The organism is Sphaerotilus sulfidivorans, from assembly GCF_013426975.1.
GTDB lineage: Bacteria > Pseudomonadota > Gammaproteobacteria > Burkholderiales > Burkholderiaceae_C > Sphaerotilus > Sphaerotilus sulfidivorans.
The window spans coordinates 111,092-167,758 of record NZ_JACCPY010000006.1 but is presented as its reverse complement, the minus strand read 5'-3'; the positions used below and the strand labels follow the sequence as shown (position 1 = coordinate 167,758).

Sequence of the window (56,667 nt, the reverse complement as noted above, 5' to 3'; positions counted from 1 at the left end):
CTGGGCCACACGCAGCCTGCATGCCAGCGATGGCACCGCCAGCTGGCTGGGCTATCTGAGTGCCGCGATGCAGCCCTTCCGGATGCCGGACTTCTTCCTGCTGTCAGGCCTGTTCATGGCGCAGGTCATCCGCAGGCGCTGGCCGCATTTTCTCGATCGCCGGGTGCTGCATCACCTGTATTTCCTGCTGCTGTGGGCACCGATCCTGGTGATCGGGCAATGGCTGCTGGGCCAGCACCGTCCGCAAGACATGACGGATGCGCTCGCACAGCTGCTGCTGGCGCTGTGGAAGCCCCCGGCGATGCTGTGGTTCCTGCTGATGCTGCCGATCTACGCACTGGCCTCGCGCCTGCTGCAGGCGGTCTCGCCCTGGGTGGTCGGTCTGGCGGCCACTCTGATGCATCTGTTCCCGCTGCACACCGGCATTCCGGTGCTCGACTGGTTCGGCATGTACTTCGTGTTCTTCCATGCCGGCCATGTGCTGGCGCCCTTCTTCATGGCGCTGGCCGCGCGCAGCCAGGACCAGCCGCGCTGGGCGCTGCGGATGCTGGCGCTGTGGCTGCCGGCCCATCTGGTGCTGATGCTGTACAAGCCCGCGCCGTGGCCACTGGTTCAGTTCATGCTGGGCATGGTCGGCATCGCGGCGGTGGTGATGGTGTCGGCCCTGCTGTCAGGCCGCGCACCGGGCCGCTGGCTGCAGGGCGCCGGTCGCGGCTCGCTGGCGATCTATCTCGGCTTCTGGCTGCCGATGCAGGCGCTGGCGCCGCTGCTGGCCGATCTGGGCCTGCCGCTGGCCTGGCGGGCGCTGCTGCTGCCGGCTGGCGCGATCATCGCCGCGCTGGCGCTGAACCGGCTGGCGCTGCGTCACGGCGCCGCCTGGCTCTACCGGCGCCCGACGCGAGTGCGGCTGCCGGTCGATGCCGGCGATCGCCGGGTGGCGACCTGAGGACGGGGACAGGCCTCAGTGATCGTCCTCGGGCAGTTCCTCGTCGGGAACCATGCCGGCGTCGATGCTGCGGTCGAACAGCTCGATCTCGGTGAGCGCATGCGGGATCAGCGGACGGTCGAGCGGCCGGCAGACCCGGCGCTGCAGCCGGCCCAGGCGCTCCGAGCGCTCGACGGCGGCGAGAATGTCCTGCGGATTCATCATCAGGGCGAACGGGTCGGCGGGAAACGTCGTGTACTGCTGGGCGTTCATCGTGGCACTCCTGAAATCCATGGAGCCACTCTAGGACCGGGCCGGGCTGCGCACCATCGGCGCCCTGCCCGAGCGCATGTCGGAAGCTGTCCGACAGGCCGTCCGCGCCTGTCCGTCAGCGCGTGCGGGTGTCCTCAGGCCGGTGTCAGGCCGGCGTGACCGGCTGCGCATCGGCATCGGTTCCATCCGGTCCACGCCGCGGACGCACCCGCAGGGCCAGCAGCACGCCGGCCACCAGCAGCACGATGCCCGCCAGCGTGGCCGCATCCGGCCAGCGCCCGCGCAGCAGCATCGCGTAGCCCAGCGCAGCCAGCGTCTCGAACACGATCAGCTGCCCGAGCAGCGTGGTGGGCAGGCGCTGGCTGGCGGCGTTCCAGCACAGCGTGCCGACCCAGGACGCCAGCAGGCCCACCGCCAGCATCATCAGCACGAAGCGCAGCGGCTCCGGCCCGAAGGGCATGGCCACGCCCAGCCCGGCCGCGCCGGCCGGTGTCAGCGAGACCAGCCCCAGCGCGCCGTAGCCCAGCGCCGCCAGCGGCAGCGTCATCAGTCCCTGCGCGGTGGCCCAGCTGCGCGGATGGCGGTCCGGATGGGCGCGCATCCAGTCGGCATTGCGGATCGGGTACCAGGTCCAGCAGGCCACCGCAGCCAGGGCCAGCAAGGCGCCGCCCAGATAGCGGCCCGCATCCAGACTGCCCTCGGCGCGCAGCCGCTCCAGCTCGACCTGATTGACGCAGGCGATGCCGATGGCGATCAGCACCAGCGGCGGCAGCAGCTCGCGCCACGGCAGGCGCTCGCGCGGATCGCGCAGGTTCGAGCAGATGGCGATCACCACCGGCAGCGTGCCGATGATCATCGTCGGCAGCGCACCGCCCGCGCGCTGGATCGCGGCGGCCAGGCAGAGGTAGTACAGCAGGTTGCCGATGGCCGAGAGCTTGAGCGCCTCGATCCAGTCGCTGCGCTCGAGCTCGCGCAGCCGCGCGCGGTCGAACCAGGCGATCGGCAGCGCGATCAGCCCGAAGGCCAGATAGCGGCCGCAGGACAGCAGCGCGGCCGGATAGTCCGGCAGCAGCAGCGGCGTGACGAAGACCAGGCCCCACATCAGGCCAGCCACCAGGGCGCAGAGAATTCCGATCGACATGCCGGGCAGTGTCGGTCAGGCGTGCCGGCGGGGTCTTGTACCGGATTGCTGCAGCTGCTGGCGGTAGCGCGCCGGCGTCACGCCGTAGCGGCGCGAGAAGGCACGGGTCAGATGCGCCTGATCGGCCAGGCCGGTGGCCGCGGCCACCTGCGCCAGCGGCTCGCCGGCGGCGATGCGGCGCTTGGCCTCGAGCAGGCGCAGCGCCATCAGCATCTGCTGCGGCGTGGCGTGGTGCTCGCGGCGAAAGCTGCGCAGGAAATGGAAAGGGCTCAGGCCCGCGGCGGCGGCCAGCTCGTCGAGCGTCAGCGGCTCGTCCAGGCGTGCGCGCATCAGCTCCATCACCGGGCGGAAGCGCGCCGCGGCGCAGGCCTCGCGCGGCACGCCCGCGTCGCGTGCATGCGGGCGCAGGTGCTCGACCAGCTCGACGAGCAGACTGTCGAAGGCCAGCGGCTCGGCGCCCTGCTCGGCCGCGCGCCAGAGCCGATGCATCAGCGCGCTGACCGGCGCGACGGTGCGCGGATCGCGGATCAGCGCCTCGTCGAAGCGCCAGGCCGCACCGCCGCCGAGGCCGCGCAGCAGATCCTCGTCCAGATAGACCATCCGGTAGGACCAGCCTTGCGGCGTCTCGGCGCGACCGGTGTGCAGATCCTCGGGCTGCATCGCCACCAGCGTGTCCACCGGCGCGAGATGCTCGGCGCCGCGCAGCCGGAAGCGCTCGACCCCCTGGTCGATCACGCCGAAGCCGTAGGCGTCATGGCCGTGCGGCTCGAAGGCGCAGTCGACGATGGCGGCGCGGTAGAGCTCCACGCCGGCGCGATGCGCCGGGCGCAGGAACTCGGCGCGGTCGCGCGGCGAATCGAAGCGCTCCGGCACGCCTTCCATGGCCGATCCCGGCCGCTCAGGCCTTCACGCAGTCGATGAAATAGCGCTTGCGCCCGCCGCCGATGTCCTCCTCGACCAGACCGTGCACATCGGTGTGGAAGCCGGGGAAACGCTCGTTGAAGTCGCGGGTGAAGCGCAGGTAGTCGACGATGCGCTTGTTGAAGCGCTCGCCCGGGATCAGCAGCGGAATGCCCGGCGGGTACGGCGTCAGCAGCGAGGTGGTGATGCGGCCTTCGAGCTGGTCGATCTCGACCCGCTCGGTGCGGCGGTGCGCGATGTGCGCGTAGGCATCGCTGGGCTTCATCGCCGGCTCGACATCCGACAGATAGACCTCTGTCGTCAGGCGCGCGATGTCGCCCTCGGCGTAGGCCTTGTGGATGAGCTGGCACAGGTCCTTCAGGCCCAGACGCTCGTACATCGGGAACTTGCCCGCGAACTCGGGCAGCACGCGCCAGATCGGCTGGTTGCGGTCGTAGTCGTCCTTGAACTGCTGCAGCGCGGTCAGCAGCGTGTTCCAGCGGCCCTTGGTGATGCCGATGGTGAACATGATGAAGAACGAATACAGGCCCGTCTTCTCGACCACCACGCCGTGCTCGGCCAGGTACTTCGAGACGATCGAGGCCGGAATGCCGGTCTCGGCGAAGTCGCCCGAGACATCCAGTCCGGGCGTGATCAGCGTCGACTTGATCGGGTCGAGCATGTTGAAGCCGGCGGCCAGATCGCCGAAGCCGTGCCAGCTCTCGTTGGCCTGCAGCACCCAGCCTTCGGCGCGACCGATGCCGTCGGCGGCCAGCGCCGGCGGGCCCCAGACCTTGAACCACCAGTCGTGGCCGAACTCCTCGTCGACCTTGCGCATCGCGCGGCGGAAGTCCAGCGCCTCCTTGATGCTCTCCTCGACCAGCGCGGTGCCGCCCGGGGGCTCCATCATCGCCGCGGCGACGTCGCACGAGGCGATGATCGCGTACTGCGGGCTGGTGGAGGTGTGCATCAGGTAGGCCTCGTTGAAGAGGTGGCGGTCGAGCTTCTGCTCCTGCGCGTCCTGCACCAGCACCTGCGAGGCTTGGCTGATGCCGGCCAGCAGCTTGTGCGTCGACTGGGTGGCGTAGACCATCGCCTGCTTCGGGCGCGGGCGGTTCTTGCCCATCGCGTGGTAGCTGCCGTAGAACTTGTGGAAGGCGGCGTGCGGCAGCCAGGCCTCGTCGAAGTGCAGGGTGTCGATCCAGCCGTCCATCATCTGCTTGATGGTCTCGGTGTTGTAGAGCACGCCGTCATAGGTGCTCTGCGTCAGCGTCATGATGCGCGGCTTGATGCCGGTGGTGTCGACGCCGGCCAGCAGCGGGTTCTTCGCGATCTTGGCCTCGATGGCCTCGCGGGTGAACTCGGTCTGCGGGATCGGGCCGATGATGCCGTAGTGGTTGCGCGTCGGCGTCATGAACACCGGAATCGCGCCGGTCATGATGATCGAGTGCAGGATCGACTTGTGGCAGTTGCGGTCCACCACCACCACGTCGCCCGGCGCCACCGTGTGGTGCCAGACCATCTTGTTGGAGGTCGAGGTGCCGTTGGTGACGAAGAAGCAGTGGTCGGCGTTGAAGATGCGCGCGGCGTTGCGCTCGCTCTGTGCGACCGGCCCGGTGTGGTCGAGCAGCTGGCCGAGTTCCTCGACCGCGTTGCAGACGTCGGCGCGCAGCATGTTCTCGCCGAAGAACTGGTGGAACATCTGGCCGACCGGGCTCTTCAGGAAGGCCACGCCGCCGGAGTGGCCCGGGCAGTGCCAGCTGTAGGAGCCGTCGCGCGCGTATTCCATCAGCTGCTTGAAGAACGGCGGCGCCAGCCCGTCGAGGTAGCTCTTGGCCTCGCGGATGATGTGACGCGCCACGAACTCCGGCGTGTCCTCGAACATGTGGATGAAGCCGTGCAGCTCGCGCAGGATGTCGTTCGGGATGTGCTGGCTGGTGCGCGTCTCGCCGTAGATGTAGATCGGGATGTCCGGGTTGCGGAAGCGGATCTCCTCGATGAACTTCCTCAGGTTCAGCACCGCCGGGTCCAGTTCGGGGCCGGGCGTGAACTCCTCGTCGTCGATCGACAGGATGAAGGCCGAGGCGCGGCTCTGCTGCTGCGCGAACTGGCTCAGGTCGCCGTAGCTGGTCACGCCCAGCACCTCGGATCCTTCCGTCTCGATGGCCTGCGCCAGCGCGCGAATGCCCAGACCGGAGGTGTTCTCCGAGCGGAAGTCCTCGTCGATGATGACGATCGGGAAATGGAAGCGCTGCATGGCGGAAGGGTCTCCGAAGACCAGGGGGCGGTGGAACAGGAAAAAAGCGAAGGGCGAAGTGTAGGGCCAGCGCGTGACGCGACGACGATGGACGAGGCCTGCGGCGGGATGTGACGCGCATCAGGTGGCAGACCGGGCCGCGCCCCTACACTGGGACCGTCTCGGCTGGACGGGAGACTGGCATGGATGTCGATCTGGATGGTGCACGGCTCTGGTGGATCGCCTCGGGGCTGCTGCTGGCGCTGGAGCTGTTCTCCGGCACGGTCTTCCTGCTGCTGCTGGCGATCGGACTGGCCTGCGCCGGGCTGGTCGCCTGGGGCGGCGGTGCGGTCACGCTGCAGATGCTGACTGCCGCGCTGATCGGCGGTGGCGCGATGCTGGCGCTGCGCACATGGCGACGGCGTCCCCGTGGTGACGCGCCGCCGGACATCGGCCTGGTGCTCGATCGGGGCCAGGCCGTGCATGTGTCGCGCTGGCGCGCCGACGGCACCGCCAGCGTCCAGTACCGCGGCGCGCACTGGGTCGTCCGCTGCACCGACGACACCCCGGCCGCACAGGCCCAGTCCACCGGCGAATTCATCATCGTCGATGTCGAGGGCACGATGCTGCGCGTGCGCCCGGCCACACCCGCAACACCCTCAACGCCAAGGAGCCCGTGATGGATGTTCTTGCCCCGGTCATTCTGATCGTGACGATTCTCTTCATCGGCCGCGCCATCAAGGTCGTGCCCCAGCAGAGCGCCTGGGTGGTCGAGCGCCTGGGCAAGTACCACGGCACGCTCTCGCCCGGCCTGAACTTCCTGATTCCCTTCATCGACCGGCTGGCCTATCGCCACTCGCTCAAGGAAATTCCGCTCGACGTGCCCAGCCAGGTCTGCATCACCCGCGACAACACCCAGCTCAAGGTCGACGGCATCCTCTACTTCCAGGTCACCGACCCGATGCGCGCCAGCTACGGCTCGTCCGACTATGTGATGGCGATCACCCAGCTCGCCCAGACCACGCTGCGCTCGGTGATCGGCAAGATGGAGCTGGATCGCACCTTCGAGGAGCGCGAGATGATCAACGCGGCGGTGGTCAGCGCGCTCGACGAGGCTGCGCTGACCTGGGGCGTGAAGGTGCTGCGCTACGAGATCAAGGATCTGACACCGCCGGCCGAGATCCTGCACGCGATGCAGCAGCAGATCACCGCCGAGCGCGAGAAGCGCGCGCTGATCGCCGCCTCCGAAGGCCGCAAGCAGGAGCAGATCAACATCGCCACCGGCGAGCGCGAGTCCTTCATCGCCCGCTCCGAAGGCGAGAAGCAGGCCCAGATCAACCAGGCCCAGGGCGAGGCGGCTGCCATCGCCGCGGTGGCCGACGCCACCGCCGAGGCCATCCGCAAGATCGCCGCCGCCATCGAGCAGCCCGGCGGAGTACAGGCGGTGCAGCTCAAGGTTGCCGAGAAGGCGGTCGACGCCTATGCGCAGCTGGCGCAGAAGAACAACACCATGATCGTGCCCGGCCACATGGGCGAGGTCGCCGGGCTGATCGGCACCGCGATGACCCTGATGCGTGCCGGCAGCGCCGGGAGCGCGGCGGCGCCTCAGTCGTCGTCGGCCGCATCCAGGCCGGGAAACAGCACCTCGGTGTAGCCGAAGCGGCTGAAGTCGCGCACCCGCATCGGGTAGAGCGTGCCGATCAGGTGATCGCATTCGTGCTGCACCACCCGGGCATGAAAGCCCTCGGCGATGCGGTCGATCGGCTGGCCACGCTCGTCGCGGCCGGTGTAGCGGATGCGTGACCAGCGCGGCACCACGCCGCGCAGGCCCGGCACCGACAGGCAGCCCTCCCAGCCGTCTTCCTCCTGGTCGGACAGCGGCTCGATCACCGGGTTGATCAGCACGGTGGCCGGCACGGCCGGTGCGTCCGGATAGCGCCGGCTGGCACCGAAGCCGAAGATCACCAGCGCCAGATCGACGCCGATCTGTGGCGCAGCCAGGCCCGCACCCTGCACCGCCTGCATGGTCTCGACCATGTCGGCGATCAGCGCGTGCAGCTCGGTGGTGCCGAACTCGGCCTCGGTGACCGGTCGGGCCGGCTTCAGCAGTCGGGCATCGCCCATCTTCAGGATCTCGCGTCGGGTCATGGCAGCAATCGGTCAGTGTCCAGGTACGGTCGGGAACACGAATTCTTGCGCATCGGCTGTCGCCTTGACCGGCGGCTCCCCCCGCATCCGGTCGGAGAGTCAGACAAAGACGCTTACACATTCATAGTTGATGATTACCATTGGTTACCATGAATGCGCTGGCCGATCACATTGCTTTGCAGAAGTTTCACGCTGTCCAGGAGATCGGCGCGACGAGCTTCCGTCTCGAACGAGGCCTGCACGGCTGGATGAGGCTGCAGTCCCGCTGGCAGGCGATGCTGCTTGGCGGCACGCAGACCGACTGCGTCTTCCGGCAGCCCGTCTGGCATGGCGCCCGGCTGCGCCATCTCTGCAACGATCCGGACGAGCTGTTCTTCGTCTGTGCCGAGCGTCAGGGCCGTCTGCTGGCAGTGCTGCCGCTGGCGCTGTCGCAGAGAGCCGTGGGGCGAATGACCGCCATCCGGGAGCTGCGCACTCCGGTGCATGCGCATCAGCTGCTCTGCGACATCGCGCTGGCGCCGGATCAGGACATCCACCGCCTCTGGACCCAGATGCGCGCCTGGCTACAGGGGGCTGGCGCCCGCCAGCTGCCCGCGTGGGATCTGCTGCGCATCGACGGCGTGCCCGGCGTCAGCGCGCTGGACCGGGCGCTGTGCGCCCAGGCCGGCACACACCAGCACACGCAGCTGCTGCGCCACAGCGCCTGGCTGGACTGCAGCGGCACGGTCGACCAGGCGCTGGAGCGGGTGTCGCGCAGCCATCATGGCAATGTGCGGCGCCTGCAGCGCCGCGCGATGTCGCGGGGCGCGCTGCGCTTCGAGGTGGTGAGCGATCCGGCGGCGCTGCCTCAGGCGCTGTCGCATTTTCTGCAGGTCGAGTCTTCAGGCTGGAAGGGCGAACGCGGCACCGCGATCGCCGCCTGCGAGGGGCTGAGCGGCTTCTACCGGACGCTGGCGGAGCAGTTCGGCCGGCATCGCAGCTGCCGCATCCATCTGCTGTGGCTGGACGACCGGGTGATCGCGGCGCAGTTCGTGCTGCTGGGCGCACGCACGATGAATCTGGTCAAGATCGCCTATCTCGAGGAAGAGTCGGACATCGCGCCCGGCCACCTGATCATGCGCGAAGCGATCGAGGCCGCCTGCGCCGATCCGGGCATCGACCGGCTCAGCTTTGTCTCGAGCCCCTCCTGGGCGCATCTGTGGAAACCGCTGCAGGAGCCGGTCCGCCAGCATCTGATCTTCCGCGACAGCCTGAGGGGCTGGCTGCTGCACCGGCTGCACGAGCACCGCCACCAGCCCGTTCAGGCCGGCTGAATGGCGAGGCGGATTCATCCATGCGATGATCCGCCCCCGATTCGATCCCGATTCCTCCCCTCACCGCCTTGATCTCCCGCTGGATACACCGCCGCGCCGTCATCGGCTTCCTGCTGCTGCCCTGGCTGACCCTGGTGCTGGCCCTGGGCGGGCTGGCCGCTGTCGATCTTCTGCTGGGCGATGGCGTGCTGGCGCAGCAATGGGCGCAGGAGCCGCGTCGCGAACTGCTGCGCCAGCTCGGCCTGGATCTGCTCTGGATCGTCGGCGCCCTCTATCTGCTGGGCGCACTGCCCTGGCTGGGCGGCCTGCTGCTGGGGGCGCTGCCTGCACCGAGTTCCGGCCTGCTGCTGATGCTGATCTGCGGCGCCGCGGGTCTCGGGCTCGGGCTGTTCGCCGGGCTGTCGGTGCTGCAGCCGCAGTCCCTGGTGCTGGGCGGCGTCTGCGCGCTGGCGGGGCTGCTGTATGCGCTGAGCACCCGCCGCGCCCGCGTCCGGCCGGCTCGCCGTCTTCCGGTGTCCGTCTTCCAGGAAGAGGATGCCGTGGCGGCGACGACGCCCAGCCGGCCGGCCCGGACACGGGCCCCGGCACCTCTGCCGGTCCTGACCGAGCGCCACGATGCGCCGACCACGCTTCCAGCGGAGCACTGACATGTCCCGCCTGATGTCCTCGCCGCGCAGGTCGGCGTTCTCCCGGCTGGGGGCGACCATGCTGGCCGCGCTGGCGCTGATGAGCGGTGCCGTCAGCGCCGCACCGCAGGCCGCAGGCCGCTCGCATGTCTGGCTGGTGGGCGGCGGCCCCGATCCGGACGGCTCCCAGGGGCAGATCGAGCTCAATGTGCTCTGGGTGGCGGACATCGTGCGCTCGGTGGCGCCCGGGGCGACGCTGAAGGTGTATTTCGCCGATGCCTCGCCTGAAGTCCGCGATGTGCGGATCTGGAGCCGGCCGGCGGACAGCCGCGAGAATCTGCAGCCTCTGGCACGGATCTTCGGCCAGCAGGAATTCAACGGCAACCAGTACCGCAAGCACCGGGTACCGGACATCGTGCACGGTACCCGGGCCGATCTGCTGGCACCGTCGCTGGCGCGCGAATTCGGCGCGATGGGCCCTCAGGACCGGGGACTGTTCGTCTTCAACGGCCACGGCCTGCGCGATCTCTCCGACCGGGCCGGCAACACCCTGCGGCTGTGGGACGACACGCGCATGTCGGTGCGCGAGCTCGAGCGGCTGGCCACGAACGCGCCGCCCAGCGCGCCGCTGCGCTTCGTCTTCACCCAGTGCTATTCGGGCGGCTTCATGCGGCTGATCCGGCCGGACGCGCGCGACCTGCGCACGCTGGCCGCCTACAACCGCTGCGGCTTCGCGGCCGAATCGGCCGACCGGCTCTCCGAGGGCTGCTCGGCCAGCATCGAGGTTGGCGACTACCGCGACTACACCACCTATTTCTTCGCGGCGCTGAGCGGGCGCCATCGCTCCGGCCAGCCGCTGGAGCGCTCGCCCGATCGTGACCGCGACGGCCAGGTCACGCTGCACGAGGCCCATGTGCATGCGGTGATCGAGGGCTACAACGCCGATCTGCCGCGCTCGACCAGCGAGACCTATCTGGAGCGCTGGCAGCCGGCCTGGCTGCGCTACCTCGACACCACCAGCGAACCCGACAACGAATATGGCCGGCTGGCATCAGAACTGGCCTTGCGGCTGAAGCTGCCGGCGCGCGGCACGATGCTGCAGCGTGCCCTCGGCACTCGCCATGAGCAGCTGGGCCGGCGCCTGCAGGCGATCGACGAGCAGTCGCGCCAGCTCGAGGGCGAGATCAGCCGGCTGCAGGGCGATCTGAAGCGGGGTCTGGTGCAGCGCTGGCCGGAAGCCGCGCATGCGCACACCGCCGCCTATGTGCGCTTTCTGGCCACCGAGCTGGGCGCAGCGCAGGCCTATGTGACCGCCCGCCCCGACTATGCGCAGCTGGTCGAGCGCCAGGATCGGCATGCCGCGCTGGAGCTGGAGCGCGTGGCGGTCGACCGCGACCTGACGCAGCTCGACAAGGTGCTGCGCCTGCGTCAGCTCTCGCGCCTGCTCGATCAGTTCGAGCGCTTCGCCACGCCGTCCGCACGGCGCGAGTACCAGCGGCTGATCCGCTGCGAGCGCACGCCGCTCTGAGCGACGGCGCGACGGCGCTCCTGATCGCTGCTCAGGCCAGGCCGGCCACCGGTGCGGTGAGCAGATGGCGGTAGCGCTTCATCGGGCCGGTATCGACATAGCCCATCCAGCGCGCGACATCCTCCTCGGCATGACCCGCCTGGAGCTGACGCACCGCAAAGGTGTGGCGCAGCCTGAAGGGCGCACCGCCCTCGATGGCCAGCGCATCGAGCTGCGCGACCGCCGCGCGGTGGCAGGCCGGATGTGACCAGGGCTTGCCCGACAGGGTCGACGGGAAGACCCACTCGGAGCACTGCATTTCCGCGCCCAGCATGCGCCGGGCCGCCAGCCAGAGGCGAAGCTGGCGGGCGGCCCACGCCGCCAGCGGCACCTGATGCTCCGGACTGCTGCCATCGGCGACGATGGTGAGCCGCCAGGGCAGATCCGGATCACGATCGCCGTGACCGCCGCCGCAGCTCACGTCGCGCGACCGCAGCGCCCGGACCTGCCCGGGCGCCAGCCCGGCACCCAGCATCAGCGCCAGCGCGCAGCGGTCGCGCAGGACTTTCCAGGACGCGCCGGCAGCGGGGTCCAGCGACTGGAATTCGGTGCAGTGCGCGATCAGGGCATCGCACTGGGCATCGGTCAGCACCTCCGGCACCGGCGTCAGCGCGGCGGCATTGGCATGGCAGAACGGCGGCTCCTGCATCAGGGCCAGCGCGGGTTCAAAGGCAGGCTGATCCTCCTGCTCGCGGGCGTGGTTGAGCACCCGGTCGATCAGCTGCAGCAGTCGCCAGGCGTAGCGCGGCGTCAGTTCGGTGCGGCTGCGCCGGGTGCGGACCTGCCGCAGCGGCCGGATGGCCTCATGCTCGAGAAAGGCCAGCAGCGCCTGCCGGTCGAGCGCTTCCCTGCCGTCCGCAGCAGGCGGTCGCAGCGGATCGAGCCGGATGAGGCGCTCGCCGCCAGACGGCTCGGCCTGAGGCGGCACGCAGAAAGCGATGAAGGCCTGCCACATGTCGGCATAGATGCGTGCCGACTCCTCGCGCAGCCGGCCATTGCCGCGGGGCCCCCGGGCGGGCGCCGAATCGATCCAGGAATGGAAGCAGGCCTCAAGCCGGGCGACCAGCTGATCGGCCGGGGCAGGTTCGAACAGGGGCAAGGTGGCAGCATCCATAAAAAGATACTAACGAAAATAATTTTTCAAGACAAGGCCATTGCGGTCTTTCCCTGTAGATCATTCCCGAATCAAAGCTGTTAGTATTTTAAATGACCATGAAAGCACGCTCCGTCACAAAGCAGGCCTCCCTGCATGGCGGCATGAACCGGCGCTCTGCGCGAATGGCTCAGAATCGCGCATTCACGAAAGCCCGCCAGAAAAGGAAAAAATCGCTCATGAACACCGTCAGCCTGCCCGCCGACCTGCAACTGTGCGTCGAGAACGCCCTGGCCGAAGACATCGGCAGCGGCGACGTGACCTCGGTGCTGCTGTCGCGAGCCCAGCAGGTCACCGCCCAGGTGACGGTCCGCGAAGCGGCGGTGCTGTGCGGGCAGCCCTGGTTCGATGCGGTCTTCCGCACACTCGATCCCTCGATCCTGATCGAGTGGACGGTTCCGGAAGGCTCGGCGGTTCAGGCCGACGACCTGCTGTGCACCCTGTCGGGACCGGCGCGCGCGATCTTCACCGGCGAACGCACCGCGCTGAACTTCCTGCAGACCCTGTCGGGCACCGCGACCTCGGTGCGACGCTATGTGGAGGCGGTCGGCACGACCGGCACCTGCATCGTCGATACCCGCCAGACCCTGCCCGGCCTGCGCAGCGCGCAGAAATATGCGGTGCTGGCTGGCGGCGGCCTGAACCACCGCCTGGGTCTGCATGACGGCTTCCTGATCGAGGATGTGCACATCGCCTCGGCCGGCGGCCTGCGCGAGGCGATCACCTTCGCCCGCGCGCTCGGGCTGAACGTACCGATCATGGCCGAGATCCGCACCCGCGAGGACACGCTGATCGCGCTCGACGAGGACATCGAGCTGATCCTGGTCGAGAGCCTGCCCCAGGAACTGGTGCGCACCGTGGCGCGCATGGTGCGCGAGCACCGGGAGTGCGGCGGTCGCACGCTGGTCGAGTATTCCGGCGGCATCTCGCTGGAGACGGTGCGCGCGCTGGCGGAGACCGGCGTCGACCGCATCGCGGTTGGCTCGATCACCAAGCACCTGCGCGCGGTCGATGTGACGATGCGCATCAGCCGGGAGCAGCCGGCCGCCGCCCCCTCCCCTGCGGCGGGCTGAACGGACAGAGCGCCGCTCAGGGCCGGGGCAGCGGTGCCTCGGCCTCGAGGCGGGCGGACTCCTCGTCGGTGAACAGCCGCGAACGACTCAGAAAGGCCTTGCCCAGCGGGCCTTCCAGACTGAAGTTGTCGCCGCCCAGCGGTGCATCCACCGCATCGACGATCATCTGGCTGCTCTTCCAGTAGGCGTACTGGGAACTGCTCATGTAGAAGGGCATGCCGCCGATGTGGCCCAGCAGCACATCGCTCGGGCTGATGGCCAGCTCGCCCGGCAGATAGCAGTTGGGCGCGCTGTTGTCGCAGCAGCCGCTGGACTGGTAGAACATCAGCGCGCCATGGCGGGCCTGAAGCTGCGCGATCAGTGCCAGCGCGGCTTCAGTGGCGCTCACCCGCGTGAGGGGTGTCATGTCGCTCATGTCGTTTCTCCGCTCGTGAAAGGATGGATGAAGCCATGAAAAAGGGGGACCGAAGTCCCCCGAAGGCATGACAGCTCGTCAATCGATCAGGAGATGCCTGATCAGAAGAAGCCCAGCTTGTTCTCGCTGTAGGAGACCAGCAGGTTCTTGGTCTGCTGGTAGTGGTCCAGCATGACCTTGTGGGTCTCGCGGCCGATGCCCGATTCCTTGTAGCCGCCGAAGGCGGCGTGCGCCGGGTAGGCGTGGTAGCAGTTGGTCCACACGCGGCCGGCCTTGATCGCGCGGCCCATGCGGTAGGCGGTGTTGCCGTTGCGGCTCCACACACCGGCGCCCAGACCGTAGACGGTGTCGTTGGCGATCGCCAGCGCGTCGGCCTCGTCACGGAAGGTGGTCACGGCCAGCACCGGGCCGAAGATCTCCTCCTGGAAGATGCGCATCTTGTTGTGGCCCTTGAACAGGGTCGGCTGGATGTAGTAGCCGCCGGCCAGCTCGCCGCCGAGCTGGGCGCGGTCGCCGCCGATCAGCACCTGCGCGCCTTCCTGCTTGCCCAGTTCGAGGTAGCTGCTGATCTTGTCGATCTGCATCTGCGAGGCCTGCGCGCCGATCATGGTGTCGGTGTCGAGCGGGCTGCCCTGCTTGATGGCGGCCACGCGCGGCAGCACGCGCGCCATGAACTCGTCGTAGATCGATTCCTGGATGACCGCGCGCGACGGGCAGGTGCAGACCTCGCCCTGGTTGAACGCGAACAGCACCAGACCTTCGATCGCCTTGTCCAGGAAGGCGTCATCCTTGTCCATGACGTCGGCGAAGAAGATGTTGGGCGACTTGCCGCCCAGCTCCAGCGTGGCCGGGATCAGGTTCGACGCGGCGGCCTGGGCGATGACCTTGCCGGTGGCGGTCGAGCCGGTGAAGGCGATCTTGGCGATGCGCTTCGAGGTGGCCAGCGGCATGCCGGCTTCGCGACCGAAACCGTTGACGATGTTCAGCACGCCCGGCGGCAGCAGGTCGGCGATCAGCTCGGTCAGCACCAGGATCGAGATCGGGGTCGACTCGGCCGGCTTCAGCACCACGCAGTTGCCCGCGCCCAGCGCCGGGGCCAGCTTCCACGCCGCCATCAGGATCGGGAAGTTCCACGGAATGATCTGGCCGACCACGCCCAGCGGCTCGTGGTAGTGGTAGGCGACCGTGTTCTCGTCGACTTCGGACAGCGAGCCTTCCTGGCCACGCAGGCAGCCGGCGAAGTAGCGGAAATGGTCGACCGCCAGCGGAATGTCGGCGTTGAGCGTCTCGCGGATCGGCTTGCCGTTGTCGACGGTCTCGGCGTAGGCCAGCATCTCGAGGTTCTGCTCGAGGCGATCGGCGATCTTCAGCAGGATGTTGGAGCGCTCGGTGACCGAGGTCTTGGCCCACTTGTCGGCCGCGGCGTGCGCAGCGTCCAGCGCCAGCTCGACGTCCGCTTCGTTCGAGCGGGCGGCCTGGGTGTAGACCTGGCCATTGACCGGCGTGACGACGTCGAAGTACTGGCCGGCAACCGGCGCAACCCACTTGCCGCCGATGAAGTTGTCGTAGCGCGGCTTGTACTGGACCTTGGCGCCCGGGGTGTTCGGATTCGCGTAGAGCATCGATGTCTCCTTCAGTGTTGATGCCAGGGGTTGGGATGCCACCTCCATTGCGAAGGTCGTGCCAGCCCGTGAATCCGGCGCATTCCGGCGGCTCTCCGCCCCCAGGATCGACCCTTCAGGCAGGAATGGCCCGTTTCCTGCTGGAAAGCTGTTCACCGCTCATTCAGTGACCAACCTGACGATCCGTACTGTCATTCGCCGAGACAGTACATACCCGATGCCGCTGCACAAGGCGAAACCTGTCACGGATCGGACCATGAGCGGCTGACTCCTGACGAGACAATCGGCACGAAAACACATAAGGGTAAACACTGAAATGAAGCATTCCGGACGTCCTGCGGGGGGCAAGACGCCACGACTGAAGCCCCTGAAACAGGCCTTGCTGCGCGGCGAGCCCCACGCCGGCCCTGTGCCGCTGACCCCGCTGCTGCAACGCTCCTGGCAGCGCAGCCAGGAAGCCGGACTGACGCCAGCCGGCCTGGGCAGCGCCGGGCCGCATGCCTCGGCGGTGCAGCTCGCGCGGGCGCGCGACCGCCATCACGAGCTGATCGCGCACGCGCGGCCGGTACTGGAATTCCTGTTCGAGCAGACCCGCGGCACCGACAGCGTGGTGCTGCTGGCCGATGCGCAGGGCATGCTGCTGGACGCGATCGGCGACACCGGCTTCAGCCAGCGCGCGGCCCGGGTGGCGCTGCGCCCCGGCGCGATCTGGCACGAGCAGTGGCGCGGCACCAACGCGATCGGCACCTGCCTGGCCGAGGAGCAGGCGCTGGTGATCCACGGCGACGAGCACTATCTGGACCGCAACGGCTTCCTGACCTGTGCCGCCTCGCCGATCGTTGATCCGGCCGGGCGCATCATCGGCGCGCTCGACATCAGCAGCGACCACCGCCAGGCGCACCGGCACACGCTCGGGCTGGTGCGCTCGGCTGCGCGCATGATCGAGCAGCGCCTGTTCGAGACCCGCCATGCGCAGGGTCTGCGACTGCGCTTTCATTCCCGGCCCGAGGGCATTGCCAGCCTGACCGAAGGCCTGATGGCGCTGTCGGACGATGGCTGGGTGATCGGCGCCAATGCGGCGGCGCTGTCGATGCTGAAGCTGGAGCGCGGCCACATCGGCGCGCTGCGCGCAGACAGCCTCTTCGGCCTGGACCTGCGCAGCATCGAGGCGATGGCACGCACGCCTGCCGAGCCGCGGGCGCTGCGCTGTCCGGACGGCACGATGCTGTGGCTGCGGGTCGACCGCAGTCACAGCATCGAGGTCATGGCGCGCCGCACCGATCGCCAGCCCGACGATGCCCTGCCGCCGTCGCCCTCGCCTTCGTCGTCGGACAGGTCAGCGCAGACGACACAGGACAGGCCAGGACAGGACGACGCGCTGTCCGGCTTCGCGCTGGGCGATCCGACGCTGCGCCAGATCGTCGGCCGGCTGCGGCGCCTGAGCGGCGCGCCGGTCGGACTGGTGCTGCAGGGCGAATCCGGCAGCGGCAAGAGCGCACTGGCCCAGGCGGTGCACCGCAGCGGCCCGCGCCGCGACGGGCCGCTGCGGACGCTGCACTGCGCCAGCCTGGATGCCGATCTGCTGGACGACACTCTGTTCGGCCGACCGCTGGAGCGCCCGCCGGCGCCGGGCCTGCTGCGCAGCGCACGAGGCGGCACGCTGGTGCTCGACGAGGTGGCGGATCTGCCGCTGCCGCTGCAGGCGCGGCTGCTGCGAGCGCTGCAGGACGACATGCTGGCGCCGCTGCCGGGCGAGCCGGCCCAGCCGCTCGATGTCGCGCTGATCTGCACCAGCCGGCGTCGGCTGATCGACGAGGTGGCCTGCGGCCGGCTGCGCGAGGATCTGTACTACCGGCTCAACGGCCTGACGCTGATGCTGCCGCCGCTGCGCGAGCGCAGCGATCTGGCCGCGCTGTGCCGCCAACTGCTCGACGCGGCGGGCTCGGCGGCGGCGGTGCATCCCGATCTGCTCGAGCCTCTGGCGCACTACCCCTGGCCGGGCAACGGGCGCCAGCTCGCCAATGCGCTGCGCGCGGCCAGCGTGCAGCTCGAGCCGCATGAGCGCATGATCCGCCTCGAACATCTGCCGGATGATCTGCGCGAGGAGCTGGCCACGCTCGCGCAGCAGCCGATGCAGGACCTGAAAGGCATCAAAGGCGGCCTGGGCGGGCCGGGCCGCGCGGAACGCGCGCTGCCCGATGCGGCCGAGGTGGCCCGCACGGTGGCCGCCTGCAAAGGCAATCTCTCAGAGGCGGCACGCCGGCTCGGCATCAGCCGCAACACCGTCTACCGGCGGCTGCGCGAAGCCGGGGAGGGCACCGCAGCGGACGACAGCGCCAGCAGGTGACCCATCTTCTCGCGCTTGGTCGCGAGATAGGCGGCGTTCTCGGGGTTGGCGTCGATCTCGTGCGGCTCGCGCTGCACCACCTCCAGCCCCTGCTGCTGCAGCGCCAGCAGCTTGATGGGGTTGTTGCTCATCAGACTGACCGAGGCCACGCCGAGGTCCTGCAGGATCTCGGCGGCCGCCTCGAAGCGGCGGCTGTCGGGTGCATGGCCCAGCGCCAGATTGGCCTCGACGGTGTCCAGGCCCTGGTCCTGCAGCGTGTAGGCGCGCAGCTTCTCGTCGATGCCGATGCCGCGGCCCTCATGTCCGCGCATGTAGATCACCACGCCCCGGCCGGCCTGGCTGATGCGCTGCAGCGCCAGGCGCAGCTGCGGGCCGCAGTCGCAGCGCAGCGAGCCGAAGATGTCGCCGGTCAGGCATTCGGAATGCACGCGCACCAGCACCTCGCGCGCGCCGGCCAGCTCGCCGCAGTGAATAGCCATGTGCTCGATGCCGGTGCTGCGGTCGAAGTAAGAGGAAATGGTGAAGTCGCCATGCTCGGTGGGCAGGCGTGCACTCGGGCCGCGCCGGACATGGGCATGCGCATGTTCGGCAGCCGCCTCAGGGGCGTCAGCGGCCGGCTCGCTGGCCGGCCGGAAGGTCGTTTCGGGCTTCATCGCAACATCGTCGGTCGGGAGCGGCATTGTCGCCGCATCCACGCTGGCGTGCAGGCGCCCGAGGCGCCGCACCTCAGCCGGCCGTGCGGCCGCGCCCGGTGCGCCGGCCGATCTCGAGCTTGGCGATGGCATTGCGATGCACCTCGTCCGGCCCGTCGACCAGCCGCACGGTGCGCTGGTGCGCATACATCTCCGACAGCCAGCTGTCCTGGCTGAGCCCCGCCGCACCATGGGCCTGGATCGCCCAGTCGACCACCTGGCAGGACACCTTGGGCGCCACCACCTTGATCATCGCGATCTCGGCCCGCGCGCCCTTGTTGCCGACGGTGTCCATCATCTTCGCGGCATTCATCGTCAGAAGCCGGGCCTGATCGATCATGCAGCGCGACTCGGCGATGCGCTCATGCCAGATCGACTGCGCCGACAGCGGCTGCCCGAAGGCGACGCGGGCGCTCAGGCGGTCGATCATCAGCTCCAGCGCACGCTCGGCCGCGCCGATCGAGCGCATGCAGTGGTGAATGCGTCCCGGGCCCAGCCGCCCCTGCGCGATCTCGAAGCCGCGTCCCTCGCCGAGCAGGATGTTGGCGGCCGGCACCCGCACATTCTCCAGCAGCACCTCCATGTGGCCGTGCGGCGCGTCGTCGTAGCCGAAGACGCTCAAGGGGCGCAGCACCGTCACGCCCGGCGTGTCGCGCGGCACCAGGATCATCGACTGCTGCAGATGGCGCGCCGCCTCGGGATCGGTCTTGCCCATCACGATGAAGATCTCGCATTTCGGGTGGCCGGCCCCGGACGAGAACCATTTGCGGCCATTGATGACATAGTCGTCGCCGTCGCGCCGGATCGAGCACTCGATGTTGGTCGCATCCGACGAGGCCACCGCCGGCTCGGTCATCAGGAAGGCCGAGCGGATCCGGCCGTCGAGCAGCGGCTCGAGCCAGCGTGCCTTCTGGGCCTCGGTGCCGTAGCGCTCGAGCGTCTCCATGTTGCCGGTGTCGGGCGCCGAGCAGTTGAAGACCTCGCCGGACCAGATCACCCGGCCCATCAGCTCGCACAGCGGCGCGTAGTCGAAGTTGGACACCCCGCCCTCGCCCTTGTGCGCATGCGGCAGGAACAGGTTCCACAGGCCGGCCTCGCGGGCCAGCGGCTTGAGGGCCTCCACCAGCGGCACCGGCTGCCACGGATTGCCCGCGGCCCGCAGCGCATGCATCTGCTGCTCGTGGAGGGCCTCGTTCGGGAAGATGTGACGATCGAAGAAGGCCTGCAGGCGCTCGAGCAGCTCGCGGCCGCGCTCGGTGGGGGCGATCAGGGACATGGCAACAGATCCTCGGCTGGGTTCCTGGCGGGATGGACGGATCCGATTGAAGCACCGGCCCTGCAGGGGCGGCGTCACGCAGGCGACGGGCCCGCGCTGCAAAAAAATCGCATCCCCCTCTGGAACTTCAGGCCGACGGGGCCATCTGATGGCGCGGGGAGAAGCTCGCGGACCGGCCTCGGGCAGGCTGGACAAGCTTCACGACTTTTCTCCGCTTCCGACAATTTCCGAAAACCACTGCATTCCACAGGAGCCAGCACAATGGGTCTGTTCGACATGTTCAAGAGCGATTCCGGCGACAAGATGACGCCGCACCTCGCCTTCACCACCTCGCTGATCTACATGATGAGCGCCGATGGCGAGATGGACAGCGAGGAAGTGGGCCATCTGCTGTCGGTGCTCGGCGGCAAGGACGACGGACGCGGCACGATCGGCGTGGGCGCGCAGAACCAGGCCCTGCTGGACTCGGCGCTGAAGTACCGCCGCAAGAACTCGCTCGACACCTTCCTGGCCGAGGCCGCCCCGCTGCTGACCGACGCGCAGAAGATGTGCATCATGGTCAACCTGATCGACTCCTCGCTGGCCGACGGCCAGCCCGAGCCGGAAGAGCAGCAGATGTTCGGCAAGTTCCTGCAGGCCTTCGGCATCACCGAGGAGCGCTTCCGCCCCTTCTTCGAGGTCATCATGCTGAAGAACGACCGCTCGGTCTTCACCAACCAGAGCCACCCGAAGAACGCGCCGGGCTACCAGGTCAAGCTGTCGATGTGATCGTCGCCCCGGGGCCGTGCCTGGCCCGGGCGCAGCAAGAGGCGGCCTGCGGGCCGCCTCTGTCGTTTCAGCGCTGTGGTTTCAGGCCGGAAACTCTTCCGTGTCGATCTCGGTCTGGGTGGCACCGTTGTAGCGCGCGCCGGCCACGTTGCCCGGGTGGATCGCCATAGGCATGGCTGAGATTCATGCAGCCCAGCCCGATCGGCGCGACCTCGGCCGGACCGAGGCGGCGCAGCGGGCCAGCGGCCAGAAAGGGCGAGTGCGCAAGAGGCGCGGCAGAGGTCAAGGCCAGTCTCCTGAAATCAAATGCCCTGCACGACGGGCGGATGAGCCGACGGCGGCTGGTTCAGCAGGCACCAGTAGAGCTTGATCTGCGAGGTGACCTCGAGGAACTTGTCGAAGTCGACCGGCTTGACGATGTAGGAATTGGCCCCGTCGCCATAGGCCTGCGCGATGTCGCAGTCCTCGGCCGAGGAGGTCAGCACCACGATCGGCACGGTGCGTGCCAGGGCATGCTCGCGATAGCGGCGCAGCACCTCCAGACCGTCGACCTTGGGCAGCTTCAGATCGAGCAGCACCACCAGCGGCAGCGGCTCGCCGGCCTCCCAGCGCGCCAGCCAGGCCAGCGCCTCGGCACCGTCACGGGCAACCTCGAGCGGATTGACCAGCTGGCTGCGCGCGAAGGCGCGCCGGGTCAGGTCCAGATCGATCGGGTTGTCCTCGACCAGCAGGATGGCGCGGCGCACCGGCTCGCTCGAGATCATTGCGGCATCTCCAGATGGAAGACGGCACCACGGCCCGGCTCGCCCTGAGCCCAGACCCGGCCGCCCATGCGCTGCATCGCCTTGCGCACGATCGCCAGACCGATGCCGGTGCCGGGATAGGCCTCCGCGCGCTCCAGCCGCTGGAAGATCTCGAAGATCCGGTCGTGATACTGCATGTCGAAGCCGATGCCGTTGTCGTGGACAGAAAGCATAGCGCAGCCATCCTCGCCGTGGCTGACACGCAGCCGCACGCACGGCGGCTGGCTGCGGGCGCTGAACTTCAGCGCGTTGTCGATCAGGTTGCGCAGCACCATCGCCAGGCCGTCGGCATCGGCACAGGCCATGACCGGCGTGTCCGGCGCCTCGAGCTGCAGCACCCGCTCGAGACCCGGCCCCGAGCCCAGGCCGGGATCGTCGGCACGGCGCGCCTCGATCGCCCGCCGCGCCAAGTCGACCAGATCGACCCGGGTGCAGCGCACCTGACGCTGCTCGAGATGGCAGTAGGCCAGCAGGTCGTGGATCAGCTGGTTCATCTGGCCGACGCCGTGGCGGATGCGCGCCACCAGATCGCGCGCGCCGTCGTCGAGCAGATCGCCATGCACCAGCTGCAGCATGCGGCTGTAGCCGTCGATGCCGCGCAGCGGCGCCTTCAGGTCATGCGAAACGGTGTAGGTGAAGGTGGCCAGCTCGCGGTTGGCGGTGGCCAGATCGGCGGTGCGCTCGGCCACCCGCTGCTCCAGCTCGGCATGGAAGCGCCGCATCTGGAACTCGAGCTCCTTCGCCTCGGTGATGTCGTAGCAGTAGCCGATGAAGCCGAGAAAGCGGCCCTGGCTGTCATGCCGAGGCGAGCCGTCGTCGCGGATCCAGCGGTGGCGACCGTCGGCGGCGCGCAGCCGGTACTCCATGCTGAAGCTGCGCCGCGCGACGAATGCCGCCTTGTAGGTCAGCAGGCAGCGCTCGATGTCCTCCAGATGAACGCCCTCGGTCCAGCCGCTGCCCAGCTCCTGGGCCAGGGTGCGGCCGGTGAAGTTCAGCCAGGGCTGGTTGAAGTAGTCGCAGCCCATGTCCAGGCCGGAGGTCCAGATCAGCGCCGAGCCCTGGTCGGCGAGGGTGCGGAAATGCTGCTCGCTCTCGCGCAGCTCCTGCTCGAGGCGGAGCTGCGACTCCAGCAGCTCGACCAGCGCCAGCCGCGCCTGCTCGGCCGCGACCAGCAGGCCGCGCGACTCGTCGGCCATGCCGGCATGCAGCTCGACCATGCGGTCGCTGTCCTTCAGCGCCTCGACCTGCTGGGCAGCGGTGATGCGCTCATCGAGCAGGCGCGAGACATGCCGGCCCAGCAGCTCGAGCATCTCCAGCTGCTCAGGCTCGAGCCGGCGCGGCCGGTGATCAAGCACGCACAGCGCACCGAGCCGCTCGCCGCTGGCCAGACGCAGCGGCACCCCGGCGTAGAAGCGGTTGCGGTCGGCGGCCACCAGCGGGTTGCCGTGGAAGCGCGCGTCCTGGAAGGCATCCTCGCAGACCAGCGGCCCGTCCCCCAGCAGGGTGTGCGCGCAGGCCGAGATCGCCCGCGGCGTCTCGCTGACCGGCACATTGATGCGCGACTTGAACCACTGCCGATGCCGGTCGACCAGCGTGATCGCCGCCACCGGCGCGGCGCACAGCCGGGCGGCCAGCGCGGTCAGCTCGTCATAGAGCGGCTCGGCGGCGGTGTCGAGAATGGCGCAGCGCGCCAGCGCCTGCAGGCGCTGCTCCTCGTCGGTCGGGATCGGGGCAGGAATCATCGCGACGACACCTCCGCAAGAAATCGGCCCGGCGCTCAGCCCGGCAGCGAGCTGGCCGCCGCCGCCTGCGGCAGACCGCGCGCCAGATCCGACAGCAGCCGGGTCGCCTGGCGCAGCAGCGGCGTGGGCCGCTGGCGTGACGACACCGCCCGGCACAGGATGCTGCGCAACCCCGGATCGAGAATCGGCCGCACCGCCAGCAGGTCCGCGCGGCCGGAAGCCGCCACCGCGCTGGCGGTCAGCACCGCCTGGCCGTAGTCGGCACAGACCAGATCGATGATCGCCGCGACGCTGGAGACCTCCCAGGCGATGTCGAGCTGCAGCCCGGCATGCATCGCACGGGTCTCGAGCAGGCGCCGGATCACATGGGCGCGCTCGGGCAGCACCAGCTTCGCATCGGCCAGCTCGGCCATCGACAGCGGCCCGCGCCCGGCCGGGGCCGGCGCATCGGCGCGCTGCACCAGGCACAGCGGCTCCTCCAGCAGCGGCACGAACTCCAGCCCCGGCTGGGCCTCCGGGTTGTAGAGCAGGCCCAGATCGACCCGGCCCGAGGTGATCCACTCGACGATATGGGTCGACAGGCCCTCGACGACCGCCAGGCGGGCCCGGGGCATGCGGCGGCGAAAGCCGTCGATCAGCGGCAGCGTGAGCTGGCGGCCGATGGTCGGCGGCAGGCCGATGGTGATGCGGCCGACCGGCTCGTCGCGGTTGGAGGCCATGTCGGCGCGGGCCTCGCCGACGCGCTGCAGGATGGCCAGGCTGTGCTCGAGCAGGCGCTGGCCGGCCTCGGTCAGCGTCACGCCACGGCCGTTGCGCAGCAGCAGCGTCTCGCGCAGCTCGATCTCGAGCGCGCGCACCTGCCGGCTCAGCGCCGACTGCGCGATGCCGAGCACCACCGCGGCGCGGCTGAAGCTGCGCAGCTCGGCGACGTGCACGAAATAGTCCAGTTGTTTCAGATCCATGTCGGATCCGGAGTATGCCGCCCGATCAGTGCGAGCGCACGAACAGCATGACCCCGAAGATCGTCAGACCCATCAGCCGCAGCGTGTCGCGGCGCCAGTCGATGCTGAGCAGCGGCGCAGGCACCTGATGGGTCGGCATCGAGCGCACTGCGCAGTGCCAGGCGCCGATGCACAGCGCCAGCAGGAAGAACAGTGCCGGCCCGTAGGTGCGCGACAGGAACCAGGCACAGGTCAGATAGCCCACCATCGACGAGCGCAGCAGCGAGGCCGTCTGCCAGGCCGGACTGCCCGCCGGCAGCTGATCGAGCGTGCGGTTCAGACCCTTGAAGGTCAGCACGATCAGGCCCATCCAGACGAAGTAGCCCAGCAGGCCCAGCTCGGCGAAGCACAGCACGAAGGAGTTGTGCGCCGTCAGGTAGTTGTATTCGAGGTAGTTGCCGTAGCCCGCGCCGAACAGCGGATTGCGCTTGAGCAGATCCAGGCCGATCACCCAGGACTCGATGCGCTCCTCGGCCGACTTCTCCTTGCCGGAGAACTCCCGCCCGCCCGACATGTTGCCCAGCAGCTGCACCGACACCATCGAGCCCAGCAGCAGCACCGTCCTGGTCGTGCCCAGCGCCTTGCGCACGCCAAAGAACAGCAGCGAGGCCAGCCCGAGCAGCGCACCACGCGACTGGGTCAGGAAGATCGCGTAGACCATGAGCGCACCGGGCGCGATCACCCGCACCAGATTGTTCAGCCGCCGGTCCGGCCGCCAGCCCGCGCCCCACAGCATCGGCAGCGTCATCACCAGCACCTGGGCAAAATCGTTCGGGTCGGCCAGGAAGCCCACGCTCTTCAGTCGCCACAGGAACCAGCCCGACTTGTCGAGCGCCGGGATGACCGTCTTCAGGTCCGGCATCGTCGCCGGATCGTCGTTGTCATGCGCCGGCGCGGTCTGGCGCAGCACCAGCTTGTCCATGTTCTCGCCGGTGTGATAGGCCTGGATGCCGAAGACGCAGTTCAGCAGCATCGCCAGCACCACCGCGTTCATCGTCGACTTCAGCCGCTCCAGCGTGGTCAGGTTCAGCGCCGCCAGCAGGAACAGCATCGACGAGGTGCTGAAGTCGCTGATCGCGTCCATCGTGCCGCCGGACCAGGGCGACAGCAGCTTGGACACGCCGATCAGCGCCCACAGCCCGAAGATCAGCTTGAAGTGGATCGGACGGGCACCCGCTTCCTTCTTCGCGGCTGCGGCGACCACCGAGGTGATCACCGCCAGCAGCCACAGCCACAGCATCGGGCGCAGCTCGCCCAGCTCGGGCATGAACAGCTCCACCGGCCGGAAGAAGGTCAGCAGGATGTAGGCCTGGAACAGCTTGAAACTCATGATCGGGCGATCTTAGGAAGATCACCCCAAGGTACTAAGGGGTATTCCGACCCGGACACAGAAACCGCGGCCAAAAGTGATTTCTCGATTCAGGCCCCGTTTTCGCCCCGGGCAATTTGAAATATCTGAAACAGGATTCATCCCGCGGACCTGCTACGCTCGCGACCCGTCCGCTACTGCCCGTTTTCACCGCTCCCCCGACCACCCGCCATGCACTTCGAAGACAACGAGACCCTGGAAGCCGCACGCGCACGCAACATCCGCGACGCGCTGCAAGAGGACATCGGCCGCTGCGACTGGACCGCCGAGCTGGTGCCGGCCGACCGCCGCGTGCAGGCCCGCGTGGTCGCCAAGGAAGACGGCGTGCTGTGCGGCCGCGACTGGTTCGACGGCTGCATGCACGGCTGCGATGCCTCGATCCGCATCGACTGGGCGGTGGCCGAGGGCGCGCGCTTCACGGCCGGCACCGAGCTGTGCCGCATCGATGCGCCGGCACGCGCGCTGCTCAGCGCCGAGCGCTCGTCGCTCAACTTCCTGCAGATGCTCTCGGCGGTGGCCACCGTGACCCGCCAGCATGTCGACGCGATCGAGGGCCTGAGCCCCAACCCGAACGGCTGCGTGGTGCTCGACACCCGCAAGACCCTGCCCGGCCTGCGCCAGGCGCAGAAGTACGCGGTGCGCGTCGGCGGCGGCGCCAACCAGCGCATGGCGCTGTGGCACGGCATCCTGATCAAGGAGAACCACATCGCCGCGGCCGGCGGCATCACCGCGGCGCTGCAGGCCGCGCAGGCGCTGGACTCGGGCGTGAGCATCCAGATCGAGGTCGAGAACCTCGCCGAGCTGGAGGAGGCGCTGGAGGCCGGCGCCACCAGCGTGCTGATCGACGACTTCTCCTTCGACGACATGCGCGCGGCGGTGGCGCTGAACCGGGGCCGCGCGCTGCTGGAGGTCTCCGGCGGCGTCGACATGACGACCATCCGCGAGATCGCCGCCACCGGCGTCGACCGCGTCTCGATCGGCCGGCTCACCAAGGACGTGCGCGCGATCGACCTGTCGATGCGGGTGCTGCCGGCCTCGCGCGAGATCGCGCCGGGCCTGGTGGTGCGCGGCTTCGAGCCGCCGCTGCGGCTGAGCGACTTCCGCCTGATCGCCTTCGACATGGATTCGACGCTGATCAACATCGAGTGCATCGACGAGATCGCCGACGCGGTCGGCCGCAAGGCCGAGGTCGCCGCGATCACCGCCGCGGCGATGCGCGGCGAGATCACCGACTTCAAGGACAGCCTGCGCCGGCGCGTGGCGCTGCTGGCCGGCGTGCCGGTGTCGGCGCTGGAGGCGGTCTGGACCGAGCGGCTGCGCCTGAACCCCGGCGCCGAGACGCTGGTGCGCACCTGCCAGGCCGCCGGCCTGAAGATCGTGCTGGTCTCGGGCGGCTTCACCTTCTTCACCGACCGGCTGCGCGATCTGCTGCAGATCGACCACACCCGCAGCAACCTGCTCGAGGTCGACGCCGACGGCCGCCTCACCGGCCGGGTGCTCGACCAGGACTGGGGCGACATCTGCGACGGCGAGGAAAAGCGCCGCACGGTGCTGGCCCTGTGCGCGCAGCACGGCATCGACCCGCGCCAGGCCATCGCGATGGGCGACGGCGCCAACGATCTGCCGATGATGGGCGCGGTCGGCCTGTCGGTGGCGCATCACGCCAAGCCGGCGGTGCGCGAGCGTGCGATGGTGGCGATCGAATCCGGCGGCCTGGACCGGCTGCTGGAGGTGGTGCGGCCCTGAGCGCGCCGACCTGGGTCAGCCGCGCCCGCCCAGGGTGGCCTGCACGCTGACCTCGTCGAGCCAGTCGTCGTAGTCCTGCAGGCTCAGGCCCAGCACATGCAGGGCCATCGCGCCGCCGCGCTGCCACTCGACATGCTGGCGATGGCGCGCAGCCGGCCGCACCGTCATGCGGTCGGCCACCAGGCCGAGCGCGACCAGCAGCCGCACCCGGGAGGGCTGCTCCGGCGACGAGGGCTCGGGCGTCAGCACCCGGGCATCATGATGCCGCCCGACCGCGCCGGCCAGACCGGCGTCCAGCCCCCAGTGCAGCGCCAGGCGTTCGGCCACTTCGGCATGGTCGATGCCGTGGCGGCTGCGCTCGACCTCGGTGACCGGACGGTGCCCGAGATTGGCCTCGGCCAGCGTGACCCGATAGCTGGGCGACTGCAGCTCCAGCATCATCAGCGCCACCGCGCTGTCGCACAGCAGGCCGAAGCCCAGCGCCAGATCGGCGCTTTCGCCGCCATGCCGGCGGGCCAGCCAGGCCAGCACACGCGCCCGGTTGAGGCTGTGCTCCCAGAAGCCGGCCCAGGACGCGCAAGGGCCTCCCGCGCCGTCTCGCTGCTGCGCCAGCGCACGCATCTGACCCACCAGCGCCAGCGTGCCGAACAGATCGACCGCACGGCGCACGCCGAAGGCGTCGACAGCCGCCTCGAAGGTGGAACGGCGCCCGCCCGGCGGCCCCAGGCCCAGCGAGATCGCGCACTGCATCAGCAGTGCGCAGCTCGGGGCGTCCAGCGCGGCCGCCAGACGGGACAGCGCGGCCGGGGACTCGCTGCGCAGCTGCGACAGCAGCACCGGCGCAGCGGGCAGCGCCAGCATCTGAACGGAACCGGTCGCCGCCGGCGGCAGCCCGCCCGCCGCCTCGTCGGCAGCACTGTCGGGCCTGGCGATGGCGCACAGCAGGGTCTCGGTCATGCGCCCTATTTCGGCCCTGTTCGCCCTGTCTGTAAGCAGGGGTCCGTGCAGTCTGCACGGTGCACGGACTCCGGGTACGGTGCGGGGTTCGGGTGCCGGACCCGGTTCAGGCGGGACGTGCGCCCATCACCACGATGCCGTCGGCATCGGCGCAGATCCAGTCGCCGGGGCGCACCGTCACGCCCTGGATCTGCACCGGCTGGTCGAGCAGGCCGGGCTGGCGCCGCTCGGTGGGCAGCGGCATCGGCGCCAGCGCGCGAATGCCGACATCGCAGACCGCCAGCTCGGCCACGTCGCGCACGCAGCCGTCGACGATGACGCCGGCCCAGCCGTTGCGCGCCGCCGCCGCGCCAATGTTGCCCCCCACCAGCGCGCGGCGCAGCGAGCCAGCACCGTCGACCACCAGCACCCGGCCCTCGCCCGGCCCCTCCAGCAGCGCCTTGACCGAGGTGTTGTCCTCGAAGCACTTGACGGTCACCGCGGTGCCGCTGAATGCGGCACGGCCGCCGAACTCGCGGAACACCGGCGGCAGCACGCGGAAGTCGCCGCTGGTGTCGCCCTTGAAGCGGTCGCACAGGTCGCAGGTCGGGATCAGGTCGGTCGTCACGGAAGCTCTCCTCTCGAGTCTCGAGGCCGGGATGGTGAAAAGGCCCGCGACAATGCCACGCCGGGCTGACGGCACCCTGGCGCAGCGTCAGCCCGGCGTCAGGTCGGAATCGCCGGGTCCATCGCCGGGTCAGCAGGCGTCAACGGATGCCGGCCGCCTCCAGGCTGGCGAGAAAGTCGTCGGCCTTCTGGAAGCCGATCACCCGGCGCTCGGACTGCTCGCGCCCGGCCGCGTCGAAGAACAGGATGGCCGGCGGCCCGAACAGGCCGAAGCGGCGCAACAGCTCGCGGTCGTCGGGATGGTTGGCGGTCACGTCCACCTGCAGCAGCAGCACGCCGGCCAGGCGCTCGCGCACCCGCGGGTCGGTGAAGGTGTAGCGTTCCATTTCCTTGCAGGACACGCACCAGTCGGCATAGAAGTCGAACATCACCGGCCGGCCGGCCTCGCGCACCGCCGTCTCCAGCTCGGCCAGCGTGCGCACCCGGCGGAAATGCACCGGCTCGCCAGCAGGCACGCCGCCCAGGCCCAGGTTCACGCCCAGATGCGCCAGCGGCGCCAGCGCATCGCGCCCGCCACTGGCCGCGCCGCCCCACTGCGCCAGCGCCAGCAGCGCGCAGACCAGCGCCAGCGCCCGCACCGCCAGACCGCCGGATCCGGGCCGAGCCGCCCGCCACAGCACCCCGGCCAGCGCCAGCGCCAGCGCGCCCCAGCCGATCATCGCCATCACCTCAGGCAGCAGCGGCAGCACCATCCACAGCGCCACGCCCAGCAGCAGCACGCCGAAGACATGCTTGACCGACGCCATCCAGGCGCCGGCCTTCGGCAGCAGCGATCCGGCCGACAGGCCCACCAGCAGCAGCGGCACGCTCATGCCGATCGCCATCGAGAACAGCGCCAGACCGCCCAGGACCACATCGCCGGTGCGGCTGATGTAGACCAGCGCGCCGGCCAGCGGCGCGGCCACGCAGGGCCCGACGATCAGCGCCGACAGCCCGCCCAGCAGGAAGACGCCGCCATGGCGCCCGCCACGCAGGCCGCTGCCGGCCTGGCTGAGACGCGACTGCAGCGCCGCCGGCATCTGCAGCTCGTAGAGCCCGAACATCGACAGCGACAGCAGCACCAGCAGCAGCGCGAAGCCGCCCAGCACCCAGGGCGTCTGCAGCGCCGCGGCCAGCCCTTCGCCGGCCAGGCCGGCGGCCACGCCGAAGGCGGTGTAGACCAGCGCCATGCCCAGCGCATAGGCCAGCGACAGGCCCAGGCCGCGCGCACGCGACACCGGCTCGCCCTGCCCGACGATGATCGACGACAGGATCGGCACCATCGGCAGCACGCAGGGCGTGAAGGACAGCAGCAGGCCGGCCAGCGCGAACACCGCCGCCACCGTCAGCAGGCTGCCCGAGCCCAGCGCGGCGGCGAAGCGGTCGCCGATCGCGCCACCCACGCCGCCGAGGCCCTGCGACCGATCGGTGCCCGGCAAGTCCTCCAGCGGCACCAGCGTTCCGTCCTCCTGCTCCGGCAGCAGCCGCACCGCCAGCGCCTGCAGACCGGCCGCACCGCCGTCCTTCAGCTCCAGCTGCAGGACCTGGCGCCGCGGCGGATAGCACAGCCCCTTGTCGGCGCAGCCCTGGCTGCCGAGCGTGATGCGCACCGGACCGCCCGGTGCGGCGCGCGCCGCCTCCAGCAGCGGCCCCAGATCGACGCCGAAGGCCAGCCGGTCGTGGTAGACCTCCAGCTCCTTCTGGAAGGTCTCGTCGTACTTGCGTTCGCCCGGCGGCAGCGGCACGCCCGCCAGCGCCAGCCCGGCCGGCTCGGACTGCAGCGCCAGGCGTTCGCGGTACAGGTAGTAGCCGGGCGCGATGGTGTAGCGCACCCCCAGCGTGCGTGCGTCGAGCAGCTCGACCTCGAGACGGAAGGCGCGATCAGGCTCGAGAAAATCCTCGGCGCGCACCAGCGCGGGCAGCAGCAGCACCAACCCGAGCAGCGCAGACAGCAGCGCGCGCAGCGGCAGACGGAAAAGCATCAGGTCACGCATGGACGGGGGCAGGATCAGGGTCAGGAAACGGGGCACGGCCCGCAGTGTGCCCGGGAATGCAGGCCCGCCCCATGAAGGGGCATGCCACCTACACCATCCCGAACGGGGTACCGGTGATTTTTTGTTCCCAATCGAATCACGCGAAGTCAAGAGGCCGACGCAACACAAAAGATTGCAGCATGAACTTTCACTCGGAATCAGCCAGCGCAAGGTTTCAGGCACTAAAGTAGCGCCGTGCCGAAATCATCCATCGGAACCCTCTTCGGACAGACATCGCACCCGGAAGACCCCCGAGAAGAACATGCTCAAGAGCCTCTTTGGCGACCTCACTCCGCTGCGGGAGGCGGTCAGTCGCGCCAGTCGCCACAAGGACGACCCGGCACCTGACCGTCACGACGCGGACTTCATCTCGACGACCATCATGGATGTGGCCGACGAGCAGGACTGCATGCCCGCCGAGCCGCCCGCGGTCGATCCGCACCGCGACGAGCTGCTGGTCAAGGGCTCGCCCGCGCAGGCGATGCGCACCCATTTCGCCGGCAGCCGCAAGGACACCTTCGTCCGCCAGAAGCTCATCACCATCTGCGACCCGTCCCACATGTGGGCCGCGGCCGTCATCCGTGCGCTGGCCGACGCCAGCGGCCAGCCGATCGAGCGGCTGCACATGCGCGACCAGACCAGCCTGGCGCCGCTGGCCGACATCGAGCGCACCACGCTGCCGCGCCGCACCGACGACACACTGAAGATCTACTACGCCGACATCCAGGCCGAGGGCCGCGATGCCGCCGAGGTGCAGATCGCGCTGATGGAGCGCTCCGACCTGTCGGTGGTAATCATCGGCCCGATGGCGCCGGCCGACATCGCCTCGATGCTCGAGGACATCCGCCAGGCCACCCACAGCCTGCACTGGCAGTGCCGCAATCTGCTGTTCATGCTGCCGGTCAGCTCGGGCGCGCTGATGCAGCGCATCCAGCAGCTCGACTGGCCCGACCAGGTGCGGGTCGAGGCGATCTGCGAATCGCTCACCAGCGCCAGCGTGGTCTGGAACCGCATGCTCGCGCACTGGCAGAAGCTGCGCACCGAGCAGGCCACGCCCAGCGCACCGGCGCCGCTGAGCAGCCCCAGCGCCCCGATGCCGCTGCCTGAACCGGCGCCGCTCGTCTCCTCGCCGACGCCCTCGATGGTGTTCGTCGGCCAGGCACCGACCACGCTGATGTCGCCGCTGGCGCCGCTGTCGCCACCGCCGGCCGCGCCGGTCAGCGACTTCGGCCCGGTCAGCGCGCCGATGAGCCTGCAGTCGGGCATCGAGCCGCGCATCGACGCCCGGCGCGCCCGCGCGGTGCTCGACGAGCTGACGGTGCTCGACGGGCTGATCTTCGTCGCGCTGGTCAACGGCGCCACCGGCGCGGTGGTGGCCTGCCCCGCACCCGGCCCCGACATCGACCGCGCCGCGCTGGCCGCCTCCGAGATCTGGAAGACGCACCGGCGCACGCTGCGGCAGCTCGGCCATTCGCGCCCGGGTGATCCGCTCGAGGAGATCCTGGTGACCGCCGGCAGCCGCTACCACATCCTGCGCACGCTGCGCGCCCATCCCGATCTGTTCATCCTGTCGGTGCTCGACAAGCTGCGCAGCAATCTCGCGATGACACGCTACCGCATCATGGAGGCCCAGCAGGTGCTGGTGTGATGTCGGTGCGACGCGAACTGCGCACCGGGGCCGCGCAGCCGGAGGCCCCGCCGCTCGACAGCCTGTTCCCACGCGAGGCCCCGATGCCGGGCGACTGCCTGGTGGCCTGGGATCCGCACGGCAGCTGGCCGGGCTTCAGTCTGGAGGCGCTGGCCCACGGCGCCGGCACCCGCCTGTCCGAGGTGGTGCTGCTGCACGAGAGCCAGCCCGAAACCCCGCTGGCCCTGCTGCGCGGCACCGTGCTGCCGACGCCGGAAGGCACCTGGCTGGGCGTGCTGCAGGTCGAGGCCTCGCCCGAGGATGCCCGCGCGCTCGGCCTGGCGCTGGATCTGCTGGCGCGCGCCGGCACCGCGCTGGTGCTGGCCGGCTCCCGCCGCGACAAGGACCTGGTGCGACGCATCCGCGAAGGCCTGCGTCCCGACCACTGGCGCGGCCCGGTGCTGCAGATGCTGGTGCCGACCGAGCCGCCCGGCCGCGGCGAGCCGCTTCGCCAGGCGCTGTGGCCGCGCGGCCTGAATGTCCGGGTGATCGAGCACCCCGGCCGCAGCGCCGATCCGGACTGGACCCGCCTGCTGCTGGCCCGGCTGCGCGCCACGACCGAGATTCCCATTTCCCTTCCCATGCCCGCCACGCCCGTCCAGACCGCCCCCATCGCCCCACCGATCGCGACGCCTGAACTGCCGCCGCTGCACGACGCGCCGCATGACGAACAGGGCGATCCGGCCGGATCGCTCGACTTCTCGCGCGTGGAGCGCCTGCTGGAGCTGGCGGCGATGGGCCCGGGCGTGGTCGCTGCCGCGCTGGTGGAGAGCGGCTCGGCCGAACTGCTGTCGCTGCAGGCCCTCACCGAACGCGCCGCGGACCTGGCCGAGCGGTCCGCCCGTCAGGGCAGCGCGATGTGGCAGGCCGGTCTGAGGCCGGACGCGCCCAAGCCTGCGCTGCAGGAGCTGCAGGAGCTGCTCTGGTCCGATGCCGAGCATCACCATCTGATGCTGCCGATGCCGCAGCGCACCGACCTGCTGCTGCTGGTGTGCATCGACCGCCAGTTCGGCGATCTGTCGGCCTCGCGCTGGCAGGCGGCGGTGGCACGCCATCAGGGCTGCTGAGTCTCGGCTAGGATCGCGCTCCAGACCGACGATCCAGACCGACCATGAACGGACTCCAATTCGACTACACCCGCCAGGACGCCAGCGGCCAGAGCTGCACCGCGCTGGCCTGGGCCAAGGCCCCCAAGCCGCTGACCCGCGACGAGCGCGCTCACCTGAAGGAGCGCGCCCGCACGCTGCTGAAGGAGCGCGGCGCGGTGCTGGTGGCCCACTACTACGTCGACGGCGATCTGCAGGACCTGGCGGTCGAGACCGGCGGCTGCGTGTCCGACTCGCTCGAGATGGCGCGCTTCGGCCGCGACCATGCCGCGCAGACCCTGATCGTGGCCGGCGTGCGCTTCATGGGCGAGAGCGCCAAGATCCTCAGTCCCGAGAAGCGGGTGCTGATGCCCGACCTGGACGCGACCTGCTCGCTCGACCTGGGCTGCCCGGCCGACCAGTTCGCCGCCTTCTGCGACGCGCACCCGGACCGCACCGTGGTGGTCTACGCCAACACCAGCGCCGCGGTGAAGGCCCGCGCCGACTGGATGGTCACCAGCTCCTGCGCGCTGTCCATCGTCGGCCACCTGCATGCGCAGGGCAAGAAGATCCTGTGGGCGCCGGACCGCCACCTCGGCAGCTATGTGCAGCGCCAGACCGGCGCCGACATGCTGATGTGGAGCGGCGACTGCATCGTGCACAACGAGTTCAAGGGCACCGAGCTGGAGCTGCTGCGCCAGGAGCATCCGCTGGCCAAGGTGCTCGTGCACCCCGAGTCGCCGCAGAGCGTCGTCGAGCAGGCCGACGTGGTCGGCTCGACCGCGCAGCTGCTCAAGGCGGTCATCGAGATGGACGCGCCCGAGTTCATCGTCGCCACCGACAACGGCATGTTCCACCGCATGAAGCAGGCCGCGCCGAACAAGCGTCTGATCGAGGCGCCGACCGCCGGCAACAGCGCCACCTGCAAGAGCTGCGCGCACTGCCCGTGGATGGCGATGAACGCGCTGCAGGGCGTGATCGACTGCCTGGAGAAGGGCAGCGGCGAGATCCATGTCGAGGAGCCGGTGCGCTCGCAGGCGCTGGGCTGCATCGACCGCATGCTCGACTTCGTCAAGGCCAATCCGGCCGCGATCGCCAGGCCGGCCCAGGGCTTCGTGCCCAACATCGGCGCGGCCTGAGCCGGCGGCGCGGGCCGAAGCGGTTCAAGTCAGGTCCGGGCCGGGCCGATGAAGACGGATCCCGCATCCGACTTCACGACCCGACCTCCGACCTGGCCATGACGACGAACATCGACTTCACCTCGGTCCACAACCACTACGAGCGCCCGGTCTTCGACGCGGTCAGCCGGCTGGCGCCGAACTATCCCTACCTCGAGGCCGACGCGCTGCCCGACGTGGCCTGCGTCGCGCTCAACCGGCTGGGCTCGCGCTACATCCGCCACACGGTGGACCTGAACTTCTACCTGACCGAAAAGGAACGCCTCGCGATCGAGCAGACGATCGGCGAGGCGGTGACCTACGCGTTCGAGTTCGTGCAGGCGCGCATCGCGATGCGCGCCCGCCGTTGATCCGCGTTCAGACCGTTCTGGCGGTTCAGGCCGCAGCGCCCAGCGCGGCGCCGGCCGGCGGCGGCTCGGCGGACTCGACCGCCACCGGACGGTGACCGGCCGCGCCGTAGTGCGCGATGTAGACATAGCAGACCAGCGGCACCGCGAAGGACACCAGCAGGCCGACATGATCGGCCACCAGTGCCTGCAGCAGCGGCACGATCGCGCCGCCGACGATGGCCATGCACAGCAGGCCCGAGCCCCGGCTGGTCAGCGCGCCCAGACCTTCCAGCGCCAGCGAGAAGATGGTCGGGAACATCACCGAGTTCATCAGGCCGGTGGCCAGCAGCAGCCACATCGCCGCCGGGCCGCCCAGCACGATCGCCGCGCCGATCAGCACCACATTGGCCGCCGCCACCAGCGCCAGCACCCGGCTGGCTGGGATGTGACGCATGATCGCGCTGCCGGCGAAGCGGCCCACCATCGCCGCGCCCCAGTACAGCGCCAGGTACTTGCCCGCCTGCACATGGTCCAGGCCGGCGATCGAGGGATCGGCCATCAGGTTGATCAGGAAGCTGCCGATGCTGACCTCCGCGCCCACATAGGCAAAGATCGCCACCGCGCCCAGCACCAGATGGCGGTGCGCCATCAGGCGGCCGCGCTCGCCGGCCGGCAGGTCGCCGGGGCCGGCCTGCTCGGCGGCACGCTCGATCTCGCGGGCGTCGGGCAGGCGGAACATCGCCATCACCAGCGCCAGCACGAACAGCGCCGCGGCCAGCGCCTGGTACGGGCCCTGCACGCTGTCACCGCCCTGCGCCGCCGAGGCGGCCTGATCGGCCGCGCCCAGGATCAGCACCGCGCCCAGCAAGGGGCCCAGCGTCGCGCCCAGCGAGTTGAAGGCCTGCGTCAGGTTCAGCCGGCTCGAGGCCGTCTCCGGACGGCCCAGCAGCGTCACATAGGGATTGGCCGCCACCTGCAGCAGCGTGATGCCCGCGGCCAGCACGAACAGCGCGCCCAGGAACAGCGGATAGGAATGCAGGCTCTCGGCCGGACCGAACATCAGGCAGCCCACCGCGGCGATGCACAGCCCGGTGACGATGCCGCGCTGGTAGCCCAGGCGCTGCAGCAGCCGGCCCGCCGGCACCGAGACCAGGAAATAGGCCGCGAAGAAGCAGAACTGGATCAGCATCGCCTGCACATAGCTCAGCGAGAACATCGCCTTCAGGTGCGGGATGAGGATGTCGTTCAGCGAGGTGATCAGACCCCACATGAAGAACAGCGAGGTCAGGACCGTCAGCGGTCGGGTGTGCGTGTGCGGACGTGATTGCGGGCGTGAGCTGGACATGAAGATCGTTCCGGCCCTGCACGGACGTGACAGGGCCCAGCGGCTGAAAGAAAGAATTAAGATTCTAGCCGCTTGTTGAACGAAAGATTAATACCCGTTGAACGCCTGATTTCAATCCTTCCGCCGTCTCAGCCACACAGGCCGGTCGCCGAGGGCGGACGCGGCACCGAGGGCGACACCAGCCCCATGCCCAGCCCCGCCAGGCCGGCGCCGCGCCGGCTGCGCGCCGGGCGCACCAGCACGGTCGGGAAGCTCACCGGCAGCGGATCGGGAAAGTCGCGGCTGTAGTGCAGGCCGCGGCTCTCCTGGCGCATCAGCGCCGAGCGCACGATCAGCTCGGCGCAGTCGACCAGGTTGCGCAGCTCCAGCAGGTCGCGGTCGACGCGGAAGTTGGCGTAGTAGTCGTCGATCTCGTCGCGCAGCAGCTGGATGCGGTGCAGCGCACGCTCCAGCCGCTTGGTGGTGCGCACGATGCCGACGTAGTTCCACATCAGCAGGCGCAGCTCGTCCCAGTTGTGCGCGATGACCACCTGCTCGTCGGCGTTGTGCACCTGGCTCTCGTCCCAGGCCGGCAGCAGCGGCTGCTCGGCGCGCGGCGCCGCGACGATGGTCTCGGCGCAGGTCTTGCCCAGCACCACGCACTCCAGCAGCGAGTTGCTCGCCAGCCGGTTGGCGCCGTGCAGGCCGGTGTAGGTGGTCTCGCCGACCGCGTAGAGGCCCGGCAGGTCGGTGCGCCCGTGCAGGTCGGTGACCACGCCGCCGCAGGTGTAGTGCGCCGCCGGCACCACCGGGATGGGCTGGCGCGCGATGTCGATGCCCAGGGCCAGGCAGCGCGCGTGAATGGTCGGGAAGTGTTCCTTCAGGAAGGCCTCGCCCAGATGGGTCGCGTCCAGCCAGACGTGGTCCAGGCCGTGCTTCTTCATCTCGAAGTCGATCGCGCGGGCGACGATGTCGCGCGGTGCCAGCTCGCCGCGGGCGTCGTGCGCCGGCATGAAGCGGGTGCCGTCGGGCAGCTTCAGGTGCGCGCCCTCGCCGCGCAGCGCCTCGGTGATCAGGAAGCTGCGGTCCTGCGGGTGGTAGAGGCAGGTCGGGTGGAACTGGATGAACTCCATGTTCGCGGTCCGGCAGCCCGCGCGCCAGGCCATCGCGATGCCGTCGCCGGTGGCAGTGTCGGGATTGCTGGTGTAGCGGTAGACCTTGCCGACGCCGCCGCTGGCCAGCACCACCGCGCGGGTGGCGATGGTCTCGACCCGCTGGCTGTCGATGTCGAGCACATAGACGCCGTGGCAGCGCGGCGCCGCGTCGCTGTGCAGATGGCGCGGGGTGATGACGTCGATCGCCATCCAGCGCTCGCGCAGCTCGATGTTGGGATGGCGCGCCACCTCGGCCAGCAGCGCCTGGTGGATGGCAAAGCCGGTGGCATCGGCCGCATGCGCGATGCGGCGCACCGCGTGCCCGCCCTCGCGCGTCAGGTGCAGGCCCAGCGGGCCGTCCGGATCGGGCGAGAACGGCACGCCGCGCTCGACCAGCCACGCGACGGCCTCGGCGCTGCGCTCGGCGATGAAGCGCGCGGTGTGCTCGTCGACCAGGCCCGCGCCGGCGTCCTGGGTGTCGCGCACATGGCTGTCGATGCTGTCGTCGCGCCCCAGCACGCCGACGATGCCGCCCTGGGCCCAGGCGGTGGCCGCCTCGCCGAGCTGGCGCTTGGCCAGCACGATCACGCGATGCGTGGCGGCCAGATGCAGGGCCACCGTCAAGCCGGCCAGGCCGGCCCCGACGATCACGACAGGCAGCGCATCAGGTTCGGAAGTGAAAGAATTGGAAGACATGCTGGCGCACGATATGAAATCAAGGCCCGGATGATAGGATGAGACGCGATCGTTCCACGCCGGCTCCTCCGCTTGTCCCGGCCGCGTGCCGCCACAGCGTTCCCTCCAGGAGACACCGGCCATGTTTTCGAGCTCAGGTCATCCATCGTCGCGCCCGCCTGTGGACGTGCGCGACGACGACGACCTCCATCAGACCCAGATCCAGCGCAGCGTGCGCGACTATCTCGACGAGCCGGCCGACATCGGCCGGGCGGTGGGCAACCACACCCGCGAGCTGTTCGTGTCCTGCGAGCCCGCCGAGGCGCTGCAGCAGCAGCTCGAGTTCCTGCGCCCGAGCTACATCGTGCTGCACGACATCGCCAGCCGCGGCGCGCGGCGCATGCTGCATGCGGTGGCCGCGGCCGCCGGCCAGCCGGTCGAGCGGCTGCATGTGCGCCGGCAGAGCTACGGCACCACGCTGGCGGGCATCGACCATGTCGACTGCCCCGGCAGCCAGGGCCGGCGGGTGCGGCTCTACAGCACCGACATCGACGCCGACAGCCCGACCCGCGCCGCGCTGACGCGGGTGCTGCTGTCGCGTGCGACGCTGGCGGTGGTGCTGGTGGGCGACCTGCCGCCGCATGCGCTGGGCGACGCGCTGCAGCCGCTGCGCGAACTGCTCTTCCATCCGCAGTGGCAGTGCCGGCATCTGCAGCTGATGCCGCTGGCCGCCGGCAGCCATGCGGCGATGACCGGCCTGATCGCCGGCCTGGGGCTGGGCAGCGGGCTGGACTGCCGGCTGTCGACGCCGGTCAGCCGGCCGGCCGAGGCCTGGACCCTGCTGGGCGAGCGCTGGAACCAGATCGAGCATGCGCGCCGCCCGGACGGCACCGGCGTGCTGCTGTCGCCCTTTCCGCCCGCCAGCGCCAGCAGCGCGCCGCAGCCGATGCCGCCGACCGGCGCCGATCGCCCGGTCCTGGCCGCCCAGGCCACGCCGATGGAGCGCTTCGCGCTGGAGCTGCATGCGCTCAGCGGCGTGCAGGCCGCCTGCGTGTTCGACATCGCCACCAGCCGGGTGATCGCGCATGCCGGCTCGGTGGCACGCGGGCCGGATCTGGCGCGGCGCGGCTCGCTGCTGCTGGCCGCCGGCAACAGCACCCGGCGCCAGCTGCAGATCCCGGGCCAGGCCGACGAGGTGCTGGTCATGGGCGGCACCGAGGCGCTGGGCGTGCGCACCCTGCTCTCCCAGCCTGGCCTGGCGATGCACCTGGTCTACAGCCCCGCCCGCACCAGCTGGATGCAGCTGCGCCCGCGGCTGATGGCGCTGGATGCGGCGCTGCCGAGGGCGCCGGTGATCTGAGCCCGACGCGGACCGCCCCGCCCCGGGCTGTCCACCCCCTGGGTACGGGAAGGTACTCAGTCCCTCGCTGATCGGACAATCGTCGGTTTTCGATTGTCTTCATCAATCACGAGGGAGTTTTCATGAGAATGATCCGAGCCTTGGCCAGTCTGGGCCTGCTGCTGCCGGCGCTGGTGCTGGCGAAGGACAGCGGCCACGGCGTCCAGTCGGTGGCACGCATCAAGCAGGCGATGATCGCCGAGTCCCGGGCGGACTATCCCGGACGCTGCCCCTGTCCGTACGACACCATGCGCAACGGCGCCTCCTGCGGCGGGCGAAGCGCCTACAGCCGCCCGGGCGGCAGCTCGCCGCTGTGCTACGAGCGCGACATCGATGCGGCGATGGTGCAGGCGTGGGTGGAGCGCCACCGACCGGCCCCGGTGACGCCAGCTGCATCGCAGGCCACGGCGCCCGCCGCGACCCAGGTCACGGCTGCGGAGACGCTGCAGTGACGCGGTGATGTCGCCCGGCGGTGCGAGAGCAGACAATCTGCACCCGAATGCACCATCAAGACATTCAGGGGGAATCGACCGCATGGACATGGACCTGACCACGCTGTCCGAGCAGGACATCAGCACCCAGTTCGTCATTCCGGCGCTGCAGCGGGCCGGCTGGGATCTGCGGCGCCAGGTGCGCGAGCAGGTGAGCTTCACCAAGGGCCGCATCATCGTGCGCGGCCGGCTGCACACCCGTGGCAACGGGCGGCGCGCCGACATCGTGCTCTACCACCTGCCGAACCAGCCGATCGCGGTCATCGAGGTCAAGAAGGCCACGCTGGCGGTTGGCGCCGGCATGCAGCAGGCGCTGGACTATGCCGAGTCGCTGCAGGTGCCCTTCGTCTTCTCGACCAACGGCCGCGGCTTCCTGTTCCATGACCGCAGCGGCACCGGCCACCCCGGCGACCGGATGGAGACCGAGCTGGGCCTGGACGCCTTTCCGACGCCGGAGGCGCTCTGGCGGCGCTGGTGCCTGTGGCGCGGCCTGGACAGCGAGCAGCAGGCCCGCGCCGTGGCGCCCTATCACGACGACGGCAGCGGCCGCGCGCCGCGCTACTACCAGCTCAACGCGATCAACCGCACCGTGGAGGCGGTGGCGCGCGGGCAGGACCGCATCCTGCTGGTGATGGCCACCGGCACCGGCAAGACCTACACCGCCTTTCAGATCATCTGGCGGCTGTGGAAGAGCGGGCAGAAGAAGCGCATCCTCTTCCTGGCCGACCGCAACATCCTGGTCGACCAGACCCGCACCAACGACTTCAAGCCCTTCGGCGCGGCGATGACCAAGATCACCGGCCGCCGGATCGACAAGAGCTACGAGATCTACCTGTCGCTTTATCAAGCAGTCACTGGCACCGACGAGGCCAGCAATATCTACCGGCAGTTCTCGCCCGACTTCTTCGATCTGGTGGTGATCGACGAATGCCACCGCGGCAGCGCCGCCGAGGACTCGGCCTGGCGCGACATCCTCGACCACTTCCGAAACGCCACCCACATCGGACTGACCGCCACGCCCAAGGAGACGCGCGAGGTCTCCAGCCTGGGCTACTTCGGCGAGCCGGTCTACAGCTACAGCCTGAAGCAGGGCATCGACGACGGCTTCCTGGCGCCCTACAAGGTGGTGCGCGTCGACCTCGACCGCGACCTGCAGGGCTGGCGCCCGACCCAGGGCATGCTCGACCGCAACGGCCAGCGGATCGAGGACCGCATCTACAACCTGAAGGACATGGACCGCGGCCTGGTGCTGGACGCGCGCACCGAGCTGGTCGCCCGGAAGATCACCGAGTTCCTGCAGGCCACCGACCCGATGCAGAAGACCATCGTGTTCTGCAGCGACATCGACCACGCCGAGCGCATGCGCCAGGCGCTGGTGAACCTGAACCCCGAGCAGGTCCGGCGCAACCGCAAGTACGTCATGCGCATCACCGGCGACGATGCCGAGGGCAAGGCCGAGCTGGACAACTTCATCGACCCCGAGCAGCCGTGGCCGGTCATCGCCACCACCAGCAAGCTGATGACGACCGGGGTGGACGCGCAGACCTGCAAGCTGATCGTGCTGGACCAGCACATCCAGTCGATGACCGAGTTCAAGCAGATCATCGGCCGGGGCACGCGGATCAACGAGGACCACGGCAAGTTCTGGTTCACGATCCTGGACTTCAAGAAGGCGACCGAGCTGTTCGCCGATCCGGCCTTCGACGGCGAGCCGGTGGCGGTCTTCGAGCCCGCCCCCGGCGATCCCGTCACGCCGCCGGACGAGCCGCCGGACACGCCGGACGGCAGCGCCCCGGCGGCGCCCTCCCCCTCGCCCGACGGCGTTTTCCCGGACGGCGGCGGCGATGGGGCGGGCGAAGGCCGCCGCGTGAAGTACCGCGTCGGCGCCGATCAGGTCAGCGTGCAGATCGTGGCCGAGCGGGTGCAGTACTACGGCGCCGACGGCCGGCTCGTCACCGAGAGCCTGCGCGACTACACCCGCTCGTGCGTCCAGAAGCGGTTCGCCTCGCTCGACGAGTTCCTGCGCCGCTGGAACGGCGCCGAACAGAAGAAGGCGGTCATCGACGAGCTGGCCGCGCAGGGCGTGATCTGGGAGGCGCTGCAGGAGGAGATCGGCGCGCGGGGCGGCCCGGCGCTCGACCCCTTCGATCTGGTCTGCCATGTCGCCTTCGGCCGCCCGCCGCTGACGCGGCGCGAGCGCGCCGACAATGTGAGGAAGCGCGATCTGTTCGGCCGCTACGAGGGCATCGCGCGTCAGGTGCTGGAAGCCCTGCTCGACAAGTACGCCGACACCGGCATCGAGCCGATCGAAGACCGCAGAATCCTGACCCTCGATCCGTTCACTCGGCTGGGGGCGCCGGTGGAGCTGCTGCGGGCGCTGGGCGGCCCGGCCGGCTTCAGGCGTGCGGTGCAGGAGCTGGAAACCCAGCTCTATGCCTGAACCTGATCCTGATCCTGAGCGGCCGGAAACCCATTTTTCCTTCTCTTCCTTCCCTCCTCTTTTCCTGCATGTCCATCACCACCGCCATCAAATCCATCCAGGACATCATGCGCAAGGACGTCGGCGTCGACGGCGATGCGCAGCGCATCGGGCAGCTGGTCTGGATGCTGTTCCTGAAGGTCTTCGATGACCGCGAGACGGAGTGGGAGCTGTTCGACGACGACTACCGCTCGCCGCTGCCCGAGTCCTACCGCTGGCGGAACTGGGCGGCCGATGCCGAGGGCATGACCGGCGACGAGCTGATGAGCTTCGTCGACAACGAGCTGTTCCCGACGCTGCAGAGCCTGGGCGACGATGGCGGCGAGCTGCGGCCGGTGGCGCGCGTGATCCGCGGCGTGTTCGAGGACGCCTACAACTACATGAAGTCCGGGCAGCTGCTGCGGCAGGTGCTCAACAAGATCCAGGAGAGCGTGGACTTCAACAAGGCGCAGGAGCGCCACGCCTTCGGCGACATGTACGAGCAGCTGCTGCGCGACCTGCAGAACGCCGGCAATGCGGGCGAGTTCTACACGCCGCGCCCCGTCACCGAATTCATGGTGCGCATGGTGGACCCGCAGCTGCACGAGAAGGTGATGGACCCGGCCTGCGGCACCGGCGGCTTTCTGACCTGCACCATCGAGCACAAGCGCCGCCGCCATGTGAAGACGCCCGAGGACGAGGCGGTGCTGCAGGCCAGCGTCTTCGGCGTGGAGAAGAAGCCGCTGCCGCATCTGCTGGCCACCACGAACATGATCCTGCACGGCATCGAGGTGCCGAGCCAGATCCGCCATGACAACACGCTGGCGCGGCCGCTGATCAGCTGGGGGCCGGGCGAGCGGGTGGACTGCATCGTCGCCAACCCGCCCTTCGGCGGCATGGAGGAAGACGGCATCGAGGGCAACTTCCCCGCCGCCTTCCGCACCCGCGAGACGGCCGACCTGTTCATGGTGCTGATCATGCATCTGCTGAAGAGCGGCGGCCGCGCGGCGGTGGTGCTGCCCGACGGCTTCCTGTTCGGCGAGGGCATCAAGAGCCGGATCAAGGAGAAGTTGCTGACCGAGTGCAACCTGCACACCGTGGTGCGGCTGCCCAATGGCGTGTTCAACCCCTACACCGGCATCAAGACCAATCTGCTGTTCTTCACCAAGGGCGAGCCGACCCGCGAGGTCTGGTTCTACGAGCACCCGTATCCGGCGGGCGTGAAGAACTATTCCAAGACGCGGCCGATGCGCATCGAGGAGTTCGCCACCGAGGAGGCGTGGTGGGGCGACCGGCAGGAGACGCCGCAGGCCTGGAAGGTCGGCATCGACGAGATCCGCGCCCGCCACTGGAATCTCGACTGCAAGAACCCGCACGTCGGCGAGCAGGTCAGCCACGACCCGGACGAGCTGCTGGCCGAATACCGGCAGATGCAGGCGGAGATTGCGGCGCTGCAGGGGCAGTTGAAGGCGGCGCTGGCCGAGGCGTTGGAGCGATAGGCCGTGCTGCCCTACCAACGCCGGCTCAAGCCGCTGTCCCGGCAGTTGCGCAGCGATCCGACCGAGGCCGAGCAGCGCCTCTGGGCGTGCCTGCGCCGCAAGCAGGTCGCCGGCGTGCAGTTCTATCGGCAGAAGCCGATCGCCGGCTACATCGTGGATTTCTACTGCGCGGCGGCCAGCCTGGTGATCGAACTCGACGGCTCGCAGCACCATGAGCCCGATGCGCAGGACTACGACCGGCAGCGCACGCAGGTGCTGCAGGCGCTGGGGCTGGAGGTGCTGCGCTTCGACAACCGGCAGGTGCTGACCGAACTGGATGGGGTGATGGCCGTGATTGAAGCGAGTGTGAGGAAGTCGATTGATGCGAGGTGAAATGCGAATCCCCCCTAGCCCCCCTTTTTCAAAGGGGGGAACAAGTCCCGTCCCAGCCCAAGCCGAACTCGACTTCACCACCACTCCCCCCTTTGAAAAAGGGGGGCCGGGGGGGATTTCCGCCCACCAAGGCGCCCGAATGACCGCGGCATGGATGGAGAACCTGGAGTTGCTGGCGGAGGCGCCCGATGGCATCAAGAAGCTGCGCGGCCTGATTCTCGAATTGGCCACACAAGGCCGCCTGACAGAGACAGGTTCCGTTTGGCGTCAGACGCAACTGCGTGAACTGGTCACAAGCAGCGGAGCCGGTTGGAGTCCGAGTTGCGAGAACCGGCCACGGTCAGGTAATGAATGGGGCGTTCTCAAGGTCAGCGCTGTGTCGTGGGCGCAGTTCAATCCAGATGAAAACAAGGCACTGCCGGCATACCTGGAACCCCGGCCTGAACTTGAAGTTCGTCCCGGAGATTTTCTGATCTCGCGGGCCAATACGGCCGAACTGGTGGCGCGCAGCGTCGTCGTTGCGGACACACCGCCCCGCCTGATTCTGAGCGACAAGATCGTTCGTCTTCGGCTGTCAGAAGCGTGTGAACCGCGATTCATCCAGCTGGTCAATGCTGCTCCTGAGGCTCGCGCCTACTACGGCAGAGTTGCCGGGGGCACCAGCAGCTCGATGAAGAACGTGTCACGCGAGCAAATCCTGGCGCTTCCAGTTCTGCTCCCTCCCCTCGCCGAACAACACCGCATCGTCGCCAAAGTCGATGAACTGATGGCCCTGTGCGACCGCCTGGAAGCGCGGCAAGCCGACGCGCAGCACGCCCACGCCCGGCTGGTGCAGGCGCTGCTCGACAGCCTGACGCAGGCGCGGGATGCGGAGGAGTTTCAGGCGGCGTGGGAGCGGGTGGAGGGGAAGTTCAATGATCTGGTGACCACTGACTCATCTATGGACGGACTGCGCGCTGCAGTATTGGAATTGGCCTTTCAGGGTCGACTGACGGCGTGTAGTCGGAATGAGCCGTGGCAGTATGTAAAACTAGGTTCGGTGGCCAAGTTGATCAACGGCGACCGTGGCTCAAACTACCCGAATCGCAGCGAATACGTGCCCGAAGGCATTGCGTTCATCAACACCGGGCACATTAATCCAGACGGCAGCTTGGACCTTGATGCCATGCACTACCTGACCCGCGACAAATTCGAATCGTTGCGCTCTGGAAAAATCGAACCTGATGATCTTATCTATTGCCTGCGAGGAGCGACCCTGGGAAAGACTGCCTTCGTGCGCCCATTCACTGAAGGTGCAATTGCTTCTTCCCTGGTAATCCTGCGCTTCGCCAAGTCGGTACTCCCTGAATTTGCTTACTACTTTCTGGTAAGTCCGCAAGGACGTCGATGGATCTGGAAGTTCGACAACGGTTCGGCACAACCCAATCTCGCGGCAAGTAGCGTGAGGGAATACGAGATGCCTTTGCCTACCTTGGAGGAGCAGAGACAGGTTGTCAGCCGGGTCACCGAACTCCTCGCCCTGTGCGACCAGCTCAAGGCCGGAATCGTGGCGGCGCGGGCCAAGCAGGCGCAGCTGGCCGAGGCGCTGGTGAAGCAGGCGGTGGCAACAGCGGCGGGCTGACGCCGAAAAGCCAAAGGGCCCGCCCCCTCACGGGAGCGGACCCTTGTGTGACAGCGCGCACGTCACAGCAGCCCATCAGGCACCCGTGCGACTTTCGGAGCCCACAAAGGCCAACGGGTTGGACCCTTGTGAGGTCCAACCCGTTGAGTTCATTGGTCGGGGCGGCGGGATTCGAACTCGCGACCCCTTGCACCCCATGCAAGTGCGCTACCAGGCTGCGCTACGCCCCGACTGCTGAGAAAGAAATTATAGGATGAATTGCGCGATAGAGTCCAGCGTTTCGGGCGATTTTTTTTGATCAGGCCAGCAAGGCCCGGATCGCCAGCAGCTCGGCGCGCAGTTGCTGCGGCGTCAGCGGCCCGTCCGAGGGCTCGGGCAGCGGCGGCAGCAGCAGCAACGCCGATGGCGAGGGCAAGGCCTCATCAGGCTCGGCGCCGGCCGCAGCCAGCGGCGGCGCGGCGGCCTCGGCCAGGGCCTCGTCCAGATCCTGCTCGTCCTCGAGGGCCCGGATCGCGCCGGGGCCCAGTTCGGCCAGCCGGTTGCGCGCGCCGCTGATGGTGAAGCCCTGCTCGTAGAGCAGATCGCGGATGCGGCGCACCAGCAGCACCTCGTGGCGCTGGTAGTAGCGCCGGTTGCCGCGCCGCTTGACCGGGCGCAGCTGCGCGAACTCCTGCTCCCAGTAGCGCAGCACATGCGGCTTGACGCCGCACAGCTCGCTGACTTCGCCGATCGTGAAATAGCGCTTCGGCGGGATGGCGGGCAGGTTGTTTTCCATTCCGGATCAACGGGTTCGGAGAAAGTCCGGAGACTTTACTCCGAGTCCCCGTCGCCGGGGGCATCGCCCTGGACCGCATCCTTGAGCTTGTGGCTGGCGTGAAAGGTCACGACCTTGCGCGCCTCGATCGGGATCGACTCGCCGGTGCGCGGGTTGCGGCCCGGGCGCGGCGCCTTGCGCCGCACCTGGAAGTTGCCGAAGCCGGAGAGCTTGACCTCCTCGCCACGCGCGAGCGAGGCATGCATGAACTCGAAGAAGGCCTCGACCATGTCCTTGGACTCGCGCTTGTTCAGGCCCAGCCGCTCGAAGAGCAGCTCGGCCAGCTCGGCCTTGGTCAGCGTCGGAGTCTCGATCGAGACGACGCGGGCGGGCACGGGATCGTGGTCGTCGATGGGCATTCGGTCTCCTGGCGGCTCACAGCATCATCGTCTCACTCGCCACGCAGGCGCGCGCCCACCGCCTGGCGGGCGGCCTCGATCGCGGCCTTGACCGCCGCATCGCTGCGCTCGTCGGTCAGCGGAGCCTCGTCGTCGAGCAGCTCCAGGCGGATCGCCAGGCTGCGCTCGCCGGGCTGGAAGCCTGCAGCCCCCGGCGCCGGCCGGTAGACATCGAACAGCCGCGCCGAGCGCAGCAGCCCGCCGGTGTCGGCCGCCAGCAGGCTGCCGATCACCGCGTCATGGCCGGCCGCCTCGCCGACGATCAGCGCGATGTCGCGGTTGACCGCCTGCTGGCGCGCCACCGGCTGGTAGGCCGGCACCGGACGGGCCAGCAGCGCCGGCACATCCAGCTCGAACAGCACCGGCGCGCCCTGCCCGGCCGGCAGCTCGTAGCCCTGCTTCCAGCGCGGATGCAGCTCGCCGACGAAGCCGATCGTGCGGCCGTCCAGCTCGACGCGGGCGCAGCGGCCCGGGTGCATCGCCGGATGCTCGGCGGCGACGAAGGTCGCCACCCGCGGCGCCAGCAGCGCCTCGACATCGGCCTTGACATCGAAGAAGTCGACCGCGCGCTCCCTGGCGCCCCACTGCAGCGGCTCGACCGGGCCCCAGGCCAGACCGGCGAGCTTCAGCGGCTGGTCGATGCCGACCACCGTCTGCTCGCTGGTCTGCACCGAGGCGTCGCGGCGGAACACGCGGCCCAGCTCGAACACCCGCACGCGGGTGGCGCGGCGCGCCAGGTTGTGGCGCAGCACCTGCACCAGCGAGCCCAGCAGGCTCGAGCGCATCACCGACAGCGGTGCGGCGATCGGGTTGAGCAGGCGGATCGGCTCGAGGTTGCCGGCCAGCTCCGCCTCCCAGCGCTCCTCGACGAAGGAGAAGTTGATCGTCTCCTGGTAGTCGAGCGCGGCGACCGCACGGCGCAGCGCATGGCCGCCGCGCTGCGCCTCCGGGCGCACCCGAGCGCTGACGGGGGCCAGCGGCGCGCTCAGCGGCAGCTTGTCGAAGCCGATGACGCGGATCACCTCCTCGATCAGGTCTTCCTCGATCTCGAGGTCGAAGCGCCAGCTCGGCGGGGTGACGGTCAGCACGCCCTCGGCCTCGGTGAACGCCAGGCCCAGGCGGCGGAAGACCTCGGCGCACTGGCCTTGCGTCACCGGCATGCCGATGACCTTGGCCGCGCGCGCCACCCGCAGCGCCACCGGCGAGCGCGCCGGCAGGTTCGGCTGCACGTCGGTCACCGGGCCGCAGGCGGTGGCCTCGCCGCCGCAGATCTCGAGGATCAGCTGCGTGATGCGCTCGATGCGCGCCACGGTCTGCGCCGGGTCGACACCGCGCTCGTAGCGGTGGCCGGCGTCGGTGCTGAAGTTGTAGCGACGGCCCCGGCCGGCGACCGCGTCCGGCCACCAGAAGGCGGCCTCGACATAGACGTTCTTCGTGTCGTCGCCCACCGCGGTGGCATCGCCGCCCATGATGCCGGCGAGCGACTCGACCACTTGGCGGCCGTCGGCATGCTCGTCGGCGATCACGCCGACCTGGCCGTCGACCGTGATGGTGTTGCCGTTGAGCAGCTTCAGGCTTTCACCCTCGCGGCCCCAGCGCACCACCAGGCCACCGTGGATCTTGTCGAGGTCGAAGATGTGGCTGGGCTGGCCGGTCTCGAACATGACGTAGTTCGAGATGTCGACCAGCGCGCTGACCGGGCGCTGGCCGCAGCGCGCCAGCCGGTCGACCATCCACTGCGGGGTCTTGGCGGTGGTGTCGATGCCGCGCACGATGCGGCCGGAGAAGCGGCCGCACAGGTCGGTCGCCTCGACGCGCACCGCCACCGTGTCGTCCAGCGTCGGCACGACCGGCTCGGCCGTCAGCGCCTTCAGCGGCGCGCCGGTCAGCGCCGACACTTCGCGCGCGATGCCGTAGACGCTCAGGGAGTGGCCGAGATTCGGCGTGAGCTTGAGCGTGAACAGCGTGTCGTCGAGGTTCAGGTACTCGCGGATGTCGGTGCCCACCGGCGCGTCGGCCGGCAGCTCGAGCAGGCCGCCGTGGTCGTCGGCGATTCTGAGCTCGCGCGCCGAGCACAGCATGCCGAAGCTCTCGACGCCGCGCAGCTTGCCCTTGCCGATCTTGAAGGGCTTGCCGTCCTCGCCGGGCGGCAGCTCCGCGCCGACGGTGGCCAGCGGGATCTTGATGCCGGCGCGGGCATTCGGGGCGCCGCAGACGATCTGCAGCGGGCCGTCCTTGCTGAACGGGCCGGCCGCGACGGTGCACACCCGCAGCTTGTCGGCGTTGGGGTGCTGGTCGGCGGTCAGGATCTCGGCGACGACGATGCCGGTGAAGGGCGGTGCGACCGGCTGGAGCTCCTCGACTTCCATGCCGGACATCGTCAGCAGGTCGGCAAGCTCTTGCGTCGTCAGCTCAGGGTTGCAGTACTCGCGCAACCACGATTCGGGAAATTGCATCTTCTGGTCCTTGGAATCCGGGGCGTGGCGGGCTGGGCCGGGAAATCAGCGGAACTGGCCGAGGAAGCGCAGATCGCCCTCGAAGAACAGGCGCAGGTCGGCCACGCCGTAGCGCAGCATCGTCAGCCGGTCCGGGCCCATGCCGAAGGCGAAGCCGATGTGGCGCTCCGGATCCAGGCCGAAGTTGCGCACCACGTTCGGGTGCACCTGGCCGGAGCCGGCCACCTCCAGCCAGCGGCCCTTCAGCGGCCCCGACGAGAAGGCGATGTCGACCTCGGCCGACGGCTCGGTGAAGGGGAAGAAGCTGGGGCGGAAGCGCAGCTGCAGATCGTCCGTCTCGAAGAAGGTGCGGAAGAAGTCGGTGAAGACCGCCTTCAGGTCCTTGAACGAGACGTTCTCGCCGATCCACAGGCCTTCGCACTGGTGGAACATCGGCGAATGGGTCGCGTCGCTGTCGACGCGGTAGGTGCGGCCCGGCGCGATGACGCGGATCTCGGGCAGCGGATCCTTGCCGGCATGGGTGGCGGCATGCTGGCGCGCATAGCGCACCTGCATCGGCGAGGTGTGCGGGCGCAGGCACAGCGGGCGGCCGGCCTCGTCCTTCATGTCGACGTAGAAGGTGTCCTGCATCGAACGCGCCGGATGGTTCTCCGGATTGTTCAGCGCGGTGAAGCTGTACCAGTCGGTCTCGATCTCGGGGCCGTCGGCGACGTCGAAGCCCATCGAGCCGAAGATCTGCTCGATGCGCTCCATCGTGCGCGACACCGGATGCAGGCCCCCGACGGAGCGGCCGCGACCGGGCAGCGTGACATCGAGCGCCTCGGCCTTGAGCTGCGCCTGCAGTTCGGCCTCGGCCAGCGCCTGGCGGCGGGCGGTGAGCGCGGCTTCGATGCGCTGCTTGGTCTCGTTGATCGCGGCGCCGCGGGTCTTCTTCTCTTCGGGCGACAGTTTCGCCATGCCCTTGAGCAGCTCGGTCACCTGACCGGTCTTGCCGGTGTAGCGCGCCTTGGCGTCTTCGAGCTGGGCGGGCGTGGTGGCCGCCGCGAAGTCGGCCTGCGCGGCCTGCACGAGTTGGTCGAGATCGTTCATCGGGGGACGGGTTGTGCATGCTGCCGTCGCGCGCACCTGCGGGCGGCGACAGCCAAGAAAAAAGGCCGAACGCAGTGTCGGCCTTTTTCGAGGGACACGGAAACGGCGCGAACCGCTTCCGGTGCCGTCAGACTCAAGCGAGCTGGGCCTTCACCTTCTCGACGATGCTGCCGAAGGCGGCAGGATCGTTGACGGCGAGGTCGGCCAGGACCTTGCGGTCCAGGTCGATCTTGGCCTTCTTCAGGCCGGCGACGAACTTGCTGTACGTCAGGCCCAGAGCGCGCGAACCGGCGTTGATACGCGCGATCCACAGGCGACGGAATTCGCGCTTCTTGGCACGGCGGTCACGGTAGGCGTACTGGCCCGCCTTCATCACCGCCTGCTTGGCGATGCGATAGACGTTCTTGCGACGACCACGGAAACCCTTGGCGAGGGCGAGGACCTTCTTGTGACGGGCGCGGGCGGTAACACCACGTTTGACGCGAGGCATTGTGTGACTCCTTCAGTGTGGTGAATTACAGACCGGCGAACGGCAGCATCTGTGCCATGTGACCCATGTTGGTCTCATGCACATTGGCGGCACCGCGCAGCTGGCGCTTCGTCTTGGTCGACTTCTTGGTCAGGATGTGGCGCTTGAAGGCTTGGCCGCGCTTCACGGTACCACCCGGACGCACGCGAAAACGCTTCTTCGCGCTGCTCTTGGTCTTCATCTTGGGCATGACTGCTCCTTGGAATGTTCCTGCGAGGCGGCCCGAACGACTCGGACTCTTGGGGGCCTGCGGGCACTGAGCGACAGCGGCGACCAGACCGCTGCGCGCTCGAAAAACGTCGATTGTCGCCGAGCGGCGACTTTTGTGCCAGCCCCGCGCAAGCGCGGGAGCTGGCGGAGATCATTTCTTGCGCTTCGGCGCCAGCACCATGATCATCTGGCGGCCTTCGAGCTTGGGCATGTGCTCGACCACCGACACATCGGTCAGCTCGTCGCGCACCCGCTCCAGCAGGCGCATGCCGATGTCCTGGTGGGTGATCTCGCGGCCACGGAAACGCAGCGTGACCTTGCCCTTGTCGCCATCCTCGAGGAAGCGGCGCAGGTTGCGCATCTTGATCTGGTAGTCGCCTTCGTCCGTGCCCGGACGGAACTTGACTTCCTTCACGTCGATGACGTGCTGCTTGGCCTTGGCCTCCGCGGCACGCTTCTGTTCCTGATACTTGAACTTGCCGTAGTCCATCAGGCGGCACACCGGCGGCTGCGCCGTCGCGGAGATCTCCACCAGGTCCACGTCGCTTTCGGCGGCCAGCCGCAGGGCCTCCTGGATGCTGACGATGCCCAGCGGCTCGTTTTCCGGTCCGTTCAGACGAACTTCGGGGACGACGATCTCGCGGTTGAGACGATGCTTGCGCTCCGCGTTGGGCGTGCGGCGATCAAGAAAGGTAGCGATGGTGAGATTCCTTCAAGGGCTGGCGACCCAAAAACCATGGATTCACGCCTGGGGACAAGGACCGAAGGCGCCGGACCTCACTCGCTCCGCACAGGAGCCAGTTCGGCGGCGATCTTCTGGGAGAAGGCTTCGAGAGCCATCACCCCGAGGTCCTGATTGCCTCGGGCGCGCACTGCAACGGCCCCCGCGGCCCTCTCCTTGTCACCGACAACGAGCAGGTAAGGAACCTTCTGCAAAGAATGCTCGCGGATTTTATACGTGATCTTTTCATTGCGCAAATCGAGCGAGACCCTAAGTCCTTGTTTTTGCAGCGTTTTGGCCACGTCGCGCGCGTAGTCGGCCTGCGCATCGGTAATGTTCAGCACCACGACCTGGATCGGCGCCAGCCAGGAAGGCAGCGCGCCGGCGTGCTCCTCGATCAGGATGCCGATGAAACGCTCCAGGCTGCCGAGAATGGCGCGGTGCAGCATCACCGGATGCACCCGGTCGCCCGATTCCGCGACATATTCCGCACCCAGTCGCTCAGGCAGCGAGAAATCGACCTGGATCGTGCCGCACTGCCAGTGGCGGCCGAGCGCATCCTTCAGCGTGTACTCGATCTTCGGGCCGTAGAAGGCGCCGTCGCCCGGGGCGATCTCGAACTCGCAGCCGGTGCGGCGCAGGCTCTCGATCAGCGCGCTCTCGGCCTTGTCCCAGAGCGCGTCGGCGCCGATGCGCTTCTCGGGCCGCGTCGCGACCTTGTAGAGGATCTCGGTGAAGCCGAAATCGGCGTAGACCTTCTGCAGCAGCGCGGTGAAGGCGTCGCACTCGGCCTGGATCTGGTCCTCGGTGCAGAAGATGTGGCCATCGTCCTGCGTGAAGCCGCGCACGCGCATGATGCCGTGCAGACCGCCTGTGGGCTCGTTGCGGTGGCACTGGCCGAACTCGCCGTAGCGCAGCGGCAGGTCGCGGTAGCTCTTGATGCCCTGCTTGTAGATGAGGATGTGGCCGGGGCAGTTCATCGGCTTGAGCGCATAGTCGCGCTTCTCCGACTCGGTCACGAACATGTTGTCGCGGTACTTGTCCCAGTGGCCGGTCTTCTCCCACAGACCCTTGTCGAGGATCTGCGGGCCCTTGACCTCCTGGTAGCCGTTGTCGCGGTAGACCGCGCGCATGTACTGCTCGACCGCCTGCCAGACCGTCCAGCCCTTCGGGTGCCAGAAGACGGTGCCGGGCGAATGCTCGTCCATGTGGAAGAGATCGAGTTCGCGGCCCAGGCGGCGGTGGTCGCGCTTCTCGGCTTCTTCCAGCATCGTCAGGTACTTCTGCAGATCGTCCTTGGTGGCCCAGGCGGTGCCGTAGACGCGTTGCAGCATCTCGTTGCGGTGGTCACCGCGCCAGTAGGCGCCGGCCACCTTCATCAGCTTGAAGAACTTGAGCTTGCCGGTGCTGGGCACGTGCGGGCCGCGGCACAGGTCGGTGAAGGCGCCCTCGGCGTAGAGCGAGACGTCCTGGTCGGCCGGGATGCTCTCGATGATCTCGGCCTTGTAGGCCTCGCCGATCGACTTGAAGTAGTCGACCGCCTCGTCGCGCGGCAGCACGCGGCGCACCACCTTCTCGTCCTTGTTCGCCAGCTCAAGCATCTTCTTCTCGATGGCCGCCAGATCCTCGGGCGTGAAGGGGCGCTTGTAGGCGAAGTCGTAGTAGAAGCCGTGCTCGATCGTCGGGCCGATGGTGACCTGCGCGTCGGGGAAGAGCTCCTTGACCGCGTAGGCCAGCAGGTGGGCGGTCGAGTGGCGGATGATGTCCAGGCCGTCGGCATCCTTGGCGGTGATGATCGCCAGCTTCGTGTCGGCCTCGATCAGGTGGCTGGTGTCGACCAGGCGCGCGCCCTCGCCCGCGCCGACCCGACCGGCCAGGGCCGCCTTGGCCAGGCCGGTGCCGATCGACGCGGCGACATCGGCCACCGTGACCGGGCCGGGAAATTCACGCAGGGAGCCATCGGGGAGCTGGATCGAGATCATCGGGGAACCTTGGACGGAAGAGGAATTCGGAAAAGCAAAAAGCGCGGGGTCGCCGCGCTTTCCGTCTGGGGACTGTCGGGAAACAAGCCGCGGCCGACCGGTCAGACCGCGGTGGCGGTCCGTGATGACGGTGAAGTTCGCGGTGTCATAACCCTTGGTGCCTTTCCCGTGTCTTGCTGGTCGGTGGATCGGAAGGATCTTCGCATTTTATCCGATGCTTCCCGGCATCGCGATCGCACCAAAAAAGAGGCCCCGGAGGCATGAACTCCGAGGCCTTCAAGAACAGAACTCAAAACAGAACGTTGCAAAGCCACATGAACTGTGGGTTGGCACCCGCACGGCCGACCGGATCACGGACCGGCCCGCACGGGCGCCGGAGCAGTCATCAGTGGAACTGCTCTTCCTCGGTCGAGCCGGTCAGCGCCTTGACGCTGGACGACCCGCCCTGGATCACGGTGGTCACTTCGTCGAAGTAGCCGGTGCCGACTTCCTGCTGGTGCGACACGAAGGTGTAGCCTTGTTCGCGGGCCTGGAATTCCGGCTCCTGGACCATGTTGACGTAGTGCTTCATGCCTTCGCCGCGGGCATAGGCGTGGGCGAACTTGAAGGTGTTGTACCAGTTGACGTGGATGCCGGCCAGCGTGATGAACTGGTACTTGTAGCCCAGCGCGCTCAGCTCTTCCTGGAAGGAAGCGATCTGGCTGTCGCTCAGGTTCTTCTTCCAGTTGAACGACGGCGAGCAGTTGTACGACAGCAGCTTGCCCGGGCAGGCCGACAGCACGGCCTGCGCGAATTCACGGGCGAAGCCGATGTCGGGCACGCCGGTCTCGCACCACACCAGGTCGGCGTAGGGCGCGTAGGCGACGCCGCGGCTGATCGACTGCTCCAGACCGTTCTTCACGCGGAAGAAGCCTTCCTGGGTGCGCTCGCCGGTCAGGAAGGGCTTGTCGTTCTCGTCGTAGTCCGAGGTGATCAGGTTGGCCGCTTCGGCATCGGTGCGGGCCAGGATCAGGGTCGGCACGCCCATCACGTCGGCGGCGAAACGGGCGGAGATCAGCTTCTCGACGGCCTCGCGGGTCGGGACCAGCACCTTGCCACCCATGTGACCGCACTTCTTGGCCGCGGCCAGCTGGTCTTCGAAGTGAACGCCGGCAGCGCCCGACGCGATCATGTTCTTCATCAGCTCGAAGGCGTTCAGCACGCCGCCGAAGCCGGCTTCCGCGTCAGCGACGATCGGCAGGAAGTAGTCGATGTAGCCTTCGTCGCCCGGGTTGATGCCGCGGCTCCACTGGATCTCGTCGGCGCGCTTGAAGGTGTTGTTGATGCGACGCACCATCGTCGGCACCGAGTCGTAGGCGTACAGCGACTGGTCCGGGTACATCGTTTCCGAGGTGTTGCCGTCGGCGGCGACCTGCCAGCCCGACAGGTACACCGCTTCTAGGCCGGCCTTGGCCTGCTGCATCGCCTGACCGGCGGTGATCGCGCCGAAGGCGTTGACATAGCCCTTCTTGGCGCCGCCGTTGACCTTGTCCCACAGGACCTGGGCACCGCGCTGGGCCAGGGTGTACTCGGGCTGCAGCGAGCCGCGCAGGCGCACGACGTCAGCAGCGCTGTAGCCACGCTTCACCAGCTTCCAGCGGGGGTTCTCGGCCCAGTCCTTCTCGAGGGCGGCGATCTGTTGTTCGCGGGTCAGGTTCGTCATGAGTCTCTCCGTTCGACGGTGTTTCAAGGAGGCTGAACACGGCGTGTTCGATGGCTCAAGCTTAATCCCGCCCCTTCCGGACGCCAACACTTATGTCTTATATAAGACATCTTTTTGATCCCAATGAAATCAACAACTTATAGAGATCATTTCACATCATGGCAAAAGTTTTCTCACGATGGAAAATTTTGATGCGCCGCAGCAGAACAATTTTCCGCATTATGGAACGATGTTCGGCAGCATGAAAATTCCGGATCAGGCCGGGGTCAGACCGGCAAGGAAGCGGTCGAGCAGCGCCGCGACCCGGTCGATCGCCGCATCGTCCGTCTCGGGCGAGACCAGCAGCATGTCGTGAAAGGGCGTCAGCAGCACGCCGCGGTTGAGCAGCCACAGGTGCAGCAGCCGCTCCAGCGGCGCGTGCATCGCCGCGGCGGCCTCGCGCGCGTCGCGCGGCGCGCGGGCACAGAACTGCAGCTCCATGCGCGCGCCCAGCCGGGTCACGCTCCAGGGCAGCGCACGCGCGGCGATCACCTGCTCCAGCGCGGCCTGCAGCCGCGCCGCGCCGGCTTCCATGCGCGCCCAGGCCGCAGGCGTCATCACCTCGGCCAGACAGGCCTGCAGCGCTGCCAGCCCGAGCAGGCCGCCCGAGAGCGTCGTGCCGATGCCGGAATGGCCCTCGGGCGCGGCCTCCTTCGTGCGCGCCATGCGCTCGGCCACCGCATC

The 56,667-nt window shown here is 68.8% G+C and carries 49 protein-coding genes, 1 tRNA gene and 2 pseudogenes (2 of these 52 only partly in view); 21 read left to right on the top strand and 31 right to left on the bottom strand.

Annotated elements, in window-relative coordinates; translation table 11 throughout:
* Window positions 1–946, top strand: the 3' portion of a protein-coding gene (locus tag HZU84_RS06240; RefSeq protein ID WP_180692817.1) for an acyltransferase family protein. It extends 77 nt beyond the left edge of the window; 946 of the gene's 1,023 nt are visible here — the last part of the coding sequence; its start codon lies beyond the left edge, outside the window; its stop codon occupies window positions 944–946.
* A 15-nt stretch (window positions 947–961) separates the two neighbouring features.
* Here HZU84_RS06240 and HZU84_RS06235 read toward each other — a convergent pair whose 3' ends face one another.
* From HZU84_RS06235 to HZU84_RS06220, 4 genes are all read right to left on the bottom strand, one after another.
* Window positions 962–1,198 carry a hypothetical protein gene (locus HZU84_RS06235; RefSeq protein WP_244954480.1) on the bottom strand — a complete coding sequence of 79 codons (237 nt, stop codon included), beginning with the start codon at window positions 1,196–1,198 and terminating at the stop codon, window positions 962–964.
* A 145-nt stretch (window positions 1,199–1,343) separates the two neighbouring features.
* The gene (locus tag HZU84_RS06230; RefSeq protein WP_149503536.1) at window positions 1,344–2,339 is read right to left on the bottom strand and encodes a DMT family transporter; all 996 of its coding nucleotides are present in this window, start codon (window positions 2,337–2,339) and stop codon (window positions 1,344–1,346) included.
* Window positions 2,340–2,354: 15 nt separating this feature from the next.
* Complete coding sequence (locus HZU84_RS06225; RefSeq protein ID WP_149503535.1) at window positions 2,355–3,221, bottom strand: AraC family transcriptional regulator; 867 nt, start codon at window positions 3,219–3,221, stop codon at window positions 2,355–2,357.
* Between the two features lie 16 nt (window positions 3,222–3,237).
* Window positions 3,238–5,496 carry an arginine/lysine/ornithine decarboxylase gene (locus HZU84_RS06220; protein ID WP_149503534.1) on the bottom strand — a complete coding sequence of 753 codons (2,259 nt, stop codon included), beginning with the start codon at window positions 5,494–5,496 and terminating at the stop codon, window positions 3,238–3,240.
* A 182-nt stretch (window positions 5,497–5,678) separates the two neighbouring features.
* Here HZU84_RS06220 and HZU84_RS06215 point away from each other — a divergent pair, with 182 nt between their 5' ends.
* The gene (locus HZU84_RS06215) at window positions 5,679–6,155 is read left to right on the top strand and encodes an NfeD family protein (RefSeq protein WP_149503533.1); all 477 of its coding nucleotides are present in this window, start codon (window positions 5,679–5,681) and stop codon (window positions 6,153–6,155) included.
* On the top strand, window positions 6,155–7,129 hold the full coding sequence (locus HZU84_RS06210; RefSeq protein WP_149503532.1) for an SPFH domain-containing protein: 975 nt from the start codon (window positions 6,155–6,157) through the stop codon (window positions 7,127–7,129). Before HZU84_RS06215 ends, HZU84_RS06210 begins: the two co-directional genes overlap by 1 nt.
* Here the strand turns inward: HZU84_RS06210 and def are convergent.
* Complete coding sequence (def, locus tag HZU84_RS06205; RefSeq protein ID WP_149503531.1) at window positions 7,081–7,623, bottom strand: peptide deformylase; 543 nt, start codon at window positions 7,621–7,623, stop codon at window positions 7,081–7,083. The two genes, HZU84_RS06210 and def, sit on opposite strands and share 49 nt — an antisense overlap.
* A gap of 248 nt (window positions 7,624–7,871) precedes the next feature.
* On the opposite strand from def, the gene HZU84_RS06200 reads away from it, so the two are divergent.
* From HZU84_RS06200 to HZU84_RS06190, 3 genes are all read left to right on the top strand, one after another.
* The gene (locus HZU84_RS06200) at window positions 7,872–8,936 is read left to right on the top strand and encodes a GNAT family N-acetyltransferase (RefSeq protein ID WP_180692816.1); all 1,065 of its coding nucleotides are present in this window, start codon (window positions 7,872–7,874) and stop codon (window positions 8,934–8,936) included.
* Between the two features lie 68 nt (window positions 8,937–9,004).
* Window positions 9,005–9,583, top strand: a complete 579-nt coding sequence (locus HZU84_RS06195; RefSeq protein WP_149503529.1) for a hypothetical protein — start codon at window positions 9,005–9,007, stop codon at window positions 9,581–9,583.
* A gap of 1 nt (window position 9,584) precedes the next feature.
* Window positions 9,585–11,090 carry a hypothetical protein gene (locus HZU84_RS06190; RefSeq protein ID WP_149503528.1) on the top strand — a complete coding sequence of 502 codons (1,506 nt, stop codon included), beginning with the start codon at window positions 9,585–9,587 and terminating at the stop codon, window positions 11,088–11,090.
* Between the two features lie 31 nt (window positions 11,091–11,121).
* Here the strand turns inward: HZU84_RS06190 and HZU84_RS06185 are convergent, their stop codons facing one another.
* On the bottom strand, window positions 11,122–12,228 hold the full coding sequence (locus HZU84_RS06185; protein WP_180692815.1) for a tyrosine-type recombinase/integrase: 1,107 nt from the start codon (window positions 12,226–12,228) through the stop codon (window positions 11,122–11,124).
* A gap of 233 nt (window positions 12,229–12,461) precedes the next feature.
* Here HZU84_RS06185 and nadC (HZU84_RS06180) point away from each other — a divergent pair, with 233 nt between their 5' ends.
* Window positions 12,462–13,355, top strand: coding sequence for a carboxylating nicotinate-nucleotide diphosphorylase (gene nadC, locus HZU84_RS06180; protein WP_180692814.1), 894 nt, complete (start codon window positions 12,462–12,464; stop codon window positions 13,353–13,355).
* A 16-nt stretch (window positions 13,356–13,371) separates the two neighbouring features.
* On the opposite strand, the gene HZU84_RS06175 is transcribed toward nadC (HZU84_RS06180), so the two are convergent.
* Together HZU84_RS06175 and exaC are read right to left on the bottom strand one after the other, a co-directional pair.
* Complete coding sequence (locus HZU84_RS06175; RefSeq protein WP_375139021.1) at window positions 13,372–13,770, bottom strand: DUF779 domain-containing protein; 399 nt, start codon at window positions 13,768–13,770, stop codon at window positions 13,372–13,374.
* A gap of 101 nt (window positions 13,771–13,871) precedes the next feature.
* Window positions 13,872–15,392, bottom strand: coding sequence for an acetaldehyde dehydrogenase ExaC (exaC, locus tag HZU84_RS06170; RefSeq protein ID WP_149503526.1), 1,521 nt, complete (start codon window positions 15,390–15,392; stop codon window positions 13,872–13,874).
* Window positions 15,393–15,801: 409 nt separating this feature from the next.
* On the opposite strand from exaC, the gene HZU84_RS06165 reads away from it, so the two are divergent.
* Entirely contained in the window at window positions 15,802–17,739 is a 1,938-nt protein-coding gene (locus HZU84_RS06165) for a sigma-54-dependent Fis family transcriptional regulator (RefSeq protein WP_180692813.1), read from the top strand.
* Here HZU84_RS06165 and ribA read toward each other — a convergent pair.
* A complete protein-coding gene (ribA, locus tag HZU84_RS06160) occupies window positions 17,679–18,392 on the bottom strand; it encodes a GTP cyclohydrolase II (protein WP_149503524.1) in 714 nt (237 codons plus the stop codon). The genes HZU84_RS06165 and ribA overlap by 61 nt on opposite strands.
* A gap of 73 nt (window positions 18,393–18,465) precedes the next feature.
* Window positions 18,466–19,707, bottom strand: coding sequence for an acyl-CoA dehydrogenase family protein (locus HZU84_RS06155; RefSeq protein ID WP_149503523.1), 1,242 nt, complete (start codon window positions 19,705–19,707; stop codon window positions 18,466–18,468).
* A gap of 261 nt (window positions 19,708–19,968) precedes the next feature.
* Between HZU84_RS06155 and HZU84_RS06150 the strand changes: the two genes are divergently transcribed.
* Entirely contained in the window at window positions 19,969–20,475 is a 507-nt protein-coding gene (locus HZU84_RS06150) for a tellurite resistance TerB family protein (protein WP_149503522.1), read from the top strand.
* Between the two features lie 130 nt (window positions 20,476–20,605).
* Here HZU84_RS06150 and HZU84_RS21095 read toward each other — a convergent pair.
* The 5 genes and pseudogenes from HZU84_RS21095 to HZU84_RS06130 form a co-directional block, all read right to left on the bottom strand.
* Window positions 20,606–20,710 (bottom strand): annotated as a pseudogene (locus HZU84_RS21095) (aldo/keto reductase); the annotation flags it as partial.
* 67 nt (window positions 20,711–20,777) lie between these two features.
* Window positions 20,778–21,239 carry a response regulator gene (locus HZU84_RS06145; protein WP_149503520.1) on the bottom strand — a complete coding sequence of 154 codons (462 nt, stop codon included), beginning with the start codon at window positions 21,237–21,239 and terminating at the stop codon, window positions 20,778–20,780.
* Window positions 21,236–23,020, bottom strand: a complete 1,785-nt coding sequence (locus tag HZU84_RS06140; RefSeq protein ID WP_149503519.1) for a sensor histidine kinase — start codon at window positions 23,018–23,020, stop codon at window positions 21,236–21,238. The genes HZU84_RS06145 and HZU84_RS06140 overlap by 4 nt, the downstream gene beginning before the upstream one ends.
* A gap of 35 nt (window positions 23,021–23,055) precedes the next feature.
* The gene (locus HZU84_RS06135) at window positions 23,056–23,982 is read right to left on the bottom strand and encodes a LysR family transcriptional regulator (protein ID WP_149503518.1); all 927 of its coding nucleotides are present in this window, start codon (window positions 23,980–23,982) and stop codon (window positions 23,056–23,058) included.
* Between the two features lie 25 nt (window positions 23,983–24,007).
* Entirely contained in the window at window positions 24,008–25,351 is a 1,344-nt protein-coding gene (locus tag HZU84_RS06130) for an O-antigen ligase family protein (protein ID WP_149503517.1), read from the bottom strand.
* Window positions 25,352–25,561: 210 nt separating this feature from the next.
* Between HZU84_RS06130 and nadC (HZU84_RS06125) the strand changes: the two are divergent.
* Window positions 25,562–26,419, top strand: a pseudogene (gene nadC / locus HZU84_RS06125) (carboxylating nicotinate-nucleotide diphosphorylase); the annotation flags it as partial.
* The gene (serB, locus tag HZU84_RS06120) at window positions 26,408–27,136 is read left to right on the top strand and encodes a phosphoserine phosphatase SerB (protein ID WP_180692823.1); all 729 of its coding nucleotides are present in this window, start codon (window positions 26,408–26,410) and stop codon (window positions 27,134–27,136) included. The pseudogene nadC (HZU84_RS06125) and the gene serB, both read left to right, overlap by 12 nt.
* 15 nt (window positions 27,137–27,151) lie before the next feature.
* On the opposite strand, the gene HZU84_RS06115 is transcribed toward serB, so the two are convergent.
* The 3 genes from HZU84_RS06115 to dsbD form a co-directional block, all read right to left on the bottom strand.
* Window positions 27,152–28,093 carry an HDOD domain-containing protein gene (locus HZU84_RS06115; RefSeq protein ID WP_149503515.1) on the bottom strand — a complete coding sequence of 314 codons (942 nt, stop codon included), beginning with the start codon at window positions 28,091–28,093 and terminating at the stop codon, window positions 27,152–27,154.
* A gap of 106 nt (window positions 28,094–28,199) precedes the next feature.
* A complete protein-coding gene (rraA, locus tag HZU84_RS06110) occupies window positions 28,200–28,700 on the bottom strand; it encodes a ribonuclease E activity regulator RraA (protein ID WP_149503514.1) in 501 nt (166 codons plus the stop codon).
* A gap of 139 nt (window positions 28,701–28,839) precedes the next feature.
* Window positions 28,840–30,732, bottom strand: coding sequence for a protein-disulfide reductase DsbD (dsbD, locus tag HZU84_RS06105; protein WP_244954479.1), 1,893 nt, complete (start codon window positions 30,730–30,732; stop codon window positions 28,840–28,842).
* A gap of 301 nt (window positions 30,733–31,033) precedes the next feature.
* On the opposite strand from dsbD, the gene HZU84_RS06100 reads away from it, so the two are divergent.
* The 4 genes from HZU84_RS06100 (at window position 31,034) to HZU84_RS06085 (ending at window position 35,071) form a co-directional block, all read left to right on the top strand.
* A complete protein-coding gene (locus HZU84_RS06100) occupies window positions 31,034–32,419 on the top strand; it encodes a roadblock/LC7 domain-containing protein (RefSeq protein ID WP_149503513.1) in 1,386 nt (461 codons plus the stop codon).
* Window positions 32,419–33,525, top strand: a complete 1,107-nt coding sequence (locus tag HZU84_RS06095; RefSeq protein ID WP_149503512.1) for a hypothetical protein — start codon at window positions 32,419–32,421, stop codon at window positions 33,523–33,525. The genes HZU84_RS06100 and HZU84_RS06095 overlap by 1 nt, the downstream gene beginning before the upstream one ends.
* Window positions 33,526–33,569: 44 nt before the next feature.
* Window positions 33,570–34,682, top strand: coding sequence for a quinolinate synthase NadA (nadA, locus tag HZU84_RS06090; protein ID WP_149503511.1), 1,113 nt, complete (start codon window positions 33,570–33,572; stop codon window positions 34,680–34,682).
* A gap of 98 nt (window positions 34,683–34,780) precedes the next feature.
* Window positions 34,781–35,071 carry a late competence development ComFB family protein gene (locus HZU84_RS06085; RefSeq protein WP_037483003.1) on the top strand — a complete coding sequence of 97 codons (291 nt, stop codon included), beginning with the start codon at window positions 34,781–34,783 and terminating at the stop codon, window positions 35,069–35,071.
* Window positions 35,072–35,096: 25 nt separating this feature from the next.
* Here the strand turns inward: HZU84_RS06085 and HZU84_RS06080 are convergent, their stop codons facing one another.
* Window positions 35,097–36,395: a sugar MFS transporter gene (locus HZU84_RS06080; protein WP_149503510.1), complete on the bottom strand. Its 1,299-nt coding sequence runs from the start codon at window positions 36,393–36,395 to the stop codon at window positions 35,097–35,099.
* 128 nt (window positions 36,396–36,523) lie between these two features.
* Window positions 36,524–38,224: an L-aspartate oxidase gene (gene nadB, locus HZU84_RS06075; protein WP_149503509.1), complete on the bottom strand. Its 1,701-nt coding sequence runs from the start codon at window positions 38,222–38,224 to the stop codon at window positions 36,524–36,526.
* 121 nt (window positions 38,225–38,345) lie between these two features.
* Here nadB and HZU84_RS06070 point away from each other — a divergent pair, with 121 nt between their 5' ends.
* From HZU84_RS06070 to HZU84_RS20255, 6 genes are all read left to right on the top strand, one after another.
* Window positions 38,346–39,563 (top strand): hypothetical protein, encoded by a 1,218-nt coding sequence (locus tag HZU84_RS06070; RefSeq protein WP_149503508.1) that lies wholly within the window; start codon window positions 38,346–38,348, stop codon window positions 39,561–39,563.
* 122 nt (window positions 39,564–39,685) lie between these two features.
* Complete coding sequence (locus HZU84_RS06065; RefSeq protein WP_219340868.1) at window positions 39,686–40,054, top strand: hypothetical protein; 369 nt, start codon at window positions 39,686–39,688, stop codon at window positions 40,052–40,054.
* 88 nt (window positions 40,055–40,142) lie between these two features.
* Entirely contained in the window at window positions 40,143–42,533 is a 2,391-nt protein-coding gene (hsdR, locus tag HZU84_RS06060) for an EcoAI/FtnUII family type I restriction enzme subunit R (protein WP_149505224.1), read from the top strand.
* A 68-nt stretch (window positions 42,534–42,601) separates the two neighbouring features.
* Entirely contained in the window at window positions 42,602–44,050 is a 1,449-nt protein-coding gene (locus tag HZU84_RS06055) for a type I restriction-modification system subunit M (protein WP_149503507.1), read from the top strand.
* A 3-nt stretch (window positions 44,051–44,053) separates the two neighbouring features.
* Window positions 44,054–44,422 (top strand): endonuclease domain-containing protein, encoded by a 369-nt coding sequence (locus HZU84_RS06050; protein ID WP_149503506.1) that lies wholly within the window; start codon window positions 44,054–44,056, stop codon window positions 44,420–44,422.
* 139 nt (window positions 44,423–44,561) lie between these two features.
* Window positions 44,562–46,043: a restriction endonuclease subunit S gene (locus HZU84_RS20255; RefSeq protein WP_149503505.1), complete on the top strand. Its 1,482-nt coding sequence runs from the start codon at window positions 44,562–44,564 to the stop codon at window positions 46,041–46,043.
* Between the two features lie 153 nt (window positions 46,044–46,196).
* On the opposite strand, the gene HZU84_RS06040 is transcribed toward HZU84_RS20255, so the two are convergent.
* The 11 genes from HZU84_RS06040 to HZU84_RS05990 form a co-directional block, all read right to left on the bottom strand.
* Window positions 46,197–46,273, bottom strand: a tRNA-Pro gene (locus HZU84_RS06040).
* A 68-nt stretch (window positions 46,274–46,341) separates the two neighbouring features.
* Window positions 46,342–46,818: a MerR family transcriptional regulator gene (locus tag HZU84_RS06035; protein WP_149503504.1), complete on the bottom strand. Its 477-nt coding sequence runs from the start codon at window positions 46,816–46,818 to the stop codon at window positions 46,342–46,344.
* A 35-nt stretch (window positions 46,819–46,853) separates the two neighbouring features.
* Window positions 46,854–47,216 (bottom strand): integration host factor subunit alpha, encoded by a 363-nt coding sequence (locus HZU84_RS06030; RefSeq protein WP_051632031.1) that lies wholly within the window; start codon window positions 47,214–47,216, stop codon window positions 46,854–46,856.
* Between the two features lie 32 nt (window positions 47,217–47,248).
* A complete protein-coding gene (gene pheT, locus HZU84_RS06025; protein WP_149503503.1) occupies window positions 47,249–49,711 on the bottom strand; it encodes a phenylalanine--tRNA ligase subunit beta in 2,463 nt (820 codons plus the stop codon).
* Window positions 49,712–49,756: 45 nt separating this feature from the next.
* Window positions 49,757–50,800 (bottom strand): phenylalanine--tRNA ligase subunit alpha, encoded by a 1,044-nt coding sequence (gene pheS, locus HZU84_RS06020; RefSeq protein ID WP_149503502.1) that lies wholly within the window; start codon window positions 50,798–50,800, stop codon window positions 49,757–49,759.
* Between the two features lie 133 nt (window positions 50,801–50,933).
* Window positions 50,934–51,290, bottom strand: coding sequence for a 50S ribosomal protein L20 (gene rplT, locus HZU84_RS06015; RefSeq protein ID WP_037483020.1), 357 nt, complete (start codon window positions 51,288–51,290; stop codon window positions 50,934–50,936).
* Window positions 51,291–51,315: 25 nt separating this feature from the next.
* Window positions 51,316–51,519, bottom strand: a complete 204-nt coding sequence (rpmI, locus tag HZU84_RS06010; RefSeq protein ID WP_037483023.1) for a 50S ribosomal protein L35 — start codon at window positions 51,517–51,519, stop codon at window positions 51,316–51,318.
* Window positions 51,520–51,690: 171 nt separating this feature from the next.
* Window positions 51,691–52,239 carry a translation initiation factor IF-3 gene (infC, locus tag HZU84_RS06005; protein ID WP_076458999.1) on the bottom strand — a complete coding sequence of 183 codons (549 nt, stop codon included), beginning with the start codon at window positions 52,237–52,239 and terminating at the stop codon, window positions 51,691–51,693.
* A 77-nt stretch (window positions 52,240–52,316) separates the two neighbouring features.
* A complete protein-coding gene (gene thrS / locus HZU84_RS06000) occupies window positions 52,317–54,242 on the bottom strand; it encodes a threonine--tRNA ligase (RefSeq protein ID WP_149503501.1) in 1,926 nt (641 codons plus the stop codon).
* Between the two features lie 385 nt (window positions 54,243–54,627).
* The gene (aceA, locus tag HZU84_RS05995) at window positions 54,628–55,944 is read right to left on the bottom strand and encodes an isocitrate lyase (protein ID WP_149503500.1); all 1,317 of its coding nucleotides are present in this window, start codon (window positions 55,942–55,944) and stop codon (window positions 54,628–54,630) included.
* Between the two features lie 255 nt (window positions 55,945–56,199).
* A protein-coding gene (locus HZU84_RS05990; protein WP_149503499.1) for a transaminase crosses the window boundary here: on the bottom strand, window positions 56,200–56,667 show its 3' end. The gene runs 888 nt beyond the window's last position; only the last 468 of its 1,356 coding nucleotides appear in the window; the start codon falls outside the window, past its right edge; it ends in the stop codon at window positions 56,200–56,202.

Excerpts from the sequence above, each read along its gene's own strand:
- serB (WP_180692823.1), top strand. The coding sequence starts at position 26,408 with ATGCGGGTGCTGCCGGCCTCGCGCGAGATCGCGCCGGGCCTGGTGGTG.
- HZU84_RS06135 (WP_149503518.1), bottom strand. The coding sequence starts at position 23,982 with ATGGATCTGAAACAACTGGACTATTTCGTGCACGTCGCCGAGCTGCGC.
- nadC (WP_180692814.1), top strand. The coding sequence starts at position 12,462 with ATGAACACCGTCAGCCTGCCCGCCGACCTGCAACTGTGCGTCGAGAAC.
- hsdR (WP_149505224.1), top strand. The coding sequence starts at position 40,143 with ATGGACCTGACCACGCTGTCCGAGCAGGACATCAGCACCCAGTTCGTC.
- HZU84_RS06140 (WP_149503519.1), bottom strand. The coding sequence starts at position 23,020 with ATGATTCCTGCCCCGATCCCGACCGACGAGGAGCAGCGCCTGCAGGCG.
- HZU84_RS06080 (WP_149503510.1), bottom strand. The coding sequence starts at position 36,395 with ATGTCCAGCTCACGCCCGCAATCACGTCCGCACACGCACACCCGACCG.
- HZU84_RS06210 (WP_149503532.1), top strand. The coding sequence starts at position 6,155 with ATGGATGTTCTTGCCCCGGTCATTCTGATCGTGACGATTCTCTTCATC.
- HZU84_RS06065 (WP_219340868.1), top strand. The coding sequence starts at position 39,686 with ATGAGAATGATCCGAGCCTTGGCCAGTCTGGGCCTGCTGCTGCCGGCG.
- HZU84_RS06200 (WP_180692816.1), top strand. The coding sequence starts at position 7,872 with ATGAGGCTGCAGTCCCGCTGGCAGGCGATGCTGCTTGGCGGCACGCAG.
- HZU84_RS06085 (WP_037483003.1), top strand. The coding sequence starts at position 34,781 with ATGACGACGAACATCGACTTCACCTCGGTCCACAACCACTACGAGCGC.
- rplT (WP_037483020.1), bottom strand. The coding sequence starts at position 51,290 with ATGCCTCGCGTCAAACGTGGTGTTACCGCCCGCGCCCGTCACAAGAAG.
- HZU84_RS06095 (WP_149503512.1), top strand. The coding sequence starts at position 32,419 with ATGTCGGTGCGACGCGAACTGCGCACCGGGGCCGCGCAGCCGGAGGCC.
- pheS (WP_149503502.1), bottom strand. The coding sequence starts at position 50,800 with ATGAACGATCTCGACCAACTCGTGCAGGCCGCGCAGGCCGACTTCGCG.
- ribA (WP_149503524.1), bottom strand. The coding sequence starts at position 18,392 with ATGAAGCCCGAAACGACCTTCCGGCCGGCCAGCGAGCCGGCCGCTGAC.
- HZU84_RS06035 (WP_149503504.1), bottom strand. The coding sequence starts at position 46,818 with ATGGAAAACAACCTGCCCGCCATCCCGCCGAAGCGCTATTTCACGATC.
- nadA (WP_149503511.1), top strand. The coding sequence starts at position 33,570 with ATGAACGGACTCCAATTCGACTACACCCGCCAGGACGCCAGCGGCCAG.
- dsbD (WP_244954479.1), bottom strand. The coding sequence starts at position 30,732 with ATGCGTGACCTGATGCTTTTCCGTCTGCCGCTGCGCGCGCTGCTGTCT.
- HZU84_RS06100 (WP_149503513.1), top strand. The coding sequence starts at position 31,034 with ATGCTCAAGAGCCTCTTTGGCGACCTCACTCCGCTGCGGGAGGCGGTC.
- HZU84_RS06115 (WP_149503515.1), bottom strand. The coding sequence starts at position 28,093 with ATGACCGAGACCCTGCTGTGCGCCATCGCCAGGCCCGACAGTGCTGCC.
- HZU84_RS06145 (WP_149503520.1), bottom strand. The coding sequence starts at position 21,239 with ATGATCTCGAGCGAGCCGGTGCGCCGCGCCATCCTGCTGGTCGAGGAC.
- HZU84_RS06225 (WP_149503535.1), bottom strand. The coding sequence starts at position 3,221 with ATGGAAGGCGTGCCGGAGCGCTTCGATTCGCCGCGCGACCGCGCCGAG.
- aceA (WP_149503500.1), bottom strand. The coding sequence starts at position 55,944 with ATGACGAACCTGACCCGCGAACAACAGATCGCCGCCCTCGAGAAGGAC.
- HZU84_RS06175 (WP_375139021.1), bottom strand. The coding sequence starts at position 13,770 with ATGAGCGACATGACACCCCTCACGCGGGTGAGCGCCACTGAAGCCGCG.
- HZU84_RS06070 (WP_149503508.1), top strand. The coding sequence starts at position 38,346 with ATGTTTTCGAGCTCAGGTCATCCATCGTCGCGCCCGCCTGTGGACGTG.
- HZU84_RS06130 (WP_149503517.1), bottom strand. The coding sequence starts at position 25,351 with ATGAGTTTCAAGCTGTTCCAGGCCTACATCCTGCTGACCTTCTTCCGG.
- def (WP_149503531.1), bottom strand. The coding sequence starts at position 7,623 with ATGACCCGACGCGAGATCCTGAAGATGGGCGATGCCCGACTGCTGAAG.
- HZU84_RS06150 (WP_149503522.1), top strand. The coding sequence starts at position 19,969 with ATGGGTCTGTTCGACATGTTCAAGAGCGATTCCGGCGACAAGATGACG.
- HZU84_RS06220 (WP_149503534.1), bottom strand. The coding sequence starts at position 5,496 with ATGCAGCGCTTCCATTTCCCGATCGTCATCATCGACGAGGACTTCCGC.
- HZU84_RS06055 (WP_149503507.1), top strand. The coding sequence starts at position 42,602 with ATGTCCATCACCACCGCCATCAAATCCATCCAGGACATCATGCGCAAG.
- exaC (WP_149503526.1), bottom strand. The coding sequence starts at position 15,392 with ATGCTCTACGCGAATCCGAACACCCCGGGCGCCAAGGTCCAGTACAAG.
- HZU84_RS06215 (WP_149503533.1), top strand. The coding sequence starts at position 5,679 with ATGGATGTCGATCTGGATGGTGCACGGCTCTGGTGGATCGCCTCGGGG.
- pheT (WP_149503503.1), bottom strand. The coding sequence starts at position 49,711 with ATGCAATTTCCCGAATCGTGGTTGCGCGAGTACTGCAACCCTGAGCTG.
- HZU84_RS06235 (WP_244954480.1), bottom strand. The coding sequence starts at position 1,198 with ATGAACGCCCAGCAGTACACGACGTTTCCCGCCGACCCGTTCGCCCTG.
- nadB (WP_149503509.1), bottom strand. The coding sequence starts at position 38,224 with ATGTCTTCCAATTCTTTCACTTCCGAACCTGATGCGCTGCCTGTCGTG.
- HZU84_RS06190 (WP_149503528.1), top strand. The coding sequence starts at position 9,585 with ATGTCCCGCCTGATGTCCTCGCCGCGCAGGTCGGCGTTCTCCCGGCTG.
- HZU84_RS20255 (WP_149503505.1), top strand. The coding sequence starts at position 44,562 with ATGACCGCGGCATGGATGGAGAACCTGGAGTTGCTGGCGGAGGCGCCC.
- HZU84_RS06230 (WP_149503536.1), bottom strand. The coding sequence starts at position 2,339 with ATGTCGATCGGAATTCTCTGCGCCCTGGTGGCTGGCCTGATGTGGGGC.
- rpmI (WP_037483023.1), bottom strand. The coding sequence starts at position 51,519 with ATGCCCAAGATGAAGACCAAGAGCAGCGCGAAGAAGCGTTTTCGCGTG.
- thrS (WP_149503501.1), bottom strand. The coding sequence starts at position 54,242 with ATGATCTCGATCCAGCTCCCCGATGGCTCCCTGCGTGAATTTCCCGGC.
- HZU84_RS06155 (WP_149503523.1), bottom strand. The coding sequence starts at position 19,707 with ATGTCCCTGATCGCCCCCACCGAGCGCGGCCGCGAGCTGCTCGAGCGC.
- HZU84_RS06030 (WP_051632031.1), bottom strand. The coding sequence starts at position 47,216 with ATGCCCATCGACGACCACGATCCCGTGCCCGCCCGCGTCGTCTCGATC.